Source organism: Viridibacillus sp. KH_047, assembly GCF_057838945.1.
Window position 1 is genome coordinate 2768234 of record NZ_CM174479.1, and the last position, 57671, is coordinate 2825904.

Annotated in this window: 63 protein-coding genes and 1 riboswitch (2 of these 64 running past the window's edge); of the genes, 13 read left to right on the forward strand and 50 right to left on the reverse strand. The window is 35.1% G+C overall.

Features of this window, described 5'->3' with window-relative positions:
* Nucleotides 1-288: the 3' end of a methyl-accepting chemotaxis protein gene (locus AC3IS5_RS13650; RefSeq protein ID WP_489424914.1), read on the forward strand. 1560 nt of this gene lie to the left of the window's left edge; only the last 288 of its 1848 coding nucleotides appear in the window; its start codon lies beyond the left edge, outside the window; the stop codon is at nucleotides 286-288.
* Between the two features lie 215 nt (nucleotides 289-503).
* On the opposite strand, the gene AC3IS5_RS13655 is transcribed toward AC3IS5_RS13650, so the two are convergent.
* Nucleotides 504-1433 (reverse strand): tetratricopeptide repeat protein, encoded by a 930-nt coding sequence (locus tag AC3IS5_RS13655; protein WP_489424915.1) that lies wholly within the window; start codon nucleotides 1431-1433, stop codon nucleotides 504-506.
* 172 nt (nucleotides 1434-1605) lie between these two features.
* Nucleotides 1606-1709, forward strand: a riboswitch (SAM riboswitch).
* Nucleotides 1710-1780: 71 nt separating this feature from the next.
* Here AC3IS5_RS13655 and AC3IS5_RS13660 point away from each other — a divergent pair.
* The 3 genes from AC3IS5_RS13660 (at nucleotide 1781) to AC3IS5_RS13670 (ending at nucleotide 4959) form a co-directional block, all read left to right on the forward strand.
* On the forward strand, nucleotides 1781-2911 hold the full coding sequence (locus tag AC3IS5_RS13660) for a methionine biosynthesis PLP-dependent protein (protein WP_489424916.1): 1131 nt from the start codon (nucleotides 1781-1783) through the stop codon (nucleotides 2909-2911).
* Nucleotides 2907-4085, forward strand: a complete 1179-nt coding sequence (gene metC, locus AC3IS5_RS13665) for a cystathionine beta-lyase (protein ID WP_489427893.1) — start codon at nucleotides 2907-2909, stop codon at nucleotides 4083-4085. Before AC3IS5_RS13660 ends, metC begins: the two co-directional genes overlap by 5 nt.
* Nucleotides 4086-4269: 184 nt before the next feature.
* Entirely contained in the window at nucleotides 4270-4959 is a 690-nt protein-coding gene (locus AC3IS5_RS13670) for a YoaK family protein (RefSeq protein WP_489424917.1), read from the forward strand.
* Between the two features lie 265 nt (nucleotides 4960-5224).
* Here the strand turns inward: AC3IS5_RS13670 and msrB are convergent, their stop codons facing one another.
* The 5 genes from msrB to AC3IS5_RS13695 all read right to left on the reverse strand — a co-directional run bounded on the left by msrB (nucleotide 5225) and on the right by AC3IS5_RS13695 (nucleotide 8451).
* Nucleotides 5225-5650 carry a peptide-methionine (R)-S-oxide reductase MsrB gene (gene msrB / locus AC3IS5_RS13675; protein WP_390008488.1) on the reverse strand — a complete coding sequence of 142 codons (426 nt, stop codon included), beginning with the start codon at nucleotides 5648-5650 and terminating at the stop codon, nucleotides 5225-5227.
* The gene (gene msrA, locus AC3IS5_RS13680) at nucleotides 5647-6171 is read right to left on the reverse strand and encodes a peptide-methionine (S)-S-oxide reductase MsrA (protein WP_489424918.1); all 525 of its coding nucleotides are present in this window, start codon (nucleotides 6169-6171) and stop codon (nucleotides 5647-5649) included. The genes msrB and msrA overlap by 4 nt, the downstream gene beginning before the upstream one ends.
* A 12-nt stretch (nucleotides 6172-6183) precedes the next feature.
* Nucleotides 6184-6759: a YpmS family protein gene (locus AC3IS5_RS13685; protein WP_193739122.1), complete on the reverse strand. Its 576-nt coding sequence runs from the start codon at nucleotides 6757-6759 to the stop codon at nucleotides 6184-6186.
* Nucleotides 6760-6766: 7 nt separating this feature from the next.
* On the reverse strand, nucleotides 6767-7537 hold the full coding sequence (locus AC3IS5_RS13690) for a GDSL-type esterase/lipase family protein (RefSeq protein ID WP_489424919.1): 771 nt from the start codon (nucleotides 7535-7537) through the stop codon (nucleotides 6767-6769).
* A 74-nt stretch (nucleotides 7538-7611) separates the two neighbouring features.
* Entirely contained in the window at nucleotides 7612-8451 is an 840-nt protein-coding gene (locus AC3IS5_RS13695) for a DegV family protein (RefSeq protein ID WP_489424920.1), read from the reverse strand.
* A 191-nt stretch (nucleotides 8452-8642) separates the two neighbouring features.
* Between AC3IS5_RS13695 and trhA the strand changes: the two genes are divergently transcribed.
* Nucleotides 8643-9278: a PAQR family membrane homeostasis protein TrhA gene (gene trhA, locus AC3IS5_RS13700; protein WP_489424921.1), complete on the forward strand. Its 636-nt coding sequence runs from the start codon at nucleotides 8643-8645 to the stop codon at nucleotides 9276-9278.
* Nucleotides 9279-9387: 109 nt separating this feature from the next.
* Here the strand turns inward: trhA and AC3IS5_RS13705 are convergent, their stop codons facing one another.
* The 8 genes from AC3IS5_RS13705 to AC3IS5_RS13740 all read right to left on the reverse strand — a co-directional run bounded on the left by AC3IS5_RS13705 (nucleotide 9388) and on the right by AC3IS5_RS13740 (nucleotide 16204).
* Nucleotides 9388-9867 (reverse strand): dihydrofolate reductase, encoded by a 480-nt coding sequence (locus AC3IS5_RS13705; protein WP_489424922.1) that lies wholly within the window; start codon nucleotides 9865-9867, stop codon nucleotides 9388-9390.
* Nucleotides 9868-9879: 12 nt separating this feature from the next.
* Entirely contained in the window at nucleotides 9880-10824 is a 945-nt protein-coding gene (locus AC3IS5_RS13710; protein ID WP_489424923.1) for a thymidylate synthase, read from the reverse strand.
* Nucleotides 10825-11141: 317 nt separating this feature from the next.
* Nucleotides 11142-11744, reverse strand: coding sequence for a YpjP family protein (locus AC3IS5_RS13715; RefSeq protein ID WP_489424924.1), 603 nt, complete (start codon nucleotides 11742-11744; stop codon nucleotides 11142-11144).
* Nucleotides 11745-12445: 701 nt separating this feature from the next.
* Nucleotides 12446-13243 (reverse strand): PhzF family phenazine biosynthesis protein, encoded by a 798-nt coding sequence (locus tag AC3IS5_RS13720; protein WP_489424925.1) that lies wholly within the window; start codon nucleotides 13241-13243, stop codon nucleotides 12446-12448.
* A gap of 73 nt (nucleotides 13244-13316) precedes the next feature.
* Nucleotides 13317-13451 carry a hypothetical protein gene (locus tag AC3IS5_RS13725; RefSeq protein WP_489424926.1) on the reverse strand — a complete coding sequence of 45 codons (135 nt, stop codon included), beginning with the start codon at nucleotides 13449-13451 and terminating at the stop codon, nucleotides 13317-13319.
* A 1-nt stretch (nucleotide 13452) separates the two neighbouring features.
* Nucleotides 13453-14721 carry a helix-turn-helix domain-containing protein gene (locus AC3IS5_RS13730; protein ID WP_489424927.1) on the reverse strand — a complete coding sequence of 423 codons (1269 nt, stop codon included), beginning with the start codon at nucleotides 14719-14721 and terminating at the stop codon, nucleotides 13453-13455.
* Nucleotides 14722-14987: 266 nt separating this feature from the next.
* Nucleotides 14988-15779 (reverse strand): class I SAM-dependent methyltransferase, encoded by a 792-nt coding sequence (locus AC3IS5_RS13735; RefSeq protein ID WP_489424928.1) that lies wholly within the window; start codon nucleotides 15777-15779, stop codon nucleotides 14988-14990.
* On the reverse strand, nucleotides 15767-16204 hold the full coding sequence (locus AC3IS5_RS13740; RefSeq protein WP_489427894.1) for a BrxA/BrxB family bacilliredoxin: 438 nt from the start codon (nucleotides 16202-16204) through the stop codon (nucleotides 15767-15769). Before AC3IS5_RS13740 ends, AC3IS5_RS13735 begins: the two co-directional genes overlap by 13 nt.
* Nucleotides 16205-16492: 288 nt before the next feature.
* Here AC3IS5_RS13740 and AC3IS5_RS13745 point away from each other — a divergent pair, with 288 nt between their 5' ends.
* On the forward strand, nucleotides 16493-17266 hold the full coding sequence (locus tag AC3IS5_RS13745; protein WP_489424929.1) for a hypothetical protein: 774 nt from the start codon (nucleotides 16493-16495) through the stop codon (nucleotides 17264-17266).
* 173 nt (nucleotides 17267-17439) lie between these two features.
* Here the strand turns inward: AC3IS5_RS13745 and AC3IS5_RS13750 are convergent, their stop codons facing one another.
* Nucleotides 17440-18624: a sensor histidine kinase gene (locus tag AC3IS5_RS13750; RefSeq protein WP_489424930.1), complete on the reverse strand. Its 1185-nt coding sequence runs from the start codon at nucleotides 18622-18624 to the stop codon at nucleotides 17440-17442.
* Complete coding sequence (locus tag AC3IS5_RS13755; RefSeq protein ID WP_489424931.1) at nucleotides 18611-19300, reverse strand: response regulator transcription factor; 690 nt, start codon at nucleotides 19298-19300, stop codon at nucleotides 18611-18613. The genes AC3IS5_RS13750 and AC3IS5_RS13755 overlap by 14 nt, the downstream gene beginning before the upstream one ends.
* A 279-nt stretch (nucleotides 19301-19579) precedes the next feature.
* On the opposite strand from AC3IS5_RS13755, the gene AC3IS5_RS13760 reads away from it, so the two are divergent.
* From AC3IS5_RS13760 to AC3IS5_RS13780, 5 genes are all read left to right on the forward strand, one after another.
* Nucleotides 19580-20956 (forward strand): ABC transporter permease, encoded by a 1377-nt coding sequence (locus tag AC3IS5_RS13760; RefSeq protein ID WP_489424932.1) that lies wholly within the window; start codon nucleotides 19580-19582, stop codon nucleotides 20954-20956.
* A 13-nt stretch (nucleotides 20957-20969) separates the two neighbouring features.
* On the forward strand, nucleotides 20970-21641 hold the full coding sequence (locus AC3IS5_RS13765; protein ID WP_489424933.1) for an ABC transporter ATP-binding protein: 672 nt from the start codon (nucleotides 20970-20972) through the stop codon (nucleotides 21639-21641).
* 341 nt (nucleotides 21642-21982) lie between these two features.
* Entirely contained in the window at nucleotides 21983-22375 is a 393-nt protein-coding gene (locus AC3IS5_RS13770) for a hypothetical protein (protein ID WP_489424934.1), read from the forward strand.
* A 303-nt stretch (nucleotides 22376-22678) separates the two neighbouring features.
* Nucleotides 22679-24622 carry an ATP-binding cassette domain-containing protein gene (locus AC3IS5_RS13775; protein WP_489424935.1) on the forward strand — a complete coding sequence of 648 codons (1944 nt, stop codon included), beginning with the start codon at nucleotides 22679-22681 and terminating at the stop codon, nucleotides 24620-24622.
* Nucleotides 24622-26418, forward strand: coding sequence for an ABC transporter ATP-binding protein/permease (locus AC3IS5_RS13780; RefSeq protein ID WP_489424936.1), 1797 nt, complete (start codon nucleotides 24622-24624; stop codon nucleotides 26416-26418). The genes AC3IS5_RS13775 and AC3IS5_RS13780 overlap by 1 nt, the downstream gene beginning before the upstream one ends.
* 572 nt (nucleotides 26419-26990) lie before the next feature.
* On the opposite strand, the gene AC3IS5_RS13785 is transcribed toward AC3IS5_RS13780, so the two are convergent.
* The 6 genes from AC3IS5_RS13785 to AC3IS5_RS13810 all read right to left on the reverse strand — a co-directional run bounded on the left by AC3IS5_RS13785 (nucleotide 26991) and on the right by AC3IS5_RS13810 (nucleotide 30816).
* Nucleotides 26991-27149: a hypothetical protein gene (locus AC3IS5_RS13785; protein WP_489424937.1), complete on the reverse strand. Its 159-nt coding sequence runs from the start codon at nucleotides 27147-27149 to the stop codon at nucleotides 26991-26993.
* A 407-nt stretch (nucleotides 27150-27556) separates the two neighbouring features.
* Nucleotides 27557-27739, reverse strand: coding sequence for a hypothetical protein (locus tag AC3IS5_RS13790; RefSeq protein ID WP_489424938.1), 183 nt, complete (start codon nucleotides 27737-27739; stop codon nucleotides 27557-27559).
* A 116-nt stretch (nucleotides 27740-27855) separates the two neighbouring features.
* Nucleotides 27856-27996, reverse strand: coding sequence for a hypothetical protein (locus AC3IS5_RS13795; RefSeq protein WP_489424939.1), 141 nt, complete (start codon nucleotides 27994-27996; stop codon nucleotides 27856-27858).
* Nucleotides 27997-28336: 340 nt separating this feature from the next.
* Nucleotides 28337-28516, reverse strand: a complete 180-nt coding sequence (locus AC3IS5_RS13800; RefSeq protein ID WP_489424940.1) for a hypothetical protein — start codon at nucleotides 28514-28516, stop codon at nucleotides 28337-28339.
* Between the two features lie 490 nt (nucleotides 28517-29006).
* Entirely contained in the window at nucleotides 29007-30209 is a 1203-nt protein-coding gene (locus tag AC3IS5_RS13805) for an MFS transporter (protein WP_489424941.1), read from the reverse strand.
* A 25-nt stretch (nucleotides 30210-30234) separates the two neighbouring features.
* Nucleotides 30235-30816: a TetR/AcrR family transcriptional regulator gene (locus AC3IS5_RS13810; RefSeq protein ID WP_489424942.1), complete on the reverse strand. Its 582-nt coding sequence runs from the start codon at nucleotides 30814-30816 to the stop codon at nucleotides 30235-30237.
* 487 nt (nucleotides 30817-31303) lie between these two features.
* Between AC3IS5_RS13810 and scpC the strand changes: the two genes are divergently transcribed.
* Complete coding sequence (gene scpC / locus AC3IS5_RS13815; RefSeq protein WP_489424943.1) at nucleotides 31304-32809, forward strand: succinyl-CoA:acetate CoA-transferase ScpC; 1506 nt, start codon at nucleotides 31304-31306, stop codon at nucleotides 32807-32809.
* Between the two features lie 339 nt (nucleotides 32810-33148).
* Here the strand turns inward: scpC and AC3IS5_RS13820 are convergent, their stop codons facing one another.
* The 16 genes from AC3IS5_RS13820 to AC3IS5_RS13895 all read right to left on the reverse strand — a co-directional run bounded on the left by AC3IS5_RS13820 (nucleotide 33149) and on the right by AC3IS5_RS13895 (nucleotide 45646).
* A complete protein-coding gene (locus AC3IS5_RS13820; protein WP_489424944.1) occupies nucleotides 33149-34981 on the reverse strand; it encodes a serine hydrolase domain-containing protein in 1833 nt (610 codons plus the stop codon).
* A 236-nt stretch (nucleotides 34982-35217) separates the two neighbouring features.
* Nucleotides 35218-35661 (reverse strand): hypothetical protein, encoded by a 444-nt coding sequence (locus tag AC3IS5_RS13825; RefSeq protein WP_489424945.1) that lies wholly within the window; start codon nucleotides 35659-35661, stop codon nucleotides 35218-35220.
* Between the two features lie 29 nt (nucleotides 35662-35690).
* Nucleotides 35691-36500: a DUF3100 domain-containing protein gene (locus AC3IS5_RS13830; protein ID WP_489424946.1), complete on the reverse strand. Its 810-nt coding sequence runs from the start codon at nucleotides 36498-36500 to the stop codon at nucleotides 35691-35693.
* 460 nt (nucleotides 36501-36960) lie between these two features.
* Complete coding sequence (locus AC3IS5_RS13835; protein ID WP_489427895.1) at nucleotides 36961-37296, reverse strand: NAD(P)-binding domain-containing protein; 336 nt, start codon at nucleotides 37294-37296, stop codon at nucleotides 36961-36963.
* Nucleotides 37297-37681: 385 nt separating this feature from the next.
* Nucleotides 37682-38833 (reverse strand): MFS transporter, encoded by a 1152-nt coding sequence (locus tag AC3IS5_RS13840; protein ID WP_489424947.1) that lies wholly within the window; start codon nucleotides 38831-38833, stop codon nucleotides 37682-37684.
* Between the two features lie 181 nt (nucleotides 38834-39014).
* Nucleotides 39015-39545, reverse strand: coding sequence for a GNAT family N-acetyltransferase (locus AC3IS5_RS13845; protein ID WP_489424948.1), 531 nt, complete (start codon nucleotides 39543-39545; stop codon nucleotides 39015-39017).
* 77 nt (nucleotides 39546-39622) lie between these two features.
* On the reverse strand, nucleotides 39623-40312 hold the full coding sequence (locus tag AC3IS5_RS13850) for an aspartate/glutamate racemase family protein (RefSeq protein ID WP_489424949.1): 690 nt from the start codon (nucleotides 40310-40312) through the stop codon (nucleotides 39623-39625).
* Between the two features lie 54 nt (nucleotides 40313-40366).
* Nucleotides 40367-41251 carry a hypothetical protein gene (locus AC3IS5_RS13855; RefSeq protein WP_489424950.1) on the reverse strand — a complete coding sequence of 295 codons (885 nt, stop codon included), beginning with the start codon at nucleotides 41249-41251 and terminating at the stop codon, nucleotides 40367-40369.
* 93 nt (nucleotides 41252-41344) lie between these two features.
* Complete coding sequence (locus tag AC3IS5_RS13860) at nucleotides 41345-41797, reverse strand: GNAT family N-acetyltransferase (protein WP_489424951.1); 453 nt, start codon at nucleotides 41795-41797, stop codon at nucleotides 41345-41347.
* A 41-nt stretch (nucleotides 41798-41838) separates the two neighbouring features.
* Nucleotides 41839-42246 carry an NUDIX hydrolase gene (locus AC3IS5_RS13865; RefSeq protein WP_489424952.1) on the reverse strand — a complete coding sequence of 136 codons (408 nt, stop codon included), beginning with the start codon at nucleotides 42244-42246 and terminating at the stop codon, nucleotides 41839-41841.
* 27 nt (nucleotides 42247-42273) lie between these two features.
* Entirely contained in the window at nucleotides 42274-42843 is a 570-nt protein-coding gene (locus AC3IS5_RS13870) for a DUF1697 domain-containing protein (RefSeq protein ID WP_489424953.1), read from the reverse strand.
* A gap of 66 nt (nucleotides 42844-42909) precedes the next feature.
* Nucleotides 42910-43329, reverse strand: a complete 420-nt coding sequence (locus AC3IS5_RS13875) for a GNAT family N-acetyltransferase (protein ID WP_489424954.1) — start codon at nucleotides 43327-43329, stop codon at nucleotides 42910-42912.
* Between the two features lie 38 nt (nucleotides 43330-43367).
* The gene (locus AC3IS5_RS13880) at nucleotides 43368-43856 is read right to left on the reverse strand and encodes a DinB family protein (protein WP_489424955.1); all 489 of its coding nucleotides are present in this window, start codon (nucleotides 43854-43856) and stop codon (nucleotides 43368-43370) included.
* Between the two features lie 26 nt (nucleotides 43857-43882).
* Nucleotides 43883-44278, reverse strand: a complete 396-nt coding sequence (locus AC3IS5_RS13885) for an NUDIX hydrolase (RefSeq protein WP_489427896.1) — start codon at nucleotides 44276-44278, stop codon at nucleotides 43883-43885.
* 137 nt (nucleotides 44279-44415) lie between these two features.
* Nucleotides 44416-45099, reverse strand: a complete 684-nt coding sequence (locus tag AC3IS5_RS13890; protein ID WP_489424956.1) for a Type 1 glutamine amidotransferase-like domain-containing protein — start codon at nucleotides 45097-45099, stop codon at nucleotides 44416-44418.
* Nucleotides 45100-45118: 19 nt separating this feature from the next.
* Nucleotides 45119-45646 carry a DUF6886 family protein gene (locus AC3IS5_RS13895; protein WP_489424957.1) on the reverse strand — a complete coding sequence of 176 codons (528 nt, stop codon included), beginning with the start codon at nucleotides 45644-45646 and terminating at the stop codon, nucleotides 45119-45121.
* A gap of 79 nt (nucleotides 45647-45725) precedes the next feature.
* Here AC3IS5_RS13895 and AC3IS5_RS13900 point away from each other — a divergent pair, with 79 nt between their 5' ends.
* On the forward strand, nucleotides 45726-46043 hold the full coding sequence (locus AC3IS5_RS13900; protein ID WP_053417060.1) for a hypothetical protein: 318 nt from the start codon (nucleotides 45726-45728) through the stop codon (nucleotides 46041-46043).
* 110 nt (nucleotides 46044-46153) lie between these two features.
* Here AC3IS5_RS13900 and AC3IS5_RS13905 read toward each other — a convergent pair whose 3' ends face one another.
* From AC3IS5_RS13905 to AC3IS5_RS13960, 12 genes are all read right to left on the reverse strand, one after another.
* Nucleotides 46154-47098, reverse strand: a complete 945-nt coding sequence (locus AC3IS5_RS13905) for a DMT family transporter (RefSeq protein ID WP_489424958.1) — start codon at nucleotides 47096-47098, stop codon at nucleotides 46154-46156.
* Nucleotides 47099-47133: 35 nt separating this feature from the next.
* Entirely contained in the window at nucleotides 47134-47415 is a 282-nt protein-coding gene (locus tag AC3IS5_RS13910) for a Zn-ribbon domain-containing OB-fold protein (protein WP_489424959.1), read from the reverse strand.
* 28 nt (nucleotides 47416-47443) lie between these two features.
* Complete coding sequence (locus tag AC3IS5_RS13915) at nucleotides 47444-48580, reverse strand: thiolase C-terminal domain-containing protein (RefSeq protein WP_489424960.1); 1137 nt, start codon at nucleotides 48578-48580, stop codon at nucleotides 47444-47446.
* Nucleotides 48577-50058: a class I adenylate-forming enzyme family protein gene (locus AC3IS5_RS13920; protein WP_489424961.1), complete on the reverse strand. Its 1482-nt coding sequence runs from the start codon at nucleotides 50056-50058 to the stop codon at nucleotides 48577-48579. Before AC3IS5_RS13920 ends, AC3IS5_RS13915 begins: the two co-directional genes overlap by 4 nt.
* Nucleotides 50059-50544, reverse strand: coding sequence for a PPC domain-containing DNA-binding protein (locus AC3IS5_RS13925; protein ID WP_489424962.1), 486 nt, complete (start codon nucleotides 50542-50544; stop codon nucleotides 50059-50061).
* Nucleotides 50537-51283, reverse strand: a complete 747-nt coding sequence (locus AC3IS5_RS13930; protein ID WP_489424963.1) for an SDR family NAD(P)-dependent oxidoreductase — start codon at nucleotides 51281-51283, stop codon at nucleotides 50537-50539. Before AC3IS5_RS13930 ends, AC3IS5_RS13925 begins: the two co-directional genes overlap by 8 nt.
* A 17-nt stretch (nucleotides 51284-51300) precedes the next feature.
* On the reverse strand, nucleotides 51301-52626 hold the full coding sequence (locus AC3IS5_RS13935) for a TRAP transporter large permease (RefSeq protein WP_489424964.1): 1326 nt from the start codon (nucleotides 52624-52626) through the stop codon (nucleotides 51301-51303).
* Nucleotides 52623-53114: a TRAP transporter small permease gene (locus AC3IS5_RS13940; RefSeq protein ID WP_489424965.1), complete on the reverse strand. Its 492-nt coding sequence runs from the start codon at nucleotides 53112-53114 to the stop codon at nucleotides 52623-52625. The genes AC3IS5_RS13935 and AC3IS5_RS13940 overlap by 4 nt, the downstream gene beginning before the upstream one ends.
* Before the next feature lie 12 nt (nucleotides 53115-53126).
* Nucleotides 53127-54152: a DctP family TRAP transporter solute-binding subunit gene (locus AC3IS5_RS13945; protein WP_489424966.1), complete on the reverse strand. Its 1026-nt coding sequence runs from the start codon at nucleotides 54150-54152 to the stop codon at nucleotides 53127-53129.
* A gap of 3 nt (nucleotides 54153-54155) precedes the next feature.
* Entirely contained in the window at nucleotides 54156-55490 is a 1335-nt protein-coding gene (locus AC3IS5_RS13950; protein ID WP_489424967.1) for a (Fe-S)-binding protein, read from the reverse strand.
* Nucleotides 55480-56895, reverse strand: coding sequence for an FAD-binding oxidoreductase (locus AC3IS5_RS13955; protein WP_489424968.1), 1416 nt, complete (start codon nucleotides 56893-56895; stop codon nucleotides 55480-55482). Before AC3IS5_RS13955 ends, AC3IS5_RS13950 begins: the two co-directional genes overlap by 11 nt.
* A 337-nt stretch (nucleotides 56896-57232) precedes the next feature.
* Nucleotides 57233-57671: the 3' portion of a CdaR family transcriptional regulator gene (locus AC3IS5_RS13960; protein ID WP_489427897.1), read on the reverse strand. 665 nt of this gene lie beyond the right edge of the window; the window shows 439 of its 1104 coding nt (coding positions 666-1104); its start codon lies beyond the right edge, outside the window; it ends in the stop codon at nucleotides 57233-57235.

Here is a 57671-nt window from a genome sequence, read left to right on the forward strand (position 1 = left end):
GAAACAAATGCTTCCTTAGATAAAATTATCAAACAAACAAACGAAACTGTAGCCATTATTAACAAAATGGTAATTCAAATTGAACAAACTTTAAGCTATAGCCAAGAAGTGGCTGTATCATTTATAGAAGTAAATCAAATTGCTGAGAATACAGCAATGAGTACCGAGCGTTCAGCAGCTTCTGCAGAAGAAGGCTCTGCTTCAATGCAAGAAATTACAGCGTCAGCGATAGAACTATCTCATCAGGCAGATGAGTTAAGAAAAGTAGTTGGGGAATTCAAAGTATAGTGTTCCCATAAAATGACTTGCAAACTCTAATGAGATTGCAAGTTTTTTATTCCCTCTATTGATTTCGCTTTATTAGAAATTACTAAGTTCATACCATTATCCCTGCAAAGCTACACCTTATCAAGACAACCTTACATAGTAATAATTAATAAGCATCAGATACTCTATGTAAACAAAAATGACCGGAGATAGATATTATCATTTCTCTCGGCCACTTACATATTTACATATTCATCATACGTTTTATTACCATGTACTTTGCAGCCGAAAAGATAACATTGAGAAACATAATATGGCTCGAAGAAAATCCTAGGACGGTAGCCTTTTAAAATTCGACCAATCAGTGTATTATATTTTTCATTTGTATGTTGCAAGTCCATAATAGATTCTTCAAGATTTCCCTCTATCCACTCTTCATCCATTGCTTTTGCTTTACTTTCTACAATTTCATCAGTCGTTTCTGTTTTCATCTGGTCTATAATATCTGCGGCTTCTTCTACCCTACCTAATTGAATGAGTGCATAAACATAATGTTCTACCCAATCATACGATCTATCAATTTCTCTCCACCCTATTTCAAATAGAGGTATCGCTTCATCAAAGTAGTTAATTTGTGCATAAAGTTCAGCTACGTTTACGCCACCCATATAATTTTCATCATCTGGATTAACTTTTTTCAGCGTATTAAGTACCGAATCGTGATTGTCTAACTGTAGGTATGAAACCATTTCCGCGTATTTCAAAAAATCACCATCAGTTGCGGACTTTTTATAATGTTCTGCTGCCTTTTCAAAATTGTTCATATTAAAATATGCTGCTGCTAAGTTCGCATGTACTACTTCAGTATCTTTCATCTTTAAAGCATATTCTAAAATCCTGATGGCTGAAATGTATTTTTCCATTCGTAAATATATTTCACCAAGTAAAGCAAAAGGAAAATAATGCTTCGGCTGTTTTTCAATTGCTTCAGCTAAAAGTGGTAAAGTTTTGTAATATTCTTCTGTATCTCTAATATAAAAACATGCTAAGTTATGGAGTGATTGTATATCTCTTTTTTCCATTACTGCTTGCTCTAGCATCATTTGAGCTTCGTCAAATTTAAATTCTAATAATAACTGATTAACAGCTATGTTATTTAAATTCATCTTGTCACCGTCCAATTCAACTATGCAATAATAGCATATTCATATAAAAATTGTACCACTTAAAGAAATTTATAAACTTTTCAAATTAAATTTGCTTCATAATAAGGTTGATATTATTATTTCCACATGGTAAAATTTCATTATTATTAACTTTCAAACAATTTAATATACTTACTTATCAAGAGAGATGGAGGGACTTGGCCCGTCGATATCTCAGCAACCACCCAAAATGTGGCAAGGTGCTAATTCCAGTAGACGTAGTCTTGTAGATAAGGAGATTGACTTCATATTTTGAAGGCCCTCTTCCTTAGAGGGCCTTTTACTTTTTTATAAAGGATGATGACATGATGACAAACAAAAACATTGCGACACAATTAGTTCAGCTCGGAAATCATACCGATCCCAAAACAGGTGCTGTCAACACACCAATCTATCTTTCAACTGCCTATACTCATGATGGGCTTGGTCAATCAACTGGTTATGACTATACACGTACAAAAAATCCGACACGTACCGTCCTAGAAGAAGGTTTTGCTAAATTGGAATCTGGTGATGCAGCTTTCGCCTGTAGTAGCGGGATGGCAGCTGTTCAGTTAGTTCTATCCCTATTTAAATCGGGTGACGAAATTATTTTACCTGAGGATATCTACGGTGGCACATACCGTTTACTCGGTCAATACCAAGAACAATATGCAATCAAATCTCATTATGCAAAATTTTCTTCTGTATTAGAGGTTGAAGGTTTAATTAATGAAAATACTCGAGCTATTTTCATTGAAACACCAACCAATCCATTAATGCAAGAATTTGATATTGAACTTTATGCTAAGCTTGCGAAAAAGCATAGTTTATTATTAATCGTTGATAATACTTTCTTAACACCTTACTATCAACGTCCAATCGAGCTAGGGGCTGATATAGTTCTACATAGTGCAACTAAATACATCGGTGGTCATAATGATGTTCTAGCTGGTCTTGTCGTAAGTAAAGGTAAAGAGCTTAGCGAAAAACTATTCACAAACCATAATGCTGCTGGTGCAACACTGGCTCCAATCGACTCATGGCTACTGCTACGAGGATTGAAAACATTACACCTTCGCATGAAACAACATACCGAAAATGCTAAGCAAATCGCGGCTTATTTAGAACAAGAACCTTTAGTAAAAGACGTACTGTTTGCTGGTAAAGGCGGAATGATTTCCTTCCGTTTACAAAAAGGAGAATGGGTTGGTAAGTTTTTAGAAAGCTTGAAATTAATTGTCTTCGCCGAAAGCCTGGGTGGTGTTGAAAGCTTTATCACATATCCGACTACACAAACACATGCGGATATTCCTGAAGCGGAACGTATTGCTCGCGGTGTTGATGACTCCTTACTTCGTTTCTCTGTCGGTATTGAGGAAGCAGAAGATTTAATAGCGGATTTACAACAAGTTTTTTCTATCTTAGAAAAAGAGGTGTCATCATATGAGTTCAATTAATGAAAATATTGAAACAAGTTTAATCACTGCTTCTACTCGCGGTGATTACGAGCAAAAAACAGGTGCAGTTAATGTACCAATATATTTATCATCTACATTTGATCAGGAGCATTTCGATTCCTTTGGTCCATATGATTATAGTCGTTCTGGTAATCCAACTCGTGATGCATTAGAGAAAACGATTGCTGAACTTGAAGGGGGTACACGCGGATTTGCATTCTCTTCAGGTATTGCAGCCATCGCCTCTGCCTTTATGATATTAGAAGCCGGCGACCATATTGTTGTGACATCTGAAGTGTACGGCGGAACATACCGTTTTGTAACACAAGTGTTAACAAAATTTGGCGTTGAGCATACATTTGCTGACTTCTCTGATTTAACATCAGTAGAAGCGGCTATACGTCCAAATACAAAGGTATTATATATAGAAACTCCAGCTAACCCCCTTCTAGGCATTACTGATATTGAAGGCGTTGTAGCAATTGCAAAGGCAAATGGAGCTCTAACATTTTTAGACAACACATTTATGACGCCTTTATACCAACGTCCTTTAGACCTTGGTGTAGATGTAGTGTTACACAGTGCCACTAAGTTTTTAGGAGGACACAGTGATATTATTGCAGGACTTGCGGTAACAAAAGACGAAGAGCTTGGTAACCGAATCTACTTTATGCAAAACTCATTCGGTGCCATTTTAGGCGCACAAGATTCCTTCTCATTAATTCAAGGGATTAAAACCTTAAATGCGCGTCTAACACAATCGACAGCATCCGCATCCAAACTTGCTCATTATTTAGATGCTCATGAACTGGTAGAAGAAGTTCATTTCCCAGGCTTGAAATCTCACCCAGGTCATGACATCCATGCAAAACAAGCAAAAAGTGCCGGAGCTGTATTATCATTTAAACTTCCTAATCGGGAAATCACTAAAGCATTTGTAGAACATGTTCAAATTCCAATTTTCGCTGTTAGTCTTGGTGGTGTAGAATCAATTCTTTCATATCCAGCCACAATGAGTCACGCAGCTATTCCTAAAGAAGAACGCGAAAAACGTGGTATTACAGACGGTCTTTTACGCTTCTCTGTTGGCCTTGAAAATATCGACGATTTAATCGCTGATTTTGAGCAAGCATTTGCAAAAGCGAAAGAACTTGCTGTTGTAGGTAATAAATAGATGATTATATGAGTCGCTCCACCGATTTGGTGGAGCGATTTTTTTCTTTTTAAGTCTTTTGGGCTCAACAGTTTCAACGAAAATATTTCTGAAACAGAATAAATGAGAATTGTGAGGTAAAGCTATAATTACTCATGCGACTTTTCTTTTATATATAAGGAATTGTTAATAAGGAGATAAATCAATGGGAAATAAAACGAAAACCTTACTCGCTTTATCACCTAATTCATTGATTATGGGCATGATATTGGCTTTAGTTGGTGGATTTTTAGATGCTTATACGTATATCACAAGAGACGCAGTGTTTGCGACGGCACAAACAGGAAATATGGTATTATTTGCGGTGAGAGCCGCAAGTACAGAATATAACGGTGCTATCCTTAATATACCGCCTTTTTTGGCTTTTATAGCAGGAGTCTTGGTAGCAGAATATATAAAAGATAAACATACTAGCCACAGACGAGCTGTCTTACTTTTGGAATTCGCGATTTTATTTATAGTCGGGTGGTTACCTGCAAGTGTGCCAAATATGCTTATCACCATGTGCATTGCATTTGTGTCTTCCTTACAAATTGCTACCTTTAACAAATTGGAAAAATGGAGCTACAATTCAACCATAACAACAGGGAATCTACGAACCGCAGCTCAAGCTTCTTATGCTGCATTCGTGAAACATGATCCAGAATCGATGCGGAAATTTATAGATTTTACTGCTATCATTCTTTCCTTTTTATGTGGTGCTTTAATTGGGACCTTCTTTAGTACTTATCTAGGAAAAACATCCATTTGGATTGCTGCTGGGATTATACTGCTCACCGTAATGTTATATCATAGAAGCAAAGAAACTACGAAAGAAACTCTTGAGAAATCCTGAAGTACGAATAAATACTTGATAAATATATATCCCAATCTTCCAATGAGCATACCAATCCTATTATTGTACATTTAATTTATGTAATTACATTGTTATTTCTATGTTCCCTCTTAAGCGTTTTTCTTTTTTAAGCAACATTTCATTGTATAGGAAAGTAATTTGCTGCTTTCATATTGTTTGTTGATCAGTAGTGTACTACACTTTTTAGTCTATTCACTGTCTCCTACAAAAAAATGACAACCCACAAAATGTGGGCTGTCATTTTTCATTCAAAATACTTTAAATATTCACCATAGCCTTCTTCTTGTAATTTATCTTTAGGTATAAATTTCAAGGCAGCAGAGTTAATACAATAACGTAATCCTGTTGGCTGAGGACCATCGGGGAAGACATGTCCTAAATGTGAATCAGCTTCTCCGCTCCGTACTTCTGTGCGACGCATACCAAAGCTTGTATCGAAGTTTTCTTGTATGCTAGCACCTTCCACAGGCTTGCTAAAACTTGGCCAGCCACAACCTGCATTAAATTTGTCTTTTGAGTGAAATAAGGGTTCCCCAGATACGATATCAACGTATAGACCTTCTTCAAAATGACTATCGTATTCGTTTTGGAATGGTGGTTCTGTCCCATGCTCTTGCGTGACATGATATTGCATCGGTGTTAATGTTTTCAACTTTTCTTCTTTGTTCATGATTTTGTCCCCCAATGCTGTTGTTGGAATGCAACTCGTCCTGAGCCAATTGAATAGCGCTCATAATGAGCTGGATTCTTTTTGTAATAATGTTGATGATAAGTTTCTGCAGGGTAGAACGTTGTTGCTGGTAGAATTTGTACAGCGATTGGTGCTTTAAATTTACCTGATTCTTGTAATGTATTTTTTGATGCTTCAGCTATTTTACGCTGCTCTTCGTCATGGTAGAAAATGGCTGTCATATAAGACTGTCCGCGGTCATAAAATTGACCACCAGCATCTGTTGGATCGATTAAAGTCCAGTAAAGATCGACTAACTTTTCATAAGGATAAATTGCTGGATCAAAAGTAATCTGTACAGCTTCAAAATGTCCAGTTGTCTCACTACAAACTTCCTCATAAGTAGGATTCTCTGTATGTCCTCCAGTGTAACCAGAAATGACGGACTCAATGCCCTCTTGCTGATCGAATGGTTTTACCATACACCAAAAACATCCACCTGCAAATGTTGCTACAGCCATATGCTACTCCTCCTATTCTTGAACGGGTACTGTTACTTCCAGTATAATCTTACCTTCTTTTAAATTAAATTCTTTTGCTTGCATGCGAGAACCAGAAAGTACTGCTATTTCTGTTAAACCCATATATACTTCCTCTTTGTTTGGTCTAATAACCATCCATGAAGGTAAATCTACTGAGTCATTTAATAACTTCAATGCTGTGCTTGGTGGGATATTCAACATACCAACTTCTACATTTGTTTGTTTTAATATAAGATTGCCGTCTTCATCAATTGTTGGATCAAATTTCATTGTAATAGGTAGCTCCATACCAAAAACACTAAGCTCACTTACTAAAGAAACTTCCTCATTAATGTACATATGTACAGGGATGGATTTTGATTTCATAGCGTCCTGAATGTACTTGTTTGCAATGGCTTCAAAATCCGCTGGTGTAGTTTGTACTGATAGTTTACTACCATCAGGCATTGCGGTTGTTTCCGGTATTGGCGTATCAGTTGCCGGTTTCGTAATGAACACAAACAATCCAATGATTACTGATAACATTAATGCAATTAAAAAGAAAAAAGCTATTTTCCACTTATTCACCGTCACATCACTCCTTGAAGTCCATTTCCCCGTTGGTTAATTTTTTTAGACCACATGACTTGATCGTCCCTACTATACGGTCCGTCATTTCATCATAGCCTCTTGCATTTGGATGGAAAAAGTCCGTATGATAAACCATATTCTCGTTCGAATCGAATAAATCCTCTACATTTACAAAACATGCATTTTTATCTGCCTCTGCAAAATCTTGAATATCTGTATTCCATTCATACATAATCGTATTTAAGTCCGATTTTTCCTTCGTAAAGATGGAAAGAGGATTATAAACGCTTATTAAAATTATGGGCGCAGATTTATTTTTTTTTCGGATTAACTCCATAATTTTACCATAACGCTTTTGAAATTCGATGCGTTCCGTATCAAATGCTTCTTTATTTAGATTCATCAAGTCACGTCTGACAATTTTCATTAAGTCATTTCCACCCATAGTGAGTGTTATAAAATCAGCTTTTTTTAATTGTTCGTCAATTTTACCGCTCTCAAGTTGTGCTACGAGTTGATCACTGCGTCGACCTTTTTTTGCTGTGTTTTCAACTTCGACGTATTTAACGCCTTCCCAGCCAAGCATTTGATCCGATAGTCTACCGACATAACCTTGCTGATTTAACTCATCTCCAACACCTTCAGTTAGAGAATCACCTAAAGCAACATAAATAATGTCTTTAGGGATGACTTCTTCTGTAACTGGCGTTTTTATTTCTTTGCTGCAAGCACTTAATAAAAGAAGTGCAAGCATGAAAATTATTAATTTCTTCACGTTCCATTTCTTCCTTTCGTTAAGTACGTCTAATGAAAGAAAGCAGGGAATGAAATCATCCCCTGCTCATCATATTAATCAGTATAGTACATAAAACCAATTGCACCTGGGCCTGTATGTGTACTAATAATTGGTGAAGTATAAGCAAATTTCGTATCCATATAACCTGATTCTTCAAGTTGTTTTTTAAGTGGCTCTGCCATTGCTAACCCTTCAGCATGTGAAAGACCTACTCCTTTTATTACTTTCCCTTGAGTATCTTCTATAAACTGATTAATTAAATATTTAACTACTTGTTTATGGCTTCGTACTTTTGCCACTGGGTTGTATACTCCACCTTCAATTGAAGCAATTGGTTTGATATTAAGTAAAGAACCAATCATACCTTTCCCTTTACCGATACGGCCACCTTTAATTAAATTATCTAAAACGTCAACAACGACGTATAAATTCGTATTCTCACGAACGATATTTAATCTTTCAACGATTTCTTCAACTGATTTACCTTGTTCTGCTAATTGGCAAGCTTCAAGTACTTGGAAACCTAAGGCAAATGAAGTAAAACGTGAATCAATAACTGTTACTTTTGAATCCGTCATACTTGCAGCAGCTTCTGCTGATTTTACAGTACCACTCATTCCGCCAGTCATCATGATAGCAATAATCTCATCGCCATCTTTTCCTAGTTCATCAAATACTTCTTTAAATACACCTGCAGCAGGTTGAGAACTTTTTGGTAATTCCTTTGCTTTGCTCATTTTATCCAGGAATTCGATTGGAGTAATATCGACACCATCAGTATATGTTTGACCCTCAATATGAATTGATAGTGGAACGATATGTATTTCGTGTTTTTCAATTTCTTCTTTTGTTAAATCTGCTGTTGAATCCGTTACTATATGAATTCGTCTCACATTGACACATCCTTTGTTTCATTGTTCTTATTATAAATTTAAATCAAGGTCATTGTAAACCGTTAACTATTTATTCTATTTTACTAGCTTTTGTCACACGATACACGTGACATTTGTCAGTTCAAATGCATTAAAATCAGTCGCATAATAGAAATATACAAAAAACTTACCGCAACAAGGAGGCAATTCATATGCAACAGGCTTTTGATTATAAAAACACGAAAGAAGAAATATGGAATGCCATTACACACGGCATCGCTTTCTTATTATGCATCCCAGCGCTAGTCTTACTCATTATAAAAGCAATTGATAAAGGCTCTACACTATATGTTGTTAGCTTCATCGTTTTTGGCGTTTCAATGTTAATTCTATTTTTAGCTTCAACTTTACTTCACAGCATGCCTGGAAAATATAAAAAAATCTTTGCTATATTAGACCACTCGTCTATCTACATTTTAATTGCTGGTACATATACACCTTTTCTGTTAATCGCATTAAACGGTGCACTAGGATGGACTTTATTTGGTATCATTTGGGCGTTAGCGTTACTTGGTATTCTTTTTAAGTGCTTCTTTATCCACCGTTTTGAATTTGTATCAGTAATTTTCTACATTCTAATGGGATGGCTTATTATTATCGCAATTAAGCCTTTATATGCACATATTACTGGTGCCGGTTTCTCACTATTATTAAGTGGCGGGATTTTATATACGGTTGGTGCTTTTTTCTACGCATATCGGAAAATACCTTATAATCATGCGATTTGGCACTTATTCGTCATTGCTGGCAGTGCCATGATGTACTCATGCATATTGTTTTATGTATAAATGACTTTCTTATATCCATTATTAGTTTGTTACTTATTTAACTCTAATATAGTCAAGCCAAATAAAAGGTTGCCACAAGTTACTTTCCAGTGGCAACCTTTTCATTTACTTATTTACGCTCATATACTAAATACGTAAACTTCAAGCCATTCTCTGCTTCATTCACTTCAGACTGGGATACAACTTGCCATTCGTCCCCATATGATGGGAAAAATGTATCGCCCTCGTATTGTTTTTCAATCTTCGTAACGTAAAGTCGATCTGCCATTGGCAATGTCATACGGAAAATTTGCTCGCCACCAATGATCATTATTTCCTCTGATTCTTTTTCAGCTTCAGCTAATGCTTCTTCTAAAGAATGCACGATAACAATACCTTCTCTGGCATACTTTTCATCACGCGTAATAACGATATTTGTACGTCCTGGCAGAGGCTTACCGATAGACTCGAACGTTTTGCGTCCCATAATCATCGGTTTTCCCATCGTTGTACGTTTAAAATAAGCTAAGTCCCCTGGTAAATGCCATGGCATTGCATTATTTAAGCCAATGACGTTATTTTCATCATGAGCAACGATTAATGAAATCATTTATAAACCCCCTTATACAGCAATTGGCGCTTTAATTCGTGGATAAGGATCATATCCATCAATTGCTAAATCCTCTATTTCATACTCAAAAATGGATTCTTTTTCAGTTTTAATAATAAGCTCTGGCAATTCACGTGGAACTCGTGATAACTGCTCTTTTACTTGATCAAAGTGGTTACTATAAAGATGTGCATCACCTAAAGTATGGACAAAATCACCTACTTCTAAGCCACATTCTTTCGCGATAAGATGTGTTAACAACGCATATGAAGCAATATTGAATGGTACACCTAGGAATACATCTGCACTACGCTGATAAAGCTGGCAAGAGAGTTTTCCATCTGCTACATAGAATTGGAAGAGTGTATGGCAAGGTGGCAAAGCCATATCATCTACTTCTGCAGGATTCCATGCACTAACAATATGGCGACGTGAATTAGGATTGTTTTTAATTGATTCAATGACATTTTTCACTTGATCGATTGTTTCCCCATTATCTGCTGGCCATGAACGCCATTGTTTACCGTATACTGGTCCAAGATCGCCAAATGCTTGAGCAAAGTCATCATCATTTAATACTTTATCTTGGAAAATAGTCATTTGCTCTTCGTATTGAATTTTAAATTCAGGGTCCTCATTAACACGTAAACCGAAATTCGTCATATCTGGTCCTTCATACTGATCGCTTTTCACCCATTTTTCAAAAGCCCATTCATCCCAAATATGATTATTCTGTGCAATAAGTGTACGCACGTTTGTATCGCCTTTTAAAAACCACAGTAATTCAGTAGCAATAAGACGGAAAGCAGTTCTTTTTGTTGTTAATAAAGGAAAACCCTTTTGTAAGTCAAATCTCATTTGATAACCAAAAACACTACGCGTACCTGTTCCTGTACGATCCCCTTTATCATTTCCCTCGTCTAAAATATGTTGGCAAAGTTGTAAATATTGTAGCACGGAACTGCCTCCTAGAAATTTATATAGTTTTAACTATATCATAACATTCCCCATTATTATCTTAAAAGCTAACGGAAAATAGTTAAAAAGATGAAAGAAATAATTACAATTACGCCCATAAATATCTGAATATTTCCTGGGTAATATTCAGATATTTCATGTTGTAGGGAATAATAAATTATGACCTTAAGTTAATGCAATACATTCAAACTACATTAAAAGACTCCCCCGCACTTTTTTAGCGGAAGAGTCTACTTTATCTGTTGTTTGAAATATTTAATTTGCTTATCCAACTTATGTGATCAGCCTTTTTAGGTTCAAGACAACCATTTAGGCGGAGTATTTTTTGACCAGTAGATTTCACCTAGGTCATAATGAGCTGTGAATTTATCTTCATACGTGTGGTAATGGAAATTGTAGTAATAGCCATCAAATGGACGATTTTCAGTACGCACATGGAAGCGTATAACGTCTTCTTTAGTTCCAGTGTTATAGACGTGGAAAATCTTCTCCGCATAATCACCACTTGGATTCTCAGTAATTGCCAGTGATTTTGTTGTTTCGTTATCAAGACGATTTACTGTCATTTCAATTGCTTCTTGCATTTTAGGGAAAATGACATCATCAAATTCATCACTAATCTGTGGACCTACTCGTGAACCGAATTTTAAATAGGCTTGTTCCTTTGCTGCTGCAAAGGCATACTCTTCAAAAGACTGTTCCTCTTCTGTTGAAATAACTGACTCATTCTGCGTTTCTATGTATTTCGTTAGTTGACTAGTAGTATCTCCTGAAAATTGTGCTTTAGCGTTGGAGCTGTGATCTAGTAAACCTTCCCATATTGCATGACTCGGCGTAATTACACCTAATGTGATTACCGCTACGGATGCAACAAGGAACTTCTGAATCCATTTTTGCATAATCATTACCTACTTTCGAACATTTTTAAATCTTTTAATATCTATATTATATATACGAATCTTACTAGTAAAAGTTTCAATATTCATAGTTTAATTGTACAAAAACCACAACAATAAAGATACTATTAGGAATATACAAACTATTGTAATTAAATCTATTTCATAATTAACTGAATTATTTTAACCATTCATACTCCTACTTTACACTATAGGTATTGAACCAAAACATTATTACAGAAGTATCTTCAGAAAATCTATGTTTATTGAATTAACATTTAGACACATACTTAAGATGCTCCATAGATTTTATGTCTCACTATTATATTGATATCCTTGAAATAAACTATCATCATTTACAGCAGATATATGTACGTATTTGTAAAAAATTGTTCACAAATCCTTGATATATAAGGAATTTTATAGATTTTTTACATTATTCATTGTACAATAATAATGAATAAACATGTTCGCTTTTTGTAATAAAGGAGGGACAAAAATTATGTCTTCAGTTGCTATTGGTATTGGATTTTTATGTTTATTAGGATACTTATGCTCTTTATGTTTCACGGACTAATATTTACTACGCCGCCTTGTTCTTTTTGAACAAGGCGGTTTTTCATTACAAAATATTTATGATTTTTTTAATGATATTCTTCCTTTAATACAAAAAACACAAGTACAAAAAGTACTCGTGTTTTTTGTTAATTAGTTATTGGTATTAAACGCTGTCCTATATAAAACGTCATTCCTTCTGTTTCAATAGGACGAGCAATGTGGGGGGCATTCATTAATATGCGGACGATTGAGACATTTTCATTTCTCAGTCTACATTCCGCTTTCATATTAAGCTTTTCAGTGAACATCTCATTTTTATAACGCCTAATATTATTCGCTGTGATTAAGAAAAATGATGATGCAAAAAGGCTAGAAGGAACTTTTGCCTCTTTTATTTTTAAATAATGGACAGACTGATCCACAGTAGGATAAGCTATTTCGTGACTTTGAACCATATTCCTCATCGGGAGCCCAGATTCTGTTACGCCATCTACTGCACAGCCATTCAATACCTGTAAAACTGGGTCACGACTTGCACCATAAGAATACGATGCACTTTTACATTCATTGAATGAATGTGAAGCTAGTTGTTTAGCTTTTTTCTCCTTTTTCGCCTGCTTAAATAACTGTAAGGGGAAAATACCAACATTTGTTTCAGTGGTAATGACTTCTTTATTCTTAGAAAATGGAGATTTCTCTAATGCATGAACAATCGCCATCGTACCATCAATTCCTGCATTCACTTCTCTAATTGGCGTAAAGTATCGAAGTCTAATATCAGCTAACTTAGACTTAGCGATAAAAATTGTTTGCGTGCATCCAGTTTTCATTGCCACTTCTTGCATTTCAGACGTTGTAAGTGCATTCCCTTCAAAAACAACCCCAATATTTGACTTACCCATATGGCCACTTTTTCTCACTTCAAACATATAAACTTTGACCATTTCCTTGCTCACTTCCTTCAAGTATTAGATAAGAGACCGCCTTATTGATTGAACAATAAGGCGTGATTTTACATTAGAAACTGTTTAAAAATGCTGTGATGAAGTGTAGACGACCTGTATCAGCCTGTGCATAAGTCATAATTGCTGCTCCAGAAAATAAACCGAATGATAATGCTCCAAGTAATGCGAATTTTAATTTTTTCATCATATTAAATCTCTCCTAAGTGTTTTTTTAAGCATTCGGTGCAAAGTAACTGCATTTCAAATGCTTTTTTATATTTTTTGTTCATTGCTAAATAGTTTGCATAATGTTCAGTTGCTAATTTCATTTGTTTTAAATCTATATGCTTTTTAAAAATTTCAATACTTTCATTAATAAGTTCTTCGTATTTTGTAAAATTATTAGATTTAAATTCTATCATTGCATTTAATAATAAAAAGTTTGCTTCATTATTGCTATTACGAATATATTTTTTTATTGTTGATAGTTCATTTCTAATCTTTGTTATTTCATCTAATTCTAAAAAAATTTCTAGTCTTAAATTCAAAGATTTAAAAAGATCCGAATAATCGAGAGTTTTCTTAATTTCAATCGATTTATTAACTTGAATTAATGCATCATCAAATTGCTTTTTATCTAATAGAACTAATGCATAATTATGATGTAAAAGTGATTTTAAACTACTGAAATCTTCACGACATATATTAAATCCTTTTTCTATATAACCTTCCGCTTCATTATATTCATGCAGTTCTCTATATGAAGCGGAGATGATATTATAACAATCTCCAACTTTATCCCATTCATGAAGAGTTAAATAAATATTTTTCGCATCATTAGCATATTTCAAAGATCTTTCAAATAAGCATAAATGATAATGCGACAAAGCTAAGTTAAATGATGTTCGGGCAATCATGTACGGATCTTCATGTAGTTGTAAAATCTTTTTAAAGTACTCAACACTCTTTCTATAATTCCCAATATAATAATGATAAACAGCAGTTACATATGAGTATAGTTGACGTGTTGCTACATATAGCTGGGATTCATCAATATCTACTGTTGCTATCCCACTTTCATATAATTCAAATGCTTTTTCGTCTTCTCCAAACTTCACCAATGCCAAAAACTTAAGCAACAAGAAATAAAATTCTTGACGGATGGAAGCTATGTATCGAAATTGATCTTGATGTAAGTCCAGAAATTGTTGGACCTCTTCAACACTCTCCTTTTCAATTTTAGATTCCAGGGTGGATAAGATATTTTGCATTTCAGTTGTATCTTCATAAATATTATGAAAATATCTTTCCGGCACTTCAAGTCTACCGGCTAGTAACTTGAGTGTATCAATAGAAGGGGTATATCTGCAATTCTCAATATTGCTATAATGGGTTGGCGAGATGATTCCGTGGCAAATATCTGCCTGTTTTAACCCCTTTAAAAGTCTGATTCGTTTAATTCTATTGCCAAGTTTCAAATCTTTCTCCCCCACTTCACAAAGAGCTAGTGTTTTCAAAGAAAATATTGTTTTTTGATTTTTATTGAAAAAAATACCAAAAAAGTTTATTCCTGTGATATTTTAGTGCCATTCCCTATTTACATTTTATTATTTAATAGGCATTTAGTATATAAAAATTAACATTTCTCTTTAAAAAAATCATGATTAATAGGTAATTATTAGACATATTTTATTATAAAAAAGCTGCTATTCACCGATTTTGATTCCGTGAATAACAGCTCATTTTATGTTACTTCCTTAATTCCATAGTGAAATTTTGACGACAAACGGGTATCCCGAACAAAGCCATATTGCTCAAATAAATCAGAACGGTAGTGCGCTTTTAATACTATTCTTTTCTTAGCAACACGTTCTGCTTGTGCCATCCATTCATCTGATAAACCTTCATGAAGACCCGCTTGTCGAAGTGGTTGAAAGCTAGTAGACTCTTCAATCGTTTCTTCGAACATTGGGTCCATATAGACTACATCAAAGCTATTGTCAGCCTGTAACTTCAAATAATCCAATGCTACTGAATGAACGACTTCAATCTGTTCCATACAAGAAAGAAGTGGTAAATCCGTTATATCGTAGCGCTTCATCCCTTCGCTTACGATGAATGCAACATTGGCATTACCCTCACACCCAATGACTTTGCCTGATTCACCGACCGCAAAGGCCGCCATCATACTATCTGTAGCCATACCTAATGTACAATCAAGAAAGGAATCGCCCTCATTCAACTGGCATGCAGCTAAAAAAGTATCTATTTCCCCTCTAGCTGCACGTTTCAAACGAAATGCAGCAGAACTTGGATGGAAAAAGAAAGGAGCATCTGCCCCTAACGCATGATATTCATAGCGATTTTTTCCCGCAACTATAACGTTGGCATTATATAATGTTGCCATTTTCGCAATACCACGCTTTTTTCGCTCAACAAAACGCACATTTAACGTGGTACATGCTCGTTCAGCAAGTTGCTTCGATAATGCATCCGGTCTTGCTGCAGTGGTAACAATTGTTGTTATTTCGCACATACTTGCTCTAACACACCTGCTAAATGATCACGTACTTGTTCCATCGCGAATCCCTCGATTTGTTCACGTGGGATGAAATAAGCTAACTGACCATCTTTTAATAGTGCAATAGAAGGAGAGCTTGGTAACACTTCCTCAAAATAACTACGCATTTGTGCAGTCGCTTCCTTATCTTGTCCAGCAAATACTGTCACTAAATGATCTGGCTTATGTTCAGCTGCTTCAAGAGCTGCAGCAACAGCCGGTCTTGCTAAACCTGCAGCACAACCACAAACTGAGTTAATCACTACTAGTGAAGTACCTTTAGATTCTTGTACATGATCAGCAACTTCATCAGGCGACAATAACTCTGTAAATCCAACATTAACTAACTCCTCACGCATTGGTTTTACAATACCTAACATATATTCTTCGTAAGCATTCATAGTTTCATCCTCTTTCATATCTATTTATTCCCCTTGATTTATAAGGGTTTTCACCTTCTTATTGTATATGTACTTTCGTTTTATTTCACCCTTTTTCACTTCTCATGTGATTTTATAAGTTCCAACTAAAGCGAAAAATATTACACTAAAGTTCTTAGGTCCTGTTACTACATGAAAGCGATTCTAAGGATATTTTAATACCTTTGCATTTAGTTGCACAGCTAAAGGGGATCAAAAACACCACTATTAATGGTAAGATAATACAAAAAAAGAAAAAGGTGGTTAACTATGATTAAAAGAAAACTAGCATTACTTATTCCTGTTGTTGCTGCAGTAGCTCTATATGGTTGCAGTGATGAAACGAAAAATACTTCAATGGACAAAGAAACTGAAGAAACTGAAAAAACTGAACAAAGAGCACCAATGCAAACAAAGGATACTTCAAATGAATCAACTAATGAAGAAACAGAGATTGGTGTCGATGATGAATCAATAGATTACAAGCGTACCGAAAAAGAAATTAAAGCAACGGTCGATGCTTCTGCAGCATCTATTAAGAACACGCCTACAAGTGGATACTTTATGACTTTACATAAGGAGAAAACCATTCTTTACAGCAAACCAAATAGTAAGAAAAAGGTTTATACAATTAAACGATTCATTTATGAAAATGGTGAAGGCAATATTCCCACAGCCCAAAGCGTTAATGTAAAGAGGATTTATAAAAATGGATGGTCTAAAGTAAGCTATAAAACCAAAAAGAAAACATATATCGGCTACATAAAAACAAGTGGTCTTAGAATTAATTTACATAGCCTTGATAGGGTTTTTGTTGACAATCCAAAAGGTGGGAATTTAAAGAACTCCCCTAATAAAAATTCAAAAACAATAGCAAAAGTTCCTTTGGGTGCAGTGATGGACATTTATTATAATTCGGAATCTACAACAGAGCCCTATATTTTAGATAAATATGGTGAGTATACTTGGATGAAAGTAGCTTTCTATAAAAATGAAAAAAGATATATTGGTTGGCTATCACATAAAGCTTTTAGATCTTTTTAATATTTATATTTGTGTTGGAAGTGCTGCATTTCTTTCCTGGTTTTGATTTGCTCTTTCGTTAACCTGCCATCTTTGTGTAAGGAAATTAATTCACAATCTGTTTAGTGACATTAACACAAATATCCAATTAAAAATCACCTCCACTCTTAGAAATCTTTAGAGGTGAGGTGATTTTAATCAAGTACTTGTTTTGCTGTAGACCCTATGTTCAATATTACATTAAAGCAAGTTCCGTTACTTTCATTATCAGTAACAGTAATCGTACCGTTATACTTTTTGATAATGCTGTCAACAGTGGAAAGACCTAACCCTGTACCACCCAGTTGACGGGAACGTGATTTGTCAACACGATAAAAAGGTTCGAATATTTTCTTTTTGTATTCGTCGGCAATGCCGATGCCAGTATCTATAACTTTGATTGAAACCTGTTCCTTACTTAATCTGTTAACTTTGACTTCAACTTTGCCGCCATCAATATTGTACTTAATTCCGTTTTCCACAAGGTTGTAAAAAGCACGATACAATAGGTCGATGTTTCCAAAAACAACGCTATTATCACAATCTAAGGTCAATGTAATATTCTTTTCATTTGCCATGTGTGAAAGCTCGGAAATAATATCCGTAAAAATATCCTTTACGCAAATGCTGCTTTGCTCAACATTATCGTCCATATTCGTCATATCTAAAAGGCTAACTACGAGTCCCCTCAAGCGTTTTGTCTGCTTTTCAATAACGTAAATAAGAGCATCATATTCCTCGGTTGTATGTGTGCTTTTCTTCTTAAATACATCAACTTTTGTTTGTAACACAGCAAGAGGTGTTCTAAGCTCGTGGGCGGCACTTGCTGAAAATCTTTGTTGCATCATAAAAGCATTATTCAACTTATCCGTCATTTCATTGAATGTTAGAGAAAGCTCTGCAATTTCATCTTTTGTAGGCGGCACGGATAATGTTTCAGATAAATTATGCACATTTATTTTTTTTACTTGCTCAGTTAGCGTATCAAGTGGTTTTAAAGCTTTACCCGAAAAATAGTAGGTTAAAATTCCACCGCAAACAATAACTAAAAGCATATAAAGAATACTTTCACTTCTATAATCCATTTTTGCTGTTTGTGAAACCTCAGACGGACCTATAGAGATTATGCTGCTCGTTGGTGATTGAAGGCTTTCATCTACCCATCCATCTTTGCCAACCTCTTGCGCAGGTAATGTGGAAGCTGCATCATCAATTATAGTAGCCATTCTATAAGCAGAAAAATTTAGTATTAAGGTAAGCCCTACACAACAAACAGTTAAAAGAGCAACAGTCATAACAGTAAGTCGTAATCGAATGGGCATATTTTTAAGCATTTTCATTATCACTCTTTTCTGATAAAAAGTAACCTTCCCCTATTTTCGTTCCAATTGGGTCATAGTTTAAAGCAGCTTTTAGCTTCTTTCGGAGAGTTGCAATATGAACCCGAATAGCACCACTAAAGCTATCTGCATGCTGATCCCAAACATGTTCAATCAGTTCTTCTTGGCTAACTACTCTGCCTTTGTTAAGCAAAAGATATTCAAACAATGCAAATTCTTTTTTCGTAAGTGCAATTTCATTGTCGTTAAAAACTACAATACGTTTTGATAAATCCACCTTAATCCCACCGAATGAAAGCATACTACTTTCTTGTACAAACTTTCGCCTTAACAAATTTCGTATTCTCGCTTCCAACTCGGCAAAATCAAAGGGCTTCGCCAAATAATCATTTGCGCCTATGTCTAAGCCTTTCACTTTGTCATTAACACTACTTCTAGCACTGAGAATAAGCACCTTTAATTCAGGCTTTTCATAACGTATCTTTTCTAAAACCTCTAGCCCATCCATTTTCGGGAGATTTAAATCAAGTACAACCAAATCGTAATTTACTTCATATAAAAGCTCGTATGCATCTTCACCGTTGTCACAAGTATCAACTGCATATCCATCTATTCTAAGTCCATCTGCAATCGCTTCCTGCAAATCAAGCTCGTCTTCTACAATAAGTATTCTCATCTTTAGAATCACCTCTTTTTCGATTCATCACCATAATCTGGGGTGATTTCTGTTCCGGCTGGGCGCTTTCCGGGGGGCGTCCAGCCTCCACTCCAATCCAATCTATATGTTTTTCAACTAAATGTCTTCCCCTACCTTTGGTGATGAACCTCTTTTTCTATTGTACTGTAAGTATGTGTTAAATCTCTGTTAAGCTAATCCAATTCAAAGAAAACCGCTTAACAGTAGTTTAACATCGGTTTTTATACAATGGTGACACAAGGTAAGGAGGAACCAAAAATGTATATTCTAAAAAATTCAATAAAAAATATTAAAAGAAACAAAGGAAGAAACATTCTAGTTGGTATTGTTTCGGTCATTATCGCTATCACTTGTGTCATTTCATTGGTCATTAACAGTGCTACAAGTAGTATCATAACTGATTATAAAAATCAATTTGGTAGTGAGATCAATGTTGAGCTTGATTATGCAAAACTTTATGAAGGTGGAATGACGACAGATGTTCCGGAAGTAACCATTAATCAGCTTAAAAATTACGCAAATTCCGAATATGTAAAAGACTACTATTTTTATTTAGAAGCTCCAGCAGTATCAAAGATCAATGCCATCAATCAACAGGCGGATGCACCACTACAAGGTGCCGTAAATGCTGAAGGTGGTGCTCCTGATATTGGGCCACCGAATTTAAAAGTAATTGGAAGCTCGTCCTATGAGTTGTTTGAAGAATTCAAAAAAGGCGAACGCAAAATAATAGACGGAAAAATATTTGAAAAAGATGATGAAATTGTTATCAGTGAAAATTTGGCGCAACAAAACAGATTAAAAGTTGGCGATGCCATTAAAGTTCGCTCTATGGCGGATGCAAATAAAGACGTTAGCCTTACGATAAAAGGAATTTATAAAGACCTGACGAAAGACAATATGAGCGACTATACTTTTAAAGATCCTTATATGACAAGAGAAAATGAAATTTTAACAACTTACGAAACAGCTACAGGGCTTGTAGGTAGAGAAGCAGGTACAATGTCGCGTATTAAGTATTTCTTAAACTCTCCCGATGATTTAGATGCTTTTATTAAGGAAGCTCAAGGAAAAGGTCTGAGTGAGTATTACTCAATGACAAATAACTCATATCTGTACAAACAGATTGCAGGACCTGTTGAAAGTGTGCAAAAGATAAGCACAGTATTCTTAATCGTAGTACTTATTTTAGGTGGCATTATTCTTATTCTACTTAATCTTATTACTCTTAGAGAACGCAAATATGAAATTGGTGTTTTAAGAGCTATAGGAATGAAAAAATCCAATGTTATTAAAACCTTATTATATGAATCAATCCTTGTAACAATGGTTGCGGTTACTATCGGACTTGGATTGGGGAGCCTTACAGCACAGCCTATTTCAGATAAACTTCTTGCCGACCAAATTGAACAGAAACAAGAACAAATGGAAAATATGGGTGGAAATTTAGGCGGATCAGCTGCAGCTATGCCTAATACAGATGAAATCATTAACTCATTAAATGTTCAATTAGATGCGAGCGTTATTTTAGGGATGCTCCTTATTGGTGGCTTACTTGTCATCATCTCTAGCTCAATGTCACTTGTGTATATCACGAAATATGAACCCATAAAAATTCTGTCGGAGAGAAATTAGGGAGGAAATGAAAATGAGTTTATTAACAGTTAATAACCTGTCATATGTCTATGACGGAACTAAAAAGAAAGTTCTAAATAATATTAATATTGAATTTGAGCCTAATAGAATGTATGCAATCGTTGGCAAGTCAGGCTCTGGCAAAACGACACTTTTAGCTTTACTTTCAGGGCTTGACCTTAGTCAAGATGGCGAAATACTCTACAACGGTGAGAATATAAAAACAATTGACCGTGATAACTACCGATCAAATAAAATCGGTGTTATTTTTCAAAGTTATAATTTGCTCATCAATGCCACCGCCATTGAAAATATTATGCTCTCAATTGACATTAGTGGTATCAAAGTGGCTAATAAAAAAGAATATGCTTATTCATTATTGCAAAGTGTGGGTATTGATAAAGAAACTGCTGATCGAAAGGTATTAAAATTAAGCGGCGGTGAACAACAGCGAGTTGGTATTGCAAGAGCTTTATCTCACAATCCTGACATCATTATTGCAGATGAGCCAACTGGAAACTTAGATACCGAAACCGAAGAAAGTATTATGAAAATACTCACTTCCCTTTCCCGAAATGAAAATAAGTGTGTAATCATTGTCACACACTCCAAAAAGGTTGCAAATTACGCAAATGAAATTTGGGGTATCTCAGATGGGAAAATTTCTCTAGTAAAAAAGAACTAACATAGTAGATAAGAGAAAATACATGTTTGAAATTAAGAATGTATCGAAACAATACAACGGCGAATTCGATTTGGATAATATTCCCTTCGGAATGGGAAAAGGACTGAATTGGAATTCTATCGTTGATGCTTCGGGTAGTGGTAAAACAACTCTTTTGATTAAATTCTAGTGAAATAAGCTATTTTCACAATAATACCTTTGGATTTGTTTAGCAGGATTTTATTTTGCTCGAAGATTTATCGGTTTTAGACAATGTGTTGTTACCTCAGTATTTAAAAAATAAACAAAATCATTACGGTAGAATGGATTTAACAAATATCTAATGAAGGTGGAAATGTAATATGAAAAAAATGATATCGTTAGTACTAATAGGTTTGATGGCTAGTATGTTAGTTGGGTGTTCAGATACATCTGGGCAGACTAATAACTCTCAAAAAGAAGAGAATGATCAAGTAAAAAGTAATGTGAAAGATGGTAAATATGAGGTAGAAGTAGTAGAACTTACGGAGGATAAGATAAAAGTTAACATTATAGCTGAAGTGGTTGAGAAGAAACTTAATGATGAAGGTAAAGCAGAAGAAGCAGTGGAAGCAGGCAGTGTTCCAGAAAATGATAATAGTGCAGAAACTATTAGCTTAACTAAAAGATTACAAGGAAAAAATTCAGCAAGAGAAAGATCCATCGTAAGAATAAAAGTAGAGGGTGGCGAAGTTGTAGAAATTGTTGAGATATAGATAATACGGTTCGTGTATAAATACTTCATTTTAGCGCTTAAGTAACGCGGGACACCGAGATACGTGTAAAAGCCGGTAACTTTATGGATATTCGGGAGATTTAAGTCAAGTACAACCAAATCTATGCGTTAAATCTCTGTTAAGCATTTAATTCAATACAAAGAAAATCACTTAACAGAGGTTTAACATCGTTTTTTATATAATGGTGACACAAGTTTAGGAGGTATAAAAAATGTATGTTCTAAATAGCGTAATTAAAAATATTAAATAAATAAAAACTAATATAGTAGATAGGAGAAAAAAATGTTTGAAATTAAGAACGTAACCAAAAAATATAACGGCGAATCAGCTTTGGAAAATATTTCATTCTCGATGGGAAAAGGACTGAATTTTATCGTTGGTGCTTCGGGTAGTGGTAAAACGACTCTTTTGAAAATCATCAGCGGTATGGAACAAGATTTTGATGGCGAGGTTACCTATTGCGGAAAGAATATTAAAGAATTAACCTCTAGTGAAAAAAGCTATTTTTACAATAATACCTTTGGATTTGTTTGGCAGGATTTTAATTTGCTCGAAGATTTATCGGTTTTAGACAATGTGTTGTTGCCGCAGTATTTGAAAAATAAACAAAATCAAAAGAACGCAAATAAAATTTTAAAAGAACTCAAAATATTTGACCTTGCACATCGAAAAGTGAACTCTCTTTCCGGCGGTCAAAAGCAGCGTGTTGCCATCGCAAGAGAGCTCATGAAAAACCCAAAGGTTATTATCGCTGACGAGCCAACAAGTGCATTAGATGAAAAAACCTCAGAAACAACAATGGATATTTTGAAAGCTATTTCTAAAAACAGGACAGTTATCGTTGTAACCCACGATGTCAATTTAATTGACAATGACTCAAATGTTATAGATTTAGATGAGAGAGAATTTGTTTCATCACCACAAAAAAATGTAACGAAAACAGAAAAACTCACATACGGTGAAAGTCATCGCTTATCGATTAAAAACGCTTTTGCAATGACCAAATCGAATGTTAAAAGTAAATTTGGCCGATTTTTAGTATCAGCCCTTTCTCTAATGATTGCAGGTATCCTTTTGCTTACAACTGTAAATGGGACAATCGCGAGCAGCAGTCAAGGTGATTTTGACAAACTAATTGATACTTATGGCGAAGGACTTACGGATATTAGTATAGTTGACAGTTTTACCAGTGCAGCAGGCACAGGCGATAATCAGGAGGAAAAGCCCAATGCAGATGTAACACAGGATATTGATGGTTTATATGATCAATATGTAGGCGATGAACGCGTTGTTTTTGCCACTTTTTTACAAGCGTTTGATAATATAAAAGTAACTGTTGGCGGGAAAGAATATCCAATACAAGGATCAGGTACTGTTCCGTCAATCAAGAAGTTGTTAGCAGGAAAAATGCCTACTGGCAAAGACAACGAGGTTGTTGTTCCAGAAAGTTTTGTTAAATCAATGGGCATATCAAACGAGCAAGCAATCGGCAAAGAAATTGATTTTAGCAGCGCTGTTTACAATTGGGACACAGGTGCGCCTGTTTTAAAAGACGTATCCATTACCGCAAAAATCGTAGGTGTTGCTGATAATACTGCCTACTTTGAAAATGAAGGGGAAATGACAGAGTTTACCGTTGATGACTCTTTCTTCTTCAGCAAAACTGCACTTGATGATTTGAGAAGACAAGCAGGAATTGAAAATGACGCAATGAATTTTCTTATTCGAGCAAAGACGCCAGCTGATATGATTGCCATTAAAGACGAACTTAACGAACAAGGCATTGTACCTCTTGGTCAATTTGAACTTGTTGAGGATATTGTGAGATTAAATGAGCAAACAACCGAACAGTCAGGCTCAGCAAGTATGTTCATAGGAATTTTGGCTGTTGTTATGGTTATGGCTATTTCTCTGATCACAGGTTTTATGAGAAAGAGAGAATTTGCAATTTATAAAGTCAGCGGCTTTAATAATGCTCATTTTAGTCTGCTTAACTTGACGGAAAAGCTAACAGAAATCATGACAGCAATTCTGTTAATGCTTGTTACATCACCCCTTATCAATATAGCTACTAAAGGCTTGTTCAGCGCAAGTATTTTAAGTTCTAAGATGTTGATTTCGGGCGTGCTATTTATTGCTTTAGTAGGCGTTGGGGCTTACGTTACAACGGCTATTGCCTTTATAATGACCAAGACAACAACAGCATTGAAGACAGGTGACAGATAGTGATACAGATAAATAACCTTACAAAACGATATGATCATTCAGTTATTTTGGAAGATACAAGTTTTAACTTTCCAAGCCAAGGACTTGTTTGCCTTTTAGGTGCATCAGGTTCCGGTAAAAGCACGCTGCTTAATATGGTTGCAGGCTTCGACAGTAATTACAGTGGTGATATTACGGTTTGTGGTACTTCTATCAGCAAAATGAATGCCGATGAATTGTGCGCGTACCGCAGAGAAAATATCGGGTTCATCTTTCAAAACTACCATCTTTTAAGAGGATATACCGTTCTTGAAAACATCTTGCTTGCTTGTGAGTTAAATACAGCAAGTGAAGAGGAAAATAGAGAAAATGCCAAAGAGCTGCTAAATAAACTGGGATTATCACAAAAGACTGATGAAAAAATCGAAAATCTATCGGGCGGTCAAAAGCAACGAGTTGCTATTGCAAGAGCGTTGATTAGTAATCCTCGTATTATTTTGGCGGATGAGCCGACAGGAGCATTAGACCGTAAGAACTCTAATGAAATTATGGAGCTTTTAAAAGAAATTTCAAAAGACCGTTTGGTGATTGTGATTACGCATGACCAAAAGATTTGTAGTTTTGCAGATAAAGTCATTCATATTGAGAAAGGAAAAATTGTTGCAAAAGATACCGAGTCCCATACAGAAATTGCTAGTGATCATAAGCTCAGTTTAAATAACGCGATCAAAATATCTGCGTTCAAGCGAGGGCTTAAGAACTTCAAAGTGAATATTACACGCTATATGGCTGTCAGTTTGGCAATTTCCATCGGTATCCTTGTATTTATGTTGTCATTATCTTCAGGGAATATAATGGACAAGAATATTTCGGATTTTCAAGATAAAAACACTGCCTTTAACAACGGTTATATTAAAGGTAAGGATGATGGAACAGTTATTGAATTGTTGAAATCCGATGAGCGTATCGAAAATGTGTATTACCAATACAAAATAACGGATGTTACTTTAAGGATAGGCGATAAAACTGAAGCTTTAGCAGAAAAATACCCAATGGCAAAGGCTACTGAAAAGATGTCATATGGTGCTATGCCCAAAACAGGTAAAAAGGAAATAGCATTTAGTCCAAGCCTCGCTAAAAAATTTGAAAATGATATTAGTAGTTTGATTGGTAAAGAAGTTACCTTAAATTATGGAGATAAAGAATACACGCTTACGATAAGCGGCATCTTTAACGCAGACTACGATGATTTCTTTGTAAGCTCCGATATCGAACAGGAATTTTACCAAAATGTGAAAAACAAAAAAAACTACTCAATCAGTTATGATGTAAAGAACTTTGAAGATATTGTGCCAGTCAGTCAAATGCTTGCTGACAAAAAAATTGACAGTAAAACTGCAGCCAAAGAAGTAGAAGTTTTGCAAAATACATTTAACAATCTTAGCCGTTTGTTCTTGATCGTTTCTATTTTAATCTTAGCAATTGGTTTGTTTATCAGTACCGTATTACTGATCAAACTGCAAAATTCAAGATACAAGGAAATAGGGCTACTGTCCGCTTTGGGCTATAATAAAGGAACAATACGGAAAATGATTGTCAGCGAAAATTTACTTTTAGCAATAATGTCAGCTGTTTCTCAAGCTGCCCTTATTGGCTGTACGTATTTAGTCGGCATGATTTTCAATTTGGCAATGATTATCACCCCACTACAAATCTTACTATCAATACTTTCCACAGGTGTTGTTGTAATTGTAATAAGCATGATAGCAAGCCAAAAGTTAATCTCTACAGAGCCTGCTGTCGCGTTGAGAAAGTAATATATCTTATGTATTGAATACCACAGCCTTTCTGGTTGTGGTATTTTTTGTTTATGAGTTAGTGACATACCATCTGTGTTGCAGAATAATCAACACCAATTAAGTTGATATAGGATAATTTAGTGAAAATAAAAAAAACCCTATACAATAAAATCGGGCTTTACTAGTTACATAATATATTTTTAGAACACTTTACAATTGTATTATTTCTTATATCCCACTTCATTTATTAAAAATAATTAATATAATGCTATTAACTTGAGAGCAATCGAGAAATACCTTGCGTATAACAACCTTACTGGAAACTTCTTTTTGTATATTTTTCTATATATTTTTTAAATTTACACAAAAATACATAATTGAAAATTTAGTCTATAGGAAACAAAACTTTTTAACTATTTTTTTCATTCTTTTCATTCCATTGTTTTATAGAAAGATAAAACATAACAGTAATCCAAACTACTAAATAAAAAATAAAACCTACATTTAATCTAGATAAATCGAAATCAATTAAAGAAAACAAAAAAAACAATCCTAAAACAAAAATCAAATTAATAAAAAACTTTTTTTCTTCAAAAAAACATCTCACTTTCAATAACTGAATTTATCAATAAAATAATTCTTAAATTTCCAAATCCGCCTTGATCCATTCGAATAAGCTTTTTTTCAACATCTGAATCTTCATCGTCTACTTGAATCAAATCGCATTCTTCGACATCATCTAAGTACAATTTCTTCCTGCCTTCGTTATTATTAAGTATACCATGTCCCCAATGAAAATATGGTATTTGTTTTAATTCATACCTTTTAAGGGTTCTTTCTCCATTTTATTATGCAATAAAAAACCTATCCAATTAAAGATAGGGCTAATTTTGATAAATTTTCCATAGAACGCGCTCGTTCTGTATCCACTTGTGTAGTGCTACCTAAGCTATTAGTAATCCATTTATTAAATTTGATTCCCTTTTCGGAATTCCTTATTGTATGTCATATTATTTAAGCCCCTTTTCTTTTAATAATTACTCTTGCTCTTTGGCTTGTTTAGTCATAATGAAACTGTTTTTGTAGACACCGTAAACAACCAAAATAAAGGGTACCGTTGCTAAGATTTCATGCATTTATCAGTAATTACTTATATCTATAAACCTATAAATAATAAAAGGTATTTACCTGTTTTTAATTTTTCAATACAATTTAATGCTTTTTGTAAATTAAACAATATCTCTTGTTTATCATTTATTTTTCCCCATTTATCAAAACGAATGGGTTCCTCTTCCTTTTCAATTGTTTGTCGCCATTTTTCTAATGTATCATTTAACAAAGGCACAGACTCTTTCACAAAAATTTTAACACCAGCACTAAAATAATGTGTATCCGCCTCTAAAGTATCACTAGGATAACTCGCTGCTGGTACCTAGCAAATAAATGTTCACCATATTAATCAACTAATTCCTCTGCAATTTTAAAATAATTCTTCGAGCTCTCTAAAACCCCACTATGTAAAACTTCTAATGTTTCATTTAATACTTCTTCAGTATCTTTTTCTATAGGAAAAAGAACAAAATCATAATAATCCATAATCATAATTCCTCTCTACTATCTTTTCGCTGAAATCATTTGTTATTGGATATTATAATTTTACTTCAATAACTTTTTTCCCACAAAGTAAATATACAATGATTATAAAACCTCTCTTTTATCATTTTAGCTGTATTCTTGATTATGAGGTTGTATAAAAGGTTTTAATTACATATTGGGTAAGTGATAAATTTGCTGAGAAGAGTCGAAAATCACTTTTCCTATACCAACCTTGCTTCAATACGATCAGCGACGTGATTCAAATTGTTGTTCCAACTTTGTCGTAAATCCGAAACGTTTAATGGTGCCCACCCCGAAAGCTATATGATTTACTGCTTTTTCAATCTCGCTCATCTTCCAATACCTCCAATTCAATTAGCCGATGTGTCCATTCGGCTATTTTCAACGATAATTTTGCAAATTGTTCATTCGATAACTGTCCGTTTTCATACTTGCGTTCCATACTTGTGAAATATTCATCTTGTTGGGCAATAATAAATTCGTGCTCTTCATGTGTCATACGCTACACTCCTAATAGATTGAATCTTTTTGCTAATTCATTTCTATTTTCTCCAATTGACAGTTAGTAATTCCTTTTATAGCGTTAAATCAAACACTATTCTTCTATCCTTTTAATGTGAATAAAATGTCATGTCGTAACTTCTCTAAATGTTCATTTTCATATTTTAGACCTTTATCAAATGCATATTGCTAACCTAAAGGTTGTTCGAATCATGCATTTCTCCGTTTTTATACCAGCTAATCGCATCTCAATAGCCTTCATGTCCACTTCATATAGGTAACTCACTCTTGTTCCCATAGAAAAAACACCTCCTAATCGAATTGTAGGTGTCTAAACCCGAATTCAATCGAAGATGCTTTTTTTATTTGTCTATACTTTTGTGGTCAGTCCCCCACCGAATAGGGTCACTTTTTAAGTATCCACTATTCGGGGTTCTGTTCACATAGAAACAATGTATTTTTTTCAGAAGGCACTAGTGCTTTTCTAATTATTCGGCAAAGCTATCTGCCATTTTATTTTCTTTCCACATGAATGTAAAACCAAGACCTAAAACCAAAATGACAGCAGCGAAAAGATATGGATAGTTAATATTTACGTCAAATAGTATTCCGGCCATGGCTGGGCCGACAATGTTCCCTAAGCTCGTATAGGTTGAGTTCATTCCAGCAACAAACCCTTGCTCTTTTCCTCCTGCTTTTGATAAAAATGTCGTCAATGCTGGGCGAAGCAAGTCAAATGCTAGGAAGATGAAGCAAGTTACCGTCAGTACCGCCCAATAGCTAGAGATCATGGTAGACGCAACCGCCAGTATTGCACCTACAATTAAACATAATTGGATCAGTTTCTTTTCACCTAGAATATCGACTAATTTTCCGAACATAAATACTTGCACAACAACTCCGAAGATTGAGCTTATAGTAATAATAGCTGCAATGTCCTTCGGCGTGAAACCGAATTTATGATCAGAAAATAGGCTAAAAACAGTTTCATATGCTGATAAACCGAACGCTAGCACAAATACAATGATAAATGCTATAAAGTAAACCGGATTAAGTGACCTTTTTAAATCGCCTATAAAATTTGTTTGCTTATTATTAATAGAATTTTCAGCAAGCTGTTCCTTTGTTAACGGCTCTTTCAAAATAAATATTGATGAAATGCATGCTAAAAAAGCAATTCCGGCCGCAAAGAAGAATGGCAATCGTATACCAAATTCAGCAATGAAACCACCAATACCCGGTCCTATTATAAAGCCAGTGCTAATGGCCGCAGAAATATAGCCCATTGCTTTTGGCCGTTCCTGAACTGTAGTAATATCTGCAACATATGCAGTAACACCTGGCATAATAAAGGCGGCACTAATACCCCCTAGGATTCTTGATAAATAAAGAACCGTTACGTTAGTCCCTACACCAAAGATAAGTTCTGAAATACCGAAAAGGAATAAGCCTGACGTAATGATTTTCTTTCTGCCAAAACGGTCAACCCAACGCCCTGCAAATGGTGACATAATTAGTTGTGCTACCGCAAATACTGCAACAAGATAACCCATCGTACTACCTGTTAAATGCATGTTATTCATAAAAGACGGCATAACCGGGATGATAAGCCCAATTCCTAGAAATGGAATAAATATATTGCTAAGCAGAATTAGTAATACTGCTTTTTGATCTTTAATTGGTTTCTTCATGTATTAACACCTCTTTCTGTATGATTCAATGATGTGATATTCCCCTCCAAAACACTGTCCAAGAGGCTTCTAATTTATCCTTTAGCCGTTTTTCATCATTGCCGTAAACAAGTTCCAGCAAAATGGAATCGACTACTCCTAAGAAAGCATAAGTCGGCGTTACAGCTGACTCTCCAACGATTAATTTATCATTGATCCAATCCTGAAAATTTCTTTCCAGTATCGTCTGCATCTTTTCCTCGATATCTATAACTTCTTGTTCAATTACTTTTTCAAGATGAGCTGGTGGAAAAAAAGACATTCGTAGCCAAAACTTTAACTGCTCATTTTGTTGAAAAAGGTTGATGATCAATTGTAGAAATCCGTACAAAGCTTTTTCAGGATTTTGTTTATTAACTTTACTGAAATATTGAAGTTTTGAAGATAGCTCTGTCTCTTTCGCATCACGTAAAACTTGCAGAAAAAGATCATCTTTTCCTTTAAAATGGGAGTAAATAGATTGTTTTTTCATGCCGACTTCTTCAGCTATTATAGAAAGGGAAGCTCCTTCATACCCATGAATTGTGAAATATTTAAGAGCTGCCTCCTTAATTTCATCGCTTTTCAATAATGTCACCTCAATTAATTGACGAACGTTCGTTAGTTATATTAGCAAATTAAATTAATATTCGCAAGTCGAAAACACTCAAATAAGTGGAGACTTGATGTGAATTTCTAGATTTTCGTATGAATGATATCCATAACAACGCTAAATTTTGTTAATCAAATAATCAATTAAGAGTGAACTATTGTAACTCAGAGATTCTTCCATATCTACTGTAATCTTTTCCACTTTCTTTGGAGTATAGTATTTGCGAACTAATCATAAACTATTTCAATAATCTACATATTAATATCTAGTGGATATTATCTATGATTCCACCAAAAGTAAATCACTTTCTCGAACAAAGAATATTTTTTCAAAAAATTAAAATATTTCTCTTTTTTAGTAATATTTTCCCCCTGTTTCGAATATATGAATCATATGGCGGTTTTTGTATCATCCTTGCTATGGATAAAGACTATAGAAAATGAAGCACTTAGGAGGAGTTAAGATGAAAGCAACGATTGAGAAACGTTTAGGTTTGAAGGAATTAACGGACAAAGTTGTTTCAGCCGAAGAAGCTGCGGCACTTATTTCAGACGGGGATGTAGTTGGGATGAGTGGCTTTACTCGTGCTGGGGACGCAAAGGTTGTGCCACTAGCACTAGTAGAACGTGCAAAAAACGAAAAATTCCAAATCGATGTTTATACAGGAGCCTCTCTAGGCCCTGAAGTAGACCGTCATTTGGCAGAAGCTGGCGTAATTCGTAAGCGTGGACCATATCAAGGTGAACCTGCATTACGAAATCTCATCAATAAAGGTGAAGTTCTTTATGTAGACGGTCACCTTTCTCATGTTGCTGAATTAGTTCGACAAAATATTTATGGAACTATTAAATTTGCTATCATTGAGGCATGCGCTATTACGAAGGATGGTTATTTAATTCCTACAAATTCGGTTGGAAACTCACCTATCCTAGCAGATTATGCAGAAAATATTATTGTTGAATTAAATATTTCATGCTCAGAGTCTTTCATTGGTATTCATGATATTTATGTGCCTGAAAAACAAGGTGAGCGTGGTCCAATCCCAGTAATAAGTGCTACAGATCGTATTGGAGAAATTGGCATTAAAATTGATCCTAAAAAAATCAAGGCTATTGTCATTTCAGAAAATACTGATGCTCCCTCTTTAATCGTGCCGCCTGATGAGGAAACAGATATTATGGCAAATAACCTACTGAATTTCTTACGAGATGAAATTAAGGCAGGTAGATTAACTTCTAAACTCGCTCCAATACAATCTGGTGTTGGCTCAGTTGCAAATGCTGTCTTGCAAGGATTCCAAGATTCAGAATTTGAAGATTTAGAAATTTATTCTGAGGTTCTACAAGATGCTGTCTTCCATTTAATCGATGCCGGAAAAGTAACATTTGCATCTGCTACTTCGATTACGTTATCTGAGGAATTAGGTAAAGTAGTATTTGAAAATATGGACAAGTACGCTGATAAACTATGCTTACGACCACAAGAAATTACTAATCAACCTGAAATAATCCGTCGTTTAGGTCTAATCTCAGTTAACGCGGCACTAGAGGCTGATATTTACGGTAATGTTAATTCAACACACGTCTCTGGTACACGTATGATGAACGGCATTGGCGGATCCGGTGACTTTGCCAGAAATGCAAGATTAGGTATTTTCGTAACGAAATCTTATGCTAAAGGTGGCACTATCTCATCTATTGTTCCAATGGTCTCACACGTAGATCACACTGAACATGATGTTGATGTTTTGATTACTGAGCAAGGTGTAGCTGATTTACGCGGTTTAGCTCCGAAAGAACGCGTGCCTTTAATCATTGAAAACTGTGCACATCCTGATTACAAAGAACAACTATGGGCGTATTATAATGATGCCGTAGAAAAAACAGGTAATAGCCAAACACCTCATAATCTAGAAAAAGCATTTTCTTGGTACGTTAATTATGCTAAGAGCGGAACAATGGTTGAGTAATCATTCCACTCCAAACGTTATATTTTCCAATATAAATTCCTTACTTTCAATTATAAAAATTCTTGAGTATATAAGAAAGTAGAAGGTAGCATTTTATTGGTTTGGAGAAGCATCCGCTCGACTCCTGCGGGAAAAGCCAGACAGACGAGACCCTGCAGGAGCGTAGCGACGAAGCGGCTCGGCACTCGCCCGCGGTAAGCGAGCGGTAAGCTTCGGAAAACCTGATCTATCTTGTATAAAAATAAAAAGACTGTAGAAAACTCATTTTTTTCGAGTTTGTCTGCAGTCTGAAGCACCTTTCCTATAACCAGAGAGGTGCTCTTTACGTTTAGAACTATTTTATTTATAAAGTTCCCAACCAATTATTAAGACTATTAATAACAATGCAGTAATAGTTGAAAGTATATAACTGACTTTTTGCATTTTTGTAGATGTTGTTTTACCCCACAGTTTCAAAATCATTATTATACAAACACCTATAACGGCTATATATATATAATTTATCCAAAAGTGAATCTTTAATGAAGCATAAGATGCATAGTTCAACGCTCTGTAGGCAAGAAGGGTAAAATTAATTATTGCAGCTACACCTGCTAAGTTTAAAGTAATATTGAATTTCCACATTTGAGTATGTTGAACAGTCTTTTTTCTATTTCTGATACTATTAATAATAAAAATTATTATAGAAATAACAATATACAATAAACAAAATATTACAGAGATAGAACTAAAGACCGTAAACCATTTCATACTGTTGGCTAACGGTAGAAAATCACTCGTCATCATAGATACCTTTTCCACTTGATCGCTGTTCATTGTGAAGTGAAGAAATATATTATATTCATTAGTAGACCTAAATACATAAGGCGCTACTTGTTTAAATGTCATACCTAATCCAGTCAATGTGTTGCTATCAACCGCTTTTAGCTCCCCCGTCATAAGAGTTCCCATAAGTTTGGAAAAGCCCGAATAAGGACGTCTAGCCATACTATAAGTTCCTTTAAGTTCATGAGCATCCGGAAACGTCACTTTACTATCTTCTGCATGATAATCACCGTACACTAATACTGGTAAGCCATAGCACAAACCAGATTCACTAGATTGATTTGTCATAACAATAACGCCTATATTCTCTTTTTTCGAAAAGGCCATATTACTAGAAAAGCTATCTGTATTCCCTGCATGTTCCAACACATCTACAGCATACATTCCTTGCCAAAACCCGTGCGAATTTCTTGGTAAGCCATTATCATAAAATTTACTACTAGTAAGCATCTCATCTAATGTTCGATTACTTTGGAATAGCGGGCTTTTGTCCCCTGCCACTGGCATCAATGCACTAATAAATTTTGCTGCATCTTCAGCTGTACCAATGGCACTTCCAGCAGGGTACAAACCAATATAGACACGTTCGTTTTTTGAACGATTGAATTTCCCTTTGTTATTTCCTTCGTAACCATGAACGAGCTTCCTTTTTTTGGAAACGTCTTTATTATCCGCTTGTAACGGATGAATTGCCGTATCCTTCATATTGAGAACAGAAAATATATTGTCGTTTACGTATTCATAAAACGGTTGATTTGAAATCCTTTCCACTATATAACCAGCTAGTGCTACTCCATAATTGGAATATGCGACAACTTCACCTGGTTTTTTTACCTGTACTGGTTGGAAATTTTGTAATGTTTCACCTAAAGGTTTAATAGGTGCAGGTGAAGTGGATAATAGATCAGAGTAGCTCTCTTCCCATCCGGCATCATGATGCATGAGATTTAACATCGTGATAGGCTTTTTGTATTGTAGTTTTGTGAGGAACCCTTCTGGTAAATATTCTCGAATATCTTCTTCCAAATTCAGTTTCCCTTGCTCTACTAGTTGCATTACACTAGTCCAAACAAGGAGTTTAGTAGCTGAGCCCCATTCAAAAACCGTATTTTTTGTAACTGATTTCTTTTCCTCTAAATCAGCATAACCATAGGAATTATTAACAATTATTTTACCGTCCTTTACTATAATGACAGACGCTCCAGTCGTTGTCGTACCGATATATTTTGCAGAATATTCATCTACCCGTTGTTTTAAATCAGCAGTGATAATACTAGATGGTGTAGCTTCCTTATTTTCTGATGCTAAAATAGTTATTGGAAAAATACAAAAAGCTATAATGAGCATTAAAGCAATTTTCCTAATGATACTCCCCCCGTAAATACATTTTTTCTACCAAGTTCAATATATGAATCTAGACCTTTCTATAGTCATTAATAAACCTTTTATTTTTTTACATTCTATAGCCTTATTACTATCCACAACCAACTATAGGCATTCCCTTCTTCCCTTTCGAGGTTTTTGAGTATAAAAAAAGACCCTTCAAAATATCGACTAATCGATTTTTGAAAGGTCCTTTTCTATTAATGAAACTTCCCTGTAACTCTAAAGCCGATTTCTGCAACTAAAGTAGCTAATAAGAATGTTCCTGTATAAACAACTAAGGAAATAACAACAATTCTCCAACCAAGCTGTTTAAATTCTTTCAAGTCTTTACCGAAAGACAAACCAGCATAAGCAAGAATTGGTGTTGCTAATGCCATGAAATTAATTTGACTTGTTGCTTTTACAATTGTTTCATTTCCCGGAAAAATTGGTGAAGTCACTAACAACGCAAGAAATGAAACCCAAATAACTACAGGCAATTTAATTGGTAATAATTTTTCAATTGCAAAACCACATACCGTAATCGCAACTATCATAAGCATACCAGGTAAGGCATCAATTGGTGATACATCATAGCCTACCCAGTTACCTATAATTGCAATTGCACCGATGATAATAAATGTATATATTTTATCTAACATGAACGTCCGTTCCCCCACTTCTAAAGAACTTAAGCTTTGTTTTCAGCTTTTCTAGATCTTCTACCCAAAATCGGTTCCAATTTTCTATATAGATAATTGGTAACTGGTAGTGAAAAGAAGATACATACATAAGTTCCGACAATTGTTGTAATTAAGTTTGCAGCACCAGCAAATAGCGCAATATCATTAGCGGATTCCGGGAAAATAATAGCTAGCGCACCAGTCATTGCAGCCATCATACTTCCTGAACCTACACCGGCACCCATTGCTAGTGAAATCGGGTGGAACCAGCCAGAATTAGCTAGAACACTAGCTAAAATAGTTAAATAAATTGCACCAAATAACGTACCACACACATAAACACCTAATGCTCCACGGCCTTCTGGAGAATCAGCACCATATTTTTCAGCAATAATTGCAAGGTTTGGCTCACGGTCAATGGAGAAAGTAGCACCTACTGCTTCACGTTTCATCCCGATTAACAATGCTATTGGTAAACCAAATACAATTGTCCCAAAGAAATGCCCTACTTCTTGTAAAGTTAATGACAATCCCGCATCCATTAGTTGCGGCAATGAAGGACCCATCAAAGTTCCAAGTTTAGCCACGAATAACATAAATGAAATACCTAAAATGTTAGCTGCGATATTCATATCTTTTTCGCTTAACAACTTCAATTTAGGTAAACTAATAACTGCACCGATTATTAATGCGTAAAGCATAGGGAAAAGTGCAACTACTCCAATACCAAGGTCAAAATTCTTTATCCCAATAAATTCAGCTACAACTACAAGTACTAATACGATTAACTGTATTTTCCAACTTAATAATTTTTTCAAGTTATCCACCTCTATTTCTCATTTATCACCTTTGAATCTCCACTACTGATAGCCTTAGATGCTAATTCTTCAAGTATTTGACATACGGCTGTTGCATCTAGATGTCTTTTTACTGTTGTTTTAGTAGATCTATTTAATTGAAAGACGGTAGATCAAATAAACGATAGTACTCCTCAGATATTGCTGTTCTTGCATATAACCAGATATCCTCGAACATTTGGTTTAATACAAATAAATCATTATCATATTGGATGATCAAATATCTTCCTCGAATATATTTAATACACGGTTAGCTGCGCATATTATAAACACTTATGCTACTTTTCCTTGTTCGACTCCAACCTGTTTAGCAATAATCTATGCTTCTACTAAACTATCTTTCGTTGAATAATTCGCCATATTATGACAAAATTCGCGATTTATCCAGAACTGTTTTCACCTATGTAAAAATTTTTTCGTCTTACACATCTAATATTGAACGAATTTTCTCGCATTTTTGAATATTATCACCTACTATAATAGTAAGTGTACCGTAATCAGCACCAGCAAGTTCGCCACTAGTCGGCCAATCATAAAATAACAAACCTAATTCATCAGCTGGTATTGCCAAATCGATTGCAGTTTCTGCATCTGTTGTACTCATATCAATAATAATGGAACCTTTTTTTCTTAATTTAAAAACTCCATTTTCCCCTATGTATGATTGACGTACAATATCAGTCGTAGATAATGAAGATACCACAATATTCACTATTTCGGCAATGCTTTTTAAAGTTTCAGCAAGAAAAAAGCCTATTTTATATACTAAAAGAACACTTGATTGTTCGGTTAGTAAACTAAATCGCTATAGTCTACTATTTCAACTTTTTTGGATATCCCCTTTCTCGTTCTGCTTCAGCGAGAAGAGTAGCTACTTCATCTTTCAAATCAAAAACATTCCTAAATATTATTTTATTGTTATTTAGTTATAACAGTAACTCTCTGAATACTCTCATTCATTTGAACACATATTTAAATTCGCCCTTAATTTCTTCAAGAATGATAGAACTAGTATCTCCAAAAATAAGTAGCATTGGCTTATAAAAATTGAAAATATAGTTCTTTATACTACCACATCAATTATAGAAATCTCCTCAACAATAAACCCCCTTTATCAAAGGATAAAGGGGGTCTTCGCTTCACTATTCAACGATAGTCTTTTTACGATGAACAAATAGTGACACTAACCCATATATAGTACCTATCAGAGATATCCCTGAGATCACTAGATAGTAATGTTGCCCTGTTAAAGAGTTATATAGGAAGCCACCTGCGTATGAAGAGACGATACTTGATATTCCAAAGAATAGCAGTGCTAATACCGTTTGCCCTGTCGCCCTCCACTCTACTGGTACAATGCGATATAAATACTGAATCGCTGCTGTATAAAAGATTGGGAAAGTAAGCATTTGTAATAATTGTACAAGTGCTAACATTTGCGGGTCTGTAATCCACGCTGATACAAAAAATCGTACAAAAAAGAAAAATGCTGCAATCGTTATTATTAGTAGTTCTTTGCCACTACGAAGCCACCAAAAGCTAAGAGCGAAGATGATTATTTCACTTGCCGCAGAGATGAAAAATGCTTGTCCTACAAGTTTTGTGCTTCCGCCTAATGACAGAATATGAACGCCTAAAAACGTTTCATTCATACGAGCGGGTACTGAACAGATAAACACTAATAATAAAAACGATAATGTTTGTTTATTACTTAAAAAACTCTTCAAACCTGCAATGGTTACTGGTTTTGAAGATGTTGGAGCATCGGGCATTTTCCATATAATAAGGAATCCAATAATCCCTAATATAACAAAAAGGATACCGACACTGTTATTGCCGAAATATGACATAATATATCCGGTAACAAGTGCTAGTACCGCATAACCTAATGCTCCATATGTACGAATTGAACCGTAACTAATTTTTGCTGCTTCTGCTACTGTAAAATTCAAGCTTTCCATTAACGGGTCGATCGGCATTAAGAAGAAGTAGACGAACATCGCAAATACGACTAATAACAAGAATCCATCAACGCTAAACAAGAAATAGCCAAATAAACTAGCTAAAAATAGTAACAGTAATAATATTTTTCGAATCGTCTTCGTCTTATCACTGATGAAACCCCATAATGGCTGCGTAAATATCGTTACAAATCCACCCGTTCCTATGACAAGTCCTATCTCACTTGGCGATAAACCTCTCTCACCTAGATAAACTGGTAAAAACGGAACAAATAGCGCAAGCATTCCAAAGAACAAAAAGTTAAAAACTTTTAGTCTATGATGTAATTGCATAATTAACATCCTTTCAAGTTAAATCTTTGTTTTACTAGGTATTTGAGGCTTATCGCTATCGTTCAAAAGATAGGCTCTTTTACCGAGAAATGCTATCATATCATATTTATAGTCACGAAGTTATACCTTTTTAAACATTTTTATACAAAAATAGAAAAACTCCTAATCTACAAATTAGGAGTTACAACTTATTTTCAACTTTAAAAAGATAATGCACCATATCGCCATTGTAATATTGCTTAATAAACTCTTCTTCTATGTGCATGCCTATTCTCATAGCTACTTTTTGAGAAGCAATATTATCGTCCTTTATTATTGAATATACTTCTGGAGCTTTTAAAATATTAAAAGCATATTTTCTACAAGCTTCTGCAATTTCAGTTGCATACCCTTTATGCCAAAAATCATATTTAAATAAATAACCAATTTCTAGCACTTCTCTATTTCCAACTTGCTGCATAGTTAATCCAGCTTGTCCAATCACTGTATCTGTTCCTTTTAATAAAATCGCCCATAATCCAAATCCATTTTCCTGATATCTTGTTAACTGTTTATCCAGCCAGTTTTGTGTATCTTGCTCATTAAATGTATGTTCATATGCATACATGACTCTCTCATCTTGTAAAATGTCCGCTAAATCTTGAAAATCACTTTGGACTAGCTCCCTCGCATAAAGTCTTTCGGTTTCTAGAATATTAGCCTTATTTTCCATTCGATTTCTCCTTACTTTCAGTCATGTGCTAAACGTTTTTTATTATCGTATAGTCTCATGAGCATACCTATCCATACCTATCTCAATGCCAATTTGATAGACTCTATAGCATGAATTTTAGTAGTATCAAACAAAGGTATCTTAGTATCCTGTTGTTTTATGAGTAGACCTACTTCTGTACAGCCCAGAATAATGCCTTTTGCTCCTTTTTCGACAAGTCCATCGATGATATCTAAATACTTTTTCTTTGAGGATTCTTTTAAAATCCCTAAACATAATTCATCATATATAATTTGATGGACAATATCCCGTTCCGCTTCTTCTGGTACTATGACCTGAATATTGTATGTCTCCACACGTGACTTATAAAAATCCTGTTCCATCGTAAATTTGGTACCAAGTAGACCCACTTTCTGAATACTATTTGCTTTAATCTGATTTGCAGTTGTATCCGCAATATGTAAGATTGGTATTTGAATCTTTTCTTCAATTAAATCAATGACTTTATGCATTGTATTCGTACATATAACAATAAAGTCAGCTCCTGCTTTCTCTAAAGAAATTGCTGCATTTGCTAAAACACGCCCTGCACTTTTCCAATCCCCTATTGATTGAAACCTCTCTATTCCATCGAAATCAACACTAAATAAGATACATTTAGCTGAATGCAAACCACCTAATTCATGCTTTACTTCTTCATTGATGAGCTTATAATATTCTGCTGACGATTCCCAACTCATGCCGCCAATCAATCCAATTTTTTTCAATATTAAGCTCCCTCTCTAAGTCGAATATTTTGTAAAAATAAGGTAAGAAGCAGATTACTTTATTAAACGATATATCTTCATTTGCATTGTTCCCCAGTCTTTCATCAAATCTGCTTTCTTCCTAATTTTCCAAGCATTGAATATTGTTTGTCCTTGTTTATTGAAAAATAGTCCATTTCCTACATAATACGATGCATGTTGGATCACTTCATCGTTATCTATCCATACTACTACATCATCTGAAATAAGCTTTTCATCCTGCTCGTACGCCTCATATCCACATTGCTTCAATCCATTCAATAAAGCTTGTTGGTGGACCCATTCTTGCAATAACCAATCGTTTCCTTTATCTTTACCACTAACTGCATATAAAGTAGCCGCTAAACAATTGGCACCTGCAGTTGTAGCATAAGTATTTGCATATGGCAGTAAATGCGGAGGTAGTTTCTCTGGTATCTCTTCACAAACGCCATCTTCCCACCACTCTGCTACCTTTTTTATTGTCATTTCCTTATTACTTTGAGACATATCTTCCCACATACTACGTTGTAAAACGACTGAATCATCTACTATATAAACATTAGGTACTTCTGATAAATCTGCAATACAAGTTGTTGGTAATACCATTCCTCGTTCTGTCTTAACTTGACATTGTAACAAGAATGTACGAATCTCTTCAGTTAAGCTGACAATCCAGTCTTGCTGAGCCACAATTACATGCGTTTCATTTTTAATGTTCCAATATTCATAGCTATTCATCAATTCTATTTGTGTATAAGACGTATGCTGAAAAAACTCATCTGTTGGCATCACAAGTACATTTCTCAAATGCCCTTGAAGTTTATCGATATCTCCTTCTGTTAAAAAGAATAAATCTTTCATCGGTACATAGTCTTCCACCCATTGTTGTAAGATTTCATCTGATGGTGTAATAATCAATTTTCTCTCTCCTTTGTTCAAAAAGGATATTAGACGTTATAAAAATATCCAAATTAATTGTGTGAATTCTTATGATTTCTCAGTAATAGTTCCTTAAAGATGTTTTTTAAAATTAGTTAATAATAAATGTTCATTTATCTTAGTTTCTTCAATTTTTGAGAATCCGTTTTTTTCATAGAATCTTACTGCTGGTGTATTTTTAGAACCGGTTGACACGATTATCGTTTCAATAAAATCTATATTGCTTTCAATAAAATCCAATAACATCTGGGCAATACCTTTTCTAAAATATTTCGGCTGCACGATCAGCCTGTATATATCCATTACATCATTTTCTATTTTGATAGAAATGGCTCCAATTAGAACTCCATCTTGGTAATATCCAAAGAAAGTTTCTCCGCATTGTTGCAACTTTTCAGCGGTATCTTTTAATGGTGGAATATCATAATACTCAATGATTTCTGCCTCTACCTCATACGAAGGAATTTGAATGTTTAAAACTTCTTCAGCAATTTTAAAATTAGAAATATCAATCTTTTTTATCATTTCTTTACCTCATTTTAAATTTCACTTGAATCATATTTTTTCTAGTTTCCTACAAATAATCCTTTACGTTCTAAAATGGATGCTATTCCCTGTGGATGATAGGTCATATGTTGATCTGCTTCTTCAAAAGACATCCATTTGATTTGTTGTATCTCATCTGGAAAATTTACCGCGATATCCCCTCTATATGCTTTAACTTTAAACGTAAATAATAATGCATGATGATTCCGATCTTCAAAAAACTTTTCTCTTACATCGATGAGTGTACCCATTTCAACTTGTAGATTCGTTTCTTCATTTACTTCTCGAATAAGTGCCTGCTCAAGTGTTTCGTTTTGTTCGACTGCACCACCAGGTAGTGTCCATATCATATTTTCATTTTGTACCATTAATATTTCATCTGTTTTCTCTTTACAGATTGCGGCATATACAACATCTACTCTTTTCATTTGCCCCCCCTAGTCCAATTACAGTACTCACTTCAGTTTTATCTCGATTTCTTTTGCTAAAGCAGTCAGCTTGTTCATTGTATTCCAATTACGTATTGTTACTGGAACACCAAGCTTTTGCACATTGTTCGCTAACTTGGAATTACGAATGCCTTTTCGGAATAAGAGATACACTTCACGGCCTTCAAATCGAAAGTCTTCATATTCAGTCCTAAAGGCACTTAGAACTTCAATTCTTTCCTGTGAAGGAACTTCGAATAATAAAGCTACATAAAGGCTCTCCCCTTCTAACGATGCTTCTGCAACCGAAATCTCTTCTTTCGAAAAAGGACATTCTCCCGTAATCCGTTCCAACTCTATGGAAGTTCTTAAAACAACACTTATCGTAAATCCAAAATCCGCCTTTATTTCATGTTCAATACGCTTGAGTATAAATGGTTCTTTCTCATCTGATTCGAAAAGGACATTTCCACTTTGTATATACGTTTTTACTCGTGTAAATCCCATTTTCTCAAACATTTTCTTTAGTTCCGCCATTTTAATCTTATTGTGGCCACCTACGTTAATACCCCGTAAAAAAGCAATATAAATTGTCATCTGTATTCCCTCCTCCCTTGCTTAAAACCATATTCTACTTCTGTTATTCGCCATTTTTATATTCACTTAGATTGACTTGAAATAAATAATCTCAGGATCCCCGTCATCTAAATTTTCAACGAAGCCACTACGTACAAATCCTTGCGACTCAAACACCTTCTGCATTTTGATATTCGATTGATTTGTGGAGGAAAATACTTTTTGAGTTGGTGCAATGCTTTCAAAATAGTTAATTAAAGCTGTTGCGTATCCCTGTCGTCTTGCTGACTTTGAAACTATGATTAACGATATAAAACTACATTCAAAAAAACTCATATCAAATAGTAAAAACGCTTGAACTGCCTCTTCCTCTTTAATAATTAAGCAATGGCCTTCACCTACTATTTTTTCGATATGTTTCCTTCTACTCATATTGCCTATGATTTCAGAATCGAGCTTTACTATTGCATCTATATCTTCTACCTTTGCTGTGATAACAGAGTTCAAGTAATCACTCCTTTATGACAAGACACATGACTGCAATATTAATTCTTATTACATTTATTTAAAAACTCATCAATTTGTTGAAAGTGATGTAAATCATGTTCTATTAGGCCTTTAAAATATTCAGTAATAGTTAATGTACTCGTGCCTATATTCAATTCTCTGTTAAATTGACTTGCAGGTATCTTTGTTATCTCATTCAGTAACTTTATTCTTGTCAGTCTACATTTTCTAATGCCTTCATCTTTAGATATATTTCGACTTTCTAATGCTGTAATTTGATTCATTTCTTGAACATTTGGACTTTCTAATTCTTGTTTTAGATTTAGCAAGTAAGGTAGTCTGTTTTCCAGTACGAATTTGTCCCATGGTACTAAATGTCCTATAATTTCACAGACTGACCATTTACTTTCTTCTATTGGTGTAATCCAGCAGTCGTCAGATACTCTTTTTAAACTCTCTATATATTGGATAGATTTTTCATAGTGGTTCAAAATTAATTTTTTTGATTCTATTGCACTCATCTCCATAGAAAAATATTTTTCACTAAGTATTGCTATTTGGAGCTCTCAAACTGAATTGCGGCTTCTAAAATAGTTGTAGCTAATTCATGATCATCAATGATATATGGAATTTCTGATGGTTCTACCCATATACGTGCAGTCCCTTCATTTTCACGTAAAAATGATAAGCATTCTTTAACATCCATTCGGTAAAAGGATTGATAACCTATCATTGGATATTTACCACCTGGAACAAATAATTGGTTCTCTTCATGATTAACTTCAATTGCACCTAGGTAAGTAATATTACCTTTCACATAAGCTTCTTCATACACTTCACGATGCATTGCTTCTTCAGCAGATTCACCACTTTCAATATGACTACCTGGATAGTTAAATCCTCTATCTTTAATTTTAGAAAGTAGCACTTTGTTATCTTGGATATAGATTGCATGAACACTAGTTACTACTCACAACTCATCTAGTTGGAAATTTGGTTTCCATGTGAGTTTCACTCTATGACCGTTCCAATAAACTATAACTGTCTTCATATGATCCTCCTAAGTTATTGCGATAATATAACTCTTTAAAGTTTACCTAGAAATTCGATTGGTAATTGCTTCTCAACAACTTTATTTTCAAGAAAGACTTTATACGCTTTTACTTTCGGTCTTGAGCTCACAACATCAATGTAATGAATCGCCACACCGTCATCAGCTGCTATGCCTGCTTCGATACGTTGTGACTCAATTAACTGATGGTAAGATGGTCTTCTATCTTTTTCTTCATCATAATGTGGGCAATGACTTCCTTTTAAAAACCCTAAACATTGAATTGATTCGAGGCCATCTCCATATGAATCTGTAATGCCCTCTTCAAACCAACAAAGAGCCCCTGCACTAATACCAGCAAGAACAATACCCTTTTCCCATGCTTTTTTTAAAATTCTATCTAGACCCCATTCTCTCCATAAAACCAATAAATTTTTCGTATTCCCTCCACCTACGTAAATGATGTCTTTTTCTAATATGAATTCTTCTAAATCTCTCGTTGGTGGATTAAACAAAGATAAGTGCGTAGGTCTGCAATTTTGGGTCTTAAAAAAATCATAAAACCGTGCTATGTAATGATCAGCATCGCCACTTGCTGTAGGTATAAAGCAGATTTTAGGGTTAATCTCTTTTGATTGCTTGAGAATGTATGAATCTAACAAAGGATTTTCAGGCTCCATTGAAAATCCGCCGCCACCAAGTGCAATAATTTGTTTCATTGTTTTCATCCTCCTTCAACTATTGAGAAACTCTAGGAATAGCAAATTTCATCCGGCACATTGAGAAACTTAATGTTGAATGTTGTACCTCATCATGAAGTTGCCAAAGGCTATCTACTGTTTTTAGTTCTACATTTCGATTGAAAAGCGCTTCAATCAAATCTGTTATTTCTATACAGTTAATCGGAACTTGTTTCTTTTCGCTAACATAATATCCCGCATTTTCATCAAATAAGTTAAATTCGATTGAATCAAATTCATATAAATATAGCTTTGTATCTCTCATTTTTTGTAGCCATTTGTTTTCAATTACTACCACATGATTGCTTGGGCTTGATGAAAGATATCGAGTTTTATCTTCTTTAGATGTCTCTGCATTAATATGAAAACAAACACGGGGGCAATTCCTTGGAGTAAAAAAATTGGGTAAACACCTTTCATTAATTGCCCAAACAAGTCTTTTTGTCTGATCTAAATCCTGACGAGAAGGTATTCTAGGCTCAAAAACCTCAATATTTCGTTCTTCACTTACATGAAAAAGTCTCATATTAACCTCCCATTAAATTTTAGTAAAAATATTCTATTTCGCCCTATTATTAGAATATCATAATACGGGGGTGAATGAGTTGGGATATGAAGCCCAGTCAAAAAAAGTAAAAATTTCTACAGAGCGTGAGATTAAAATTCCAGAAGAGTTTTATGAAGAGTTTTCATTAATTGATGAGGTTCAAATTTCTAAAGTAAATGGGGCACTAATTATTACGCCAATAATTGATCCTGTTTTCGAGAAATATAAAACGCTCATTATGGAGCAACTGACAAAAGCAGGTTATACCGGTCAAGAGTTAACGGATAAGTTCAACGAGTTACGTAAGCAAGTACAAGTGAATGATGGTTTTACACTGTTCATGAACGTTAAACCAGACTTTAAAAAGCAAGAATAAGCCAAAATCATGTAGCTATATTACTTTGTAGTACAGGTCATTTTATCGCTTATTTCAACAAAAAAACGTAGCTAGATAGGAATGTTTGTTATCCCTATCTAGCTACGTTTTTACTTGATTGTGTTAGTACCTACCCACGATTTCATACGACTAGAAACTCGTTGTAGAATGTTTCTAAATTTCAATCCACTAGTACCTACAACTACACCAATCATTATCAGTAAGCAACCTACCATTTGCAACAAGGTAATCGGCTCATTTAATAAAAAATAAGCACCAATTAACGCAAATATAGTGCTGAAATTAACAAAAATGGCAGCTTCTGCAGGGCCAATTAGTTTAATCGAAGTATTATATAGCATATGACCAATTGCTGTAGCAAAAATGGCAGAGGCAAATAAGACGAGTATCACATTAGAATTTATTGTTTGAAAATCTTTAAATCCACCTGGTTCCATAATTAAACTGATGACGAATAAAATAATTGATCCAATGATCAAAATATAACCTGTTAAGATCATTGGATTTATCAATTTTGATGCTTTACTAATAAATATAAAACTAAAAGCTTGCAACAATATGGATAAAAAAATATAAAAGTCTCCTAGTTGAAGTTCTCCTACTTTTTCTGCACCATTTAACACAGTTAAAATAACTCCAACTGTTCCTAATACAAAACCAGAAAATTTTTGATATGTTAATTGAGATAGCTTAAAAGCCATCGACAAAAGAGCTGTCAATAGAGGGCCGAAACCAAGGATAATACTCGTTTTTACAGCTGAAGTGCGTTGTATCCCTACTGCCAAAAATAGATGGTGGCAAACTACGCCCAACAAGCTAATTATCACTATATACTTCCATGGAAAATCTCTCTGAAACAAAGTTTTTTTTAACAGAGCCAAAATTAGCAATACTGTTGTTCCAGCAATAAAAATTCTTACAGCACTCATCGTAATTGGATTTAAATGATCGACTAAAGTTTTTAATGCCGTCACATTTAAGCCCCAAGCCAACATAATCATTACTAAAATACTGTATACTTTGGTATTCCCCATAGCGATTCCCTTCTTTTAACCATTCTTTTATTTACCTAGATGATTATTTTTTCGTAAATAAAGGCGTCATCTTCCATCTGCTTTAATACGACTGCATCACCTATTTCGACTGGTTCTGTCATCCTCACTGTAACTTTTGCTGAAGATTCATCTAATTGTACGAGAACAACAGAATACGGTGCTAAATGACTAAATTCAGTAGGCGCTATATGGATTACTGTGAAGCTATATACCGTTCCTTTATCTGATACATCTTTTTGTATAAATGTATCGTTACCACATTTTGGGCAGAACTTTTTCTGTGAAATTGATTCCAACCCACAGCACTCATAAATTTTCACGTGTTCACACCCTTTCTAAAATATGAACCGTCGAATAAGCACCAGTGCCACCAAGATTTTGCGCTAGGGCTATTCTCGGCGACTTATCCAGTTGGTTCGCTGCATTCCCGCGTAATTGACGAACGAGTTGATAAATTTGTGCGATACCCGTTGCCCCAATTGGATGTCCTCTTGATAAGAGTCCTCCACTTGTATTAACAGGTATAGTACCTGTAACCTCCGTCTGCCCTTCTACAATAGCTTTCCATCCCTCTAATTTTGGAAAGAAACCCAATTCCTCAATCGCAATAATTTCAGTCATTGAGAAGCAATCATGAATTTCAACTACATCGATATCTTCAGGTCCTAAAGCAGCTTTTTCGTAAGCTTTTTTACCCGATAAACCTATTGCTGGAATTGATAGTAAATCCATTGTATCTTGCATCATTGTTGGACCAGAAACTTGTGAAGAAGCTCTAACATGAACTGGAGATTTTTTACGGGATATTACAATAGCGGAAGCTCCGTCAGTCATTGGCGAGCAATCAAATAAGCCTAAAGGATCTGTTATTAATCTTGCTTCCATAATTTCTTCTAATGTTGCACTCTTTTGAAATTGTGCAAGAGGATTATTCAACGCATTTTCACGATTTTTCAATGCAACTCTTGCCAAATGCTCCTTTGATGCACCTGTTTCATAAAAATAACGATTAGCTAATACACCAAAGAAACCTGGAAAAGTTAATCCAGCACTTTTTTCATTTGTAATCGTATCCATGGCTAAGTTTATAGCCTGAGTTACATCTTCAGTTGTTGCATGTTTCATCTTCTCTACACCGGCAACAAGGACGGTATCATATTCTCCACTTAAAATCCCCAATATTCCCTGTCTAAAAGCAATTCCTCCAGAGGCACAGGCTCCCTCTACCTTTGCTGAGGGAATAAAGCCTAATCCTAAGTCATTTGCTGCAATAGCCCCTAAAATTTCCTGACTAGCAATGCTCCCGCCCATAAAATTCCCTACGAATAAAGCGTCTATTTTTGGGCTACCTGCATCTTTAATCGCTTCTACACAAGCTTCTAGTAATAAGTCTTTCAAAGATTTATCAAGGAATTTACCAAATTTCGTCATACCGATTCCATGGACATAGATACCTGTCATTTAATCACCTCAGTATGTTGTATCTTCAATTCACGTTTCAAGATTTTTCCGTATGAGCTTTTAGGTAATTCATCAACTATAAACAGTTCTTTAGGCTTTTTAAAACTAGCTAAATGTTCTTTACAAAGAGTCATCAGATTATCTATGGTAACCTCTTCTGTGCCATTTGGTACTACATAAGCCAAAATCTTTTCCCCCCATTTCTCATCAGGGACACCAATGACACATGTTTCTTTCACACCTTGATGGAGATTCAAGATTTCTTCTATTTCACGTGGATAAATATTAACACCACCTGAAATTATGACTTCCTTCTTCCGATCTACAATTCGAATGTATCCATTGCGATCACGCGTTCCTAAGTCACCTGTATACAACCATCCATCCTTTAAAGTCTCAGAAGTTGCTTTTATATTATTCCAATAGCCTTTCATAACGAGAGAGCCTTTTACAATAATTTCTCCAATCACGCCATCTGGTACTTCATTTCCTTCATCATCTACTATTTTTACTTCGACGAACAAACCAATGCGTCCACAAGAATCTAAATGGTTTTGTAGTTCGAGACGTGGCATCATCGTAATACACATTGGTGCTTCCACTTGACCATATGTTTCTATAAACTTATTGCCAACTTTGTTAATCGCCTCTTGTAATTTTGAAGCAGCAATTGGAGAGCCCGCCATATTGATTGATTTAATCGTTTTCAATTTAGAGGCATCAAAGTCTGGATGCTGCACCATTAAATTGACCATCGTTGGAACTAAAAAAATAACATTTACTTGGTCTTTCTCCAAATCATTCACAAATTCTTTTGGCTCAAATTTATCGTAAACAATTTGCGTTAAACCGTATAACCAAGAAACATGGCTTAAAAAATTTGCACCATGTGTTAGTGGAGCAACATGCCCAACAATATCGTTATAATTTACTTCGCAAACTTGTGCTAAAGAAATTGCTCCTGCAATCATATTTCGATGCGATAACATGACCCCTTTTGGATTGCCTGTCGTCCCAGATGTGTACATAATAGCCAACAAATCATCTTCAGAGACATCCTCAAAAAATGACTTTCCCTTAAACTGATTTATAACTTCTTCATACGCATCACCGATATACAAAGCAGCTACATTTGTCTGGACGGCTTCAATTAATTCTTTCTCTCCAATAATTAATTGCACATCTGCATCAGCAATTTGATAGTGAATCTCTTTAGGATGTAAACGATAATTGATTGGCACTTTAATCATTCCTGCAAAAGAAATGGCGATATCTAATTCAATATGCTCTAAACGATTGGACATAAGAATGCCAATTCGCGTTCCTTTTGCGAAGTCACAGTTATGGAAAAACGCAGCCATTGCCTGTGCTCGCTCTAAAAACTGCGAATATGTAAACGAGCGATTCTTATCCTTCACCGCTATTTTTTCTGGATAAGCACGAGCAGATTTAATTGCTAATTGACCTAATGTTTCCATTTAACATCGCTCCTTCTGCAAAAAATTAAAAAGTTGAACACCAAATTCTTTATCTTCTGCACGTTGCAATACGACATCATTTACCGGTAAAATAATGAACTCAATTGTAATAGCTACAGGATTCTCTCCTTCTATAAAATGACCTCCTGTAATCTCTTTATCACAATCAACAACAATGCCGTGAAAGTGGATATCTATCTCCCCATCGACACCATAGCCGATAAAGCCTGTGCCTCCGATGATTTCAACCTCAGAAGTCGTCTTTACTTTCTCTGAGTATTTGATTTGCCCCTCCTGATCACCTTTAGCTACTTGGACAAAAGTTGCATAGGTTAATGAACCAATACATTGGAAATGTGCCGCAGTAACTTGAAAGTTACGACACACTTCCTTTATCCCTTCAAATAGATCTACATCTTTTTTTAATCGTCCAACGATTCGATTTGTAGCTTTGTCATGAACAGCTTGGTAACGACTGTTATCCAATACTGATTCCCCCATCAACTTTTAATACTTGAGAAGTCGTATATCCCGATTCCTTTGAAGCAAAGTACATAACTGCATTTGCTATATCACTTGGTTTGCCCATACGATCAATAACTTGCTTACTTGTATCATAAGCGACTCCCGCTGTAATGCCAGTTGTCGTTGCTCCAGGTGCCACTGAATTACAAGTAATACCAAACTTCCCTACTTCCTTTGCCACCCATTTTGTTAACGCGATTACGCCACCCTTTGATGCAGCATACGCTGGGCCAGAGCGTCCATCCTTTTCATCTCCTGAAACTACGCCTCCATTCATGCCGGATACTGAACTAATATTTACAATTCGTCCGTATCCAGCTTCCTTCATATAAGGATAAATACATGCTTGAGTAAATAGAAAAGCAGCTTTTAGATTCGTATCTAAATCTCGGTCCCAGTCCGCCATTGTCATATGCTCTATATCCAAGCGACAACAAGTGCCTGCATTATTCACTAATATATGAATTTCACCAAACTTTTCTATCGTACGCTGAACTGTTGCTTTGACAAATTGCTCATCTCTTATATCACCTATGCATTCCAAATAACTACTGCCTTCTAATTGTTGAATCGTTTTATCACAAACATTTAGATCCACCAATACAACATTCACACCTTCACGTGAGAGTTGTATTGCAACTTCCTGACCAATTCCACTAGCTGCACCTGTTACAATGGCTACTTCATCTTTCATTTTCATATCTACTTCCTCCTTCACTATTTTACTCCTAGTAAATCTGGTAAGAATGTCGATATTACAGGGACGTATGTAATCAGCATTAACACAATGATTGCTGCCACTATAAACGGTACAACCCCTCTTGAAATTTCAATAATATTGGTTTTCGAAATACTAGCTGCCACATACAAATTCAAACCAACTGGTGGTGTGAATAAACCGATTGCTAAGTTCACGGTCATGAAGACACCAAACACAGTTGGATCAACATTTAAAGCAAGCATTATTGGCAGTAAGATTGGTACAAAAATGTAGTAAGCAGAGATAGCATCAATAAATGCGCCTGCAATCAACAACAGAATATTAATCAAAAGTAGAATAAGAATTTTATTATCCGTCATTCCTAAAATTGCATCCGAAATGGTTACTGCCATTTGTTCTGTTGTTACAATATAAGCAAATACGGATGCTGCACTCACGATAATCATAATAACTGCCGTTTGCAATCCGGCATCAATAAAAATTTTATATAACAATGAAAAATAGTTTTTCCGTGCTACAAATGCACCTACGAGCAAACCGTATATAACAGCTACAACTGCTGCTTCTGTTGGTGTAAAAAACCCTCCGTAAATACCGCCTAAAATAATAACAGGAATCATCAGTCCAGGAACAGCTCGAAGGAATGCATCCCATCGTTCCTTCGCTGTAGCTTTACGTATTACTAAATCATCTGGTACTTTAAATTCACCTTTTCGTTCTGCATTCCAGCGTACATACATTCCTGCTATGATGAAAGCAATTCCAACAATAATTCCAGGGATAACTCCTGCCATAAAAAGGCGATTAATAGTTATCGGAATTTGATCCCCTGCCACGATAGCGAAAATTATGAAAGCAATTGAAGGAGGAATAATAATACCGATAGCACCTGAAGCAGCCAATAATCCTCCAGCCGTCTCCTTTTTGTAACCGTTTTTAACCATTGCAGGTATTAAAATACCCCCTATCGCTGCAACTGTTGCAGGACCTGAACCAGAGATTGCTGCAAAGAAAATCGCTACGATTACTGTTACAAAAACAATTCCGCCTTTACGATGTCCAACTAAAGTTTGTGCAAAATCAATCAACCGTTGAGAAATTCCAACCTGCTCCATAATAACTCCCGCTAAGATAAAGAACGGAATCGCTAGTAACGTAAACTTGGCAACACTCGTATACATAATATCTGTAACGACTTCAAAGCCATAAATTCCATTAGATACAAACAATACAACGACTGATGATATACCTAATGAGATGGCAATTGGAACTCGCATGAAGACGAGTACGAAAAACGCACCAAACAATAATAAAGCCATCATTGTACGTCATCTCCTTCCGCTTGTTCCTGACCAATTAATTTATATTCCTCTATTGTTACTTGAATAGTACGTATGACGCATAATACCGCTCCTAATGGCATTGCAATAGATAATATCCATTGTGGCATCCCTAAAGCTGGCGTTTTTTGCCCCATATCCATTTGGAACATCACCATTTTAATTCCATACCATAAAAGGATTCCGAACAACAAAAAGCTCATTAATGCAGAGAATAATATAATAACTTTTTTAAACCCCAAATTCGCTCGATCAAATATTAGTGTGAAGCCAAGGTGTGCGTATTTACGCACACCTACAGCCGTCCCTACAAATGTAAGTAGCACTAATAAATTTACTGTTATTTCTTCCGTAAATGAGAGGGATAAATTTAGTGCGTTACGTGATAAAATATTGAGTGCTGAAATTATTGTAATAGCGAGAAATGTTACTGCTAATATAATTTCCTCAAAATAGTTCAATATTTTCATTTTTGTTCCCCCTTATCTTTCTTGGAATGCTTTTAATAAATCTTCTCCCCAAATTGTTTTGTATTTATCATAGATTGGTTGAGATTGTTTTTTGAATTCTGCCAGCTCTGCATCTGTTGGTGTATAGAATTGCATACCGCTTGCTTTTAATTCTTCAATTTGTTTTGCTTCTTTTTCACGAGCCATTTCCACTTGATATGCAGATGCTTCTTTACCTAGACGATCGAACAATTCTTTATCTTCATCACTCATAGATTCATATAGTTTTTTATTCATACCAAGTACTAGTGGATCGTAAGAATAGTTCCACATAGTAATATGTTTTTGTACTTCATTTAACTTCGATGAAGCAATAACGTCAATTGGATTTTCTTGACCGTCAATTGTACCTTGCTGAAGTGCAGTAAATACTTCCGAGAATGTCATTGTCGCTGGGTCTGTTCCAAACCCACGGAACAAATCAGTGTACATTGTGATACCTGGTATACGAATTTTCATTCCTTTTAAATCAGCAGGACTTTTAATTTCTTTTTTGCTGTTTGTAATTTGACGGAAACCATTTTGTCCATATCCAAGTGCATGAACTCCTTTTTCATCTAAAATTTCTTTAAGTTTTTCTCCACCCGAACCATTAAATACTTTATCCACTTCATCAAGATTCTGGAAAAGGAAAGGTGCACTTGCTACGCCAAATCGATCATCTAAAATGGAATAAATAATTGTTGAGTTAAATGTTAAATCGATTGAGCCTTTTGCCAAACTCTCTACAGCCTTACCTGAGTCTCCACCTGATAATTGTTCATTTGCATATACCTTTATCTTAATACGACCATCTGTTTCCTTATCTAAATCTTCAGATAATTTTTCAGCTGCTTTATACCAAGAAGATGAATCTGAAACTGTAACTGACATTTTCAAATTGTACTTCTTATCCTTCGCTTCCTCAGCATCACCTTTACCTCCACAGCCTGCTAAAAGTAACGAAGCTGCTAAACCTAGTGTTGCTACTACTGATAACCTTTTTTTCCAATTCATCATTGTTTACACCCCTATATTCTCTGATTTTGTTATCGTGTCAAATAAGAAATCCACGATATGAACTGCATGCATTTGATCTTGTAACCCTTCCCTTTGAATCCCTACTTGCATCTGCATAAGGCAGCCTGGGTTTGATGTTACAATAATCGCCGGTTCTAGCTTTCTTACTTCTTCCATTTTTTTTGTTAGAATTCTTTTTGACATGTCTGGTTGCAATAAATTATAGATACCAGCTGATCCACAACAGCTACTTGCATCTGATAATTCTTTATATTGAAAACCAGGAACATTTTGTATTAATGCTCGTGGCTCTATATAAACTTGATTAACGTTTCTAAGATGACAAGAGTCTTGATACGTGACAATACTCTCACCTAATGGTTTTAATACCTCTAATCTAGCAGGCATTCCTAGTTTGACTAGTAAGGTTGAAATATCTATTGTCTTTTTAGAAAACCGCTTTGCTTTTTCAGCATAGGTTGAATCCGCGTGAACATGTTTTTCATACTCTTTTAAGAAAGCGCCACAACCCCCAGCATTATTGACGATAAAATCAAAATCATCCGAGTCAAAAGCATCAATGTTTCTTTGTATATTAACTTTTCCTTTAGTCATCTCTCCACTGTGGCCATGTAATGCCCCACAACACTGCTGTTCTTTTGGTATAACCACATTCGCTCCAAGCATTTCCAAAAGTGCAATCGTTTTGCGATTTGTTTCTTGAAACAATGTATCCATTAAACACCCTGTGAAAAAAGCGACTTTATATGTTCTATTATTTGTATAATTTATCGTTTGTTGTTCCCCGTATTTTATTTGCTGCGGCAAAACATTCTCCATCTCTTTCATAAATGGAGGAAATAAATTTAAAAACCCAATATTACGAGTAACTTTTTGTAGTCCTGACTTTTGATAGAAATGGATGAGTTTAACTGCATTTCCCATCTTTCGTTGATCCGCAAAGAGCCCATCAAACGCTATTTGCCTAATCTTCTTTTCTTTCAACCTCTTTGGCTTCACTTCTTGGATTGCATTTCTAGTTTGTTCGAGTAATGCCCCGTACTCAACACCAGCTGGGCAAGCCGGTTCACAAGCTCGACATCCTAGACAGATATTAAAAGATTCTTCAAATGAAGAGTCCCAAACAACATGACCATCACGTACTGCTTTCATAAGTGCAATACGCCCTCTTGGCGAATGCATTTCATCTCGCTCGGTATGTAAGTATGTTGGACACGCAGGTAAACAGAAACCACAGCGCATGCAATCCAGTAAATAGCTTTCTGTAATATGTTCACGAAATGATTGTTGCATATCTTTTTGAAGTCTAGTTACCATGGTTTATCACCACTCTTTTTTTCGTCTCTTTAGCGAAAATTTTACCCGGATTCATAATATTAAGTGGATCAAAAGCCTGTTTAATACCTTTCATGATTTCGATACCAGACGGACCCACTTTCCATTCTAAGTAGGGTGCCTTCATTTCACCGACTCCATGCTCACCCGTGATTGTACCGCCTAGAGAAATAGCATATTCAAAAACCTCTGCAAAAGCTTCTTCTACTCTTTCCATTTCTTCTACATCACGTACATCCGTCAAGCATGTTGGATGTAAATTGCCATCTCCAGCATGACCAAAAGTTGAAATTTGGAGATTATATTTCTTTGCTATTTCTTGAATAAACCGTACCATCTTTGATAATTCAGAACGTGGGACCGTGGCATCTTCCAAAATCGTCGTTGGTCGTTTACGTGATAATGCTGATAATGCCGTACGTCTACCAGTCTTCAGTGCATCTGCTTCTTCTTCCGTAGCAGCAATTTTAGTAAAAGTTGCGCCCTTTTCCTTGGCAATAGCAATCATTTCATTAATATCACGATCGACTTGTAGCTCCTCCCCATCTTGTTCCATTAATAACATCGCTTCGACATTTCGAGGTAATCCAATTTGCATAAAATCTTCTACCGCTTCTATTGTTCCTTTATCCAAAAATTCAAGCGTTACGGGAATAATTTTATTTGCGATGATTGTTGAAACTGTATCAGCCGCATCCTCTAACGAATTAAAATAAGCGATACCAGTTTTTTTGTAATTGGGCAACGGAATCAGCTTCAACGTTATTTCTGTAATCACACCAAGTGTTCCTTCCGCTCCTACCAATAACGCAGTGATGTCATAACCTGCTACATCCTTTGCTAATTTCCCTCCAGTTTTCATAATATCGCCATTTGGTAAAACTACCGTTAAACCTTTAACATAATCTTTTGTGACGCCATATTTTAAGCCACGCAAACCACCTGAGTTTTCACTGACATTGCCCCCGATTGTTGAAATCTTCATCGAACCTGGATCTGGTGGATAAAAAAGATTATTTCCTTCAACAAATTGGCTTATTTCCTGGGTGATCATCCCTGGCTGTACAGTGATGGTTAAATTAGCCTCATCAAAATCAACAATGTCTTTCATTTTGTTGAAAAGTAAAACCACCCCTCCCTGACTGGGAACAGTACCTGCAGCAAGATTCGTACCTGATCCTCTAGGAATAATGGGTATTTGTTCTTTTACACAAAACTTTACTATACTAGAAACTTCTTCAGTACTTCGAGGTGACAATACTAAATCTGGATTTGCTTGAAAATTGGCAGTAGCATCATACGAATATGCCACTAATTGAGCTAGTGAAGACTTTACATTTTCATGTCCCACAATTTTTGAAAATAAGTCTATTATTTTCTTTTCCATGAAATCCCCCTTACACGGTAAGATCCTTTAACTATTATTATAATATTCTGTCATTTGGGAATGATATGTTTCCAATAACAAATAATCTCCATTTATTCACCCATTTTTTGTCTCTATAGACAAAACCCTAAAAGTTGTTACTTTATTAAAGCTTTTAATTCAATCAATTGCTTCATATTAAAGATTGAACTATCTTCAATTTTCATTAACAAGGCTATGTTAAAAGTCACTAATGTTGTACATTTTCCAGGAATATTCAGCCCATCGTTAGCTTAGATGAAAATAATTTTGGCAAAAGAACGATATAATTTGGCACTATCATTTGTAAAACAAAAATTTACATAATGGATTCATGTAACTGGATAGCTGTAAAAACCATTACCCGATCTTCTAATGAGTGTAAATTAATATCTAAGAGCTTCTCGACCTTCTTTAGCCGATATTTTAACGTGTTTCTATGTATATGTAATTCATTTGCAATCTCTTGTAAAGAACCATTCCCCATTATCCAAACCTTTAAATTTTGAAATAACTCTTCATCCTGTAGTAAGGGTGCGATTGTTCTAATCAAAAATTCTTGTTTAGTATCGTTGGAAATCGCGTTATAGAGCATATCTAATTTTAAATCCTCTTCAAAAACAACTGACTTTTTTTGCATAGCTGCTGTTGTTGCCAATTCAGCTTGTTTATAAGATGTTCGCAGCTCTTCAAATATTTGTACATTTCCAACCCCTATATATAAAGGGTTTTTTATAATTTTCCCGACTTTATTTTTC

Coding starts and splice junctions, on each gene's coding strand:
- AC3IS5_RS13805 (WP_489424941.1), bottom strand. CDS start 30,209: ATGAAGAAACCAATTAAAGATCAAAAAGCAGTATTACTAATTCTGCTT.
- AC3IS5_RS13905 (WP_489424958.1), bottom strand. CDS start 47,098: ATGGGGAATACCAAAGTATACAGTATTTTAGTAATGATTATGTTGGCT.
- scpC (WP_489424943.1), top strand. CDS start 31,304: ATGAAAGCAACGATTGAGAAACGTTTAGGTTTGAAGGAATTAACGGAC.
- AC3IS5_RS13865 (WP_489424952.1), bottom strand. CDS start 42,246: ATGAAAAGAGTAGATGTTGTATATGCCGCAATCTGTAAAGAGAAAACA.
- AC3IS5_RS13945 (WP_489424966.1), bottom strand. CDS start 54,152: ATGATGAATTGGAAAAAAAGGTTATCAGTAGTAGCAACACTAGGTTTA.
- AC3IS5_RS13775 (WP_489424935.1), top strand. CDS start 22,679: ATGTTTGAAATTAAGAACGTAACCAAAAAATATAACGGCGAATCAGCT.
- AC3IS5_RS13740 (WP_489427894.1), bottom strand. CDS start 16,204: ATGAATGCTTACGAAGAATATATGTTAGGTATTGTAAAACCAATGCGT.
- AC3IS5_RS13860 (WP_489424951.1), bottom strand. CDS start 41,797: ATGATAAAAAAGATTGATATTTCTAATTTTAAAATTGCTGAAGAAGTT.
- AC3IS5_RS13705 (WP_489424922.1), bottom strand. CDS start 9,867: ATGATTTCATTAATCGTTGCTCATGATGAAAATAACGTCATTGGCTTA.
- AC3IS5_RS13820 (WP_489424944.1), bottom strand. CDS start 34,981: ATGCTCATTATAGCTTTTTGTATTTTTCCAATAACTATTTTAGCATCA.
- AC3IS5_RS13950 (WP_489424967.1), bottom strand. CDS start 55,490: ATGGTAACTAGACTTCAAAAAGATATGCAACAATCATTTCGTGAACAT.
- AC3IS5_RS13890 (WP_489424956.1), bottom strand. CDS start 45,099: ATGAAACAAATTATTGCACTTGGTGGCGGCGGATTTTCAATGGAGCCT.
- AC3IS5_RS13955 (WP_489424968.1), bottom strand. CDS start 56,895: ATGGAAAAGAAAATAATAGACTTATTTTCAAAAATTGTGGGACATGAA.
- AC3IS5_RS13940 (WP_489424965.1), bottom strand. CDS start 53,114: ATGAAAATATTGAACTATTTTGAGGAAATTATATTAGCAGTAACATTT.
- AC3IS5_RS13750 (WP_489424930.1), bottom strand. CDS start 18,624: ATGAAAATGCTTAAAAATATGCCCATTCGATTACGACTTACTGTTATG.
- AC3IS5_RS13825 (WP_489424945.1), bottom strand. CDS start 35,661: ATGTTAGATAAAATATATACATTTATTATCATCGGTGCAATTGCAATT.
- AC3IS5_RS13935 (WP_489424964.1), bottom strand. CDS start 52,626: ATGATGGCTTTATTATTGTTTGGTGCGTTTTTCGTACTCGTCTTCATG.
- AC3IS5_RS13920 (WP_489424961.1), bottom strand. CDS start 50,058: ATGGAAACATTAGGTCAATTAGCAATTAAATCTGCTCGTGCTTATCCA.
- AC3IS5_RS13870 (WP_489424953.1), bottom strand. CDS start 42,843: ATGACAATTTATATTGCTTTTTTACGGGGTATTAACGTAGGTGGCCAC.
- AC3IS5_RS13840 (WP_489424947.1), bottom strand. CDS start 38,833: ATGCAATTACATCATAGACTAAAAGTTTTTAACTTTTTGTTCTTTGGA.
- AC3IS5_RS13765 (WP_489424933.1), top strand. CDS start 20,970: ATGAGTTTATTAACAGTTAATAACCTGTCATATGTCTATGACGGAACT.
- AC3IS5_RS13725 (WP_489424926.1), bottom strand. CDS start 13,451: ATGATGAAAAAATTAAAATTCGCATTACTTGGAGCATTATCATTCGGT.
- AC3IS5_RS13745 (WP_489424929.1), top strand. CDS start 16,493: ATGATTAAAAGAAAACTAGCATTACTTATTCCTGTTGTTGCTGCAGTA.
- AC3IS5_RS13845 (WP_489424948.1), bottom strand. CDS start 39,545: ATGGAAAATAAGGCTAATATTCTAGAAACCGAAAGACTTTATGCGAGG.
- AC3IS5_RS13715 (WP_489424924.1), bottom strand. CDS start 11,744: ATGCAAAAATGGATTCAGAAGTTCCTTGTTGCATCCGTAGCGGTAATC.
- AC3IS5_RS13880 (WP_489424955.1), bottom strand. CDS start 43,856: ATGGAGATGAGTGCAATAGAATCAAAAAAATTAATTTTGAACCACTAT.
- AC3IS5_RS13720 (WP_489424925.1), bottom strand. CDS start 13,243: ATGGTCAAAGTTTATATGTTTGAAGTGAGAAAAAGTGGCCATATGGGT.
- AC3IS5_RS13895 (WP_489424957.1), bottom strand. CDS start 45,646: ATGAGACTTTTTCATGTAAGTGAAGAACGAAATATTGAGGTTTTTGAG.
- msrA (WP_489424918.1), bottom strand. CDS start 6,171: ATGGCTGTAGCAACATTTGCAGGTGGATGTTTTTGGTGTATGGTAAAA.
- AC3IS5_RS13735 (WP_489424928.1), bottom strand. CDS start 15,779: ATGTGCGAAATAACAACAATTGTTACCACTGCAGCAAGACCGGATGCA.
- AC3IS5_RS13770 (WP_489424934.1), top strand. CDS start 21,983: ATGAAAAAAATGATATCGTTAGTACTAATAGGTTTGATGGCTAGTATG.
- AC3IS5_RS13930 (WP_489424963.1), bottom strand. CDS start 51,283: ATGAAAATGAAAGATGAAGTAGCCATTGTAACAGGTGCAGCTAGTGGA.
- AC3IS5_RS13655 (WP_489424915.1), bottom strand. CDS start 1,433: ATGAATTTAAATAACATAGCTGTTAATCAGTTATTATTAGAATTTAAA.
- AC3IS5_RS13670 (WP_489424917.1), top strand. CDS start 4,270: ATGGGAAATAAAACGAAAACCTTACTCGCTTTATCACCTAATTCATTG.
- trhA (WP_489424921.1), top strand. CDS start 8,643: ATGCAACAGGCTTTTGATTATAAAAACACGAAAGAAGAAATATGGAAT.
- AC3IS5_RS13795 (WP_489424939.1), bottom strand. CDS start 27,996: ATGGATTATTATGATTTTGTTCTTTTTCCTATAGAAAAAGATACTGAA.
- AC3IS5_RS13660 (WP_489424916.1), top strand. CDS start 1,781: ATGACAAACAAAAACATTGCGACACAATTAGTTCAGCTCGGAAATCAT.
- AC3IS5_RS13760 (WP_489424932.1), top strand. CDS start 19,580: ATGTATATTCTAAAAAATTCAATAAAAAATATTAAAAGAAACAAAGGA.
- msrB (WP_390008488.1), bottom strand. CDS start 5,650: ATGAACAAAGAAGAAAAGTTGAAAACATTAACACCGATGCAATATCAT.
- AC3IS5_RS13800 (WP_489424940.1), bottom strand. CDS start 28,516: ATGACACATGAAGAGCACGAATTTATTATTGCCCAACAAGATGAATAT.
- AC3IS5_RS13755 (WP_489424931.1), bottom strand. CDS start 19,300: ATGAGAATACTTATTGTAGAAGACGAGCTTGATTTGCAGGAAGCGATT.
- AC3IS5_RS13915 (WP_489424960.1), bottom strand. CDS start 48,580: ATGACAGGTATCTATGTCCATGGAATCGGTATGACGAAATTTGGTAAA.